The 57671-nt window shown below is 71.5% G+C and carries 43 protein-coding genes and 1 pseudogene (1 of these 44 running past the window's edge); 25 read left to right on the forward strand and 19 right to left on the reverse strand.

Annotation, left to right across the window (positions count from 1 at the left end):
• Positions 1 to 89: 89 nt before the first annotated feature.
• Positions 90 to 2225, reverse strand: a complete 2136-nt coding sequence (locus tag ACIBM5_RS37200) for a PQQ-dependent sugar dehydrogenase (RefSeq protein WP_396011145.1) — start codon at positions 2223 to 2225, stop codon at positions 90 to 92.
• Between the two features lie 856 nt (positions 2226 to 3081).
• Here ACIBM5_RS37200 and ACIBM5_RS37205 point away from each other — a divergent pair.
• Complete coding sequence (locus ACIBM5_RS37205; protein WP_396011146.1) at positions 3082 to 4653, forward strand: ABC transporter substrate-binding protein; 1572 nt, start codon at positions 3082 to 3084, stop codon at positions 4651 to 4653.
• Between the two features lie 122 nt (positions 4654 to 4775).
• Here the strand turns inward: ACIBM5_RS37205 and ACIBM5_RS37210 are convergent.
• Positions 4776 to 6311, reverse strand: a pseudogene (locus ACIBM5_RS37210) (M4 family metallopeptidase); the annotation flags it as partial.
• 760 nt (positions 6312 to 7071) lie between these two features.
• Between ACIBM5_RS37210 and ACIBM5_RS37215 the strand changes: the two are divergent.
• Positions 7072 to 7788, forward strand: a complete 717-nt coding sequence (locus tag ACIBM5_RS37215; RefSeq protein ID WP_396011147.1) for a neocarzinostatin apoprotein domain-containing protein — start codon at positions 7072 to 7074, stop codon at positions 7786 to 7788.
• A 111-nt stretch (positions 7789 to 7899) separates the two neighbouring features.
• On the opposite strand, the gene ACIBM5_RS37220 is transcribed toward ACIBM5_RS37215, so the two are convergent.
• The 3 genes from ACIBM5_RS37220 to ACIBM5_RS37230 form a co-directional block, all read right to left on the reverse strand.
• On the reverse strand, positions 7900 to 8781 hold the full coding sequence (locus ACIBM5_RS37220) for a HEAT repeat domain-containing protein (RefSeq protein WP_396011148.1): 882 nt from the start codon (positions 8779 to 8781) through the stop codon (positions 7900 to 7902).
• A 167-nt stretch (positions 8782 to 8948) separates the two neighbouring features.
• Entirely contained in the window at positions 8949 to 9086 is a 138-nt protein-coding gene (locus tag ACIBM5_RS37225) for a hypothetical protein (RefSeq protein ID WP_396011149.1), read from the reverse strand.
• A 25-nt stretch (positions 9087 to 9111) separates the two neighbouring features.
• Positions 9112 to 9480: a hypothetical protein gene (locus ACIBM5_RS37230; protein ID WP_391589577.1), complete on the reverse strand. Its 369-nt coding sequence runs from the start codon at positions 9478 to 9480 to the stop codon at positions 9112 to 9114.
• A 411-nt stretch (positions 9481 to 9891) separates the two neighbouring features.
• On the opposite strand from ACIBM5_RS37230, the gene ACIBM5_RS37235 reads away from it, so the two are divergent.
• The 4 genes from ACIBM5_RS37235 to ACIBM5_RS37250 all read left to right on the forward strand — a co-directional run bounded on the left by ACIBM5_RS37235 (position 9892) and on the right by ACIBM5_RS37250 (position 14031).
• Positions 9892 to 11169, forward strand: a complete 1278-nt coding sequence (locus ACIBM5_RS37235; RefSeq protein ID WP_396011150.1) for an ankyrin repeat domain-containing protein — start codon at positions 9892 to 9894, stop codon at positions 11167 to 11169.
• Positions 11170 to 11442: 273 nt separating this feature from the next.
• Positions 11443 to 11766 carry a hypothetical protein gene (locus tag ACIBM5_RS37240; RefSeq protein WP_396011151.1) on the forward strand — a complete coding sequence of 108 codons (324 nt, stop codon included), beginning with the start codon at positions 11443 to 11445 and terminating at the stop codon, positions 11764 to 11766.
• Positions 11767 to 11824: 58 nt separating this feature from the next.
• The gene (locus tag ACIBM5_RS37245; RefSeq protein ID WP_396011255.1) at positions 11825 to 12898 is read left to right on the forward strand and encodes a sensor histidine kinase; all 1074 of its coding nucleotides are present in this window, start codon (positions 11825 to 11827) and stop codon (positions 12896 to 12898) included.
• 146 nt (positions 12899 to 13044) lie between these two features.
• Positions 13045 to 14031: an endonuclease/exonuclease/phosphatase family protein gene (locus tag ACIBM5_RS37250; RefSeq protein WP_396011256.1), complete on the forward strand. Its 987-nt coding sequence runs from the start codon at positions 13045 to 13047 to the stop codon at positions 14029 to 14031.
• A gap of 227 nt (positions 14032 to 14258) precedes the next feature.
• Here the strand turns inward: ACIBM5_RS37250 and ACIBM5_RS37255 are convergent, their stop codons facing one another.
• Positions 14259 to 14525 (reverse strand): YciI family protein, encoded by a 267-nt coding sequence (locus ACIBM5_RS37255; RefSeq protein WP_391589573.1) that lies wholly within the window; start codon positions 14523 to 14525, stop codon positions 14259 to 14261.
• 23 nt (positions 14526 to 14548) lie between these two features.
• Between ACIBM5_RS37255 and ACIBM5_RS37260 the strand changes: the two genes are divergently transcribed.
• The 4 genes from ACIBM5_RS37260 (at position 14549) to ACIBM5_RS37275 (ending at position 16696) form a co-directional block, all read left to right on the forward strand.
• Positions 14549 to 15298 carry a Crp/Fnr family transcriptional regulator gene (locus ACIBM5_RS37260; RefSeq protein ID WP_396011152.1) on the forward strand — a complete coding sequence of 250 codons (750 nt, stop codon included), beginning with the start codon at positions 14549 to 14551 and terminating at the stop codon, positions 15296 to 15298.
• Between the two features lie 192 nt (positions 15299 to 15490).
• Positions 15491 to 15949, forward strand: coding sequence for a macro domain-containing protein (locus tag ACIBM5_RS37265; RefSeq protein ID WP_396011153.1), 459 nt, complete (start codon positions 15491 to 15493; stop codon positions 15947 to 15949).
• 174 nt (positions 15950 to 16123) lie between these two features.
• Positions 16124 to 16387, forward strand: coding sequence for a hypothetical protein (locus ACIBM5_RS37270; RefSeq protein ID WP_396011154.1), 264 nt, complete (start codon positions 16124 to 16126; stop codon positions 16385 to 16387).
• Between the two features lie 48 nt (positions 16388 to 16435).
• Positions 16436 to 16696, forward strand: a complete 261-nt coding sequence (locus ACIBM5_RS37275) for a hypothetical protein (protein WP_391589570.1) — start codon at positions 16436 to 16438, stop codon at positions 16694 to 16696.
• A gap of 153 nt (positions 16697 to 16849) precedes the next feature.
• On the opposite strand, the gene ACIBM5_RS37280 is transcribed toward ACIBM5_RS37275, so the two are convergent.
• Complete coding sequence (locus tag ACIBM5_RS37280; protein WP_396011155.1) at positions 16850 to 17746, reverse strand: alpha/beta fold hydrolase; 897 nt, start codon at positions 17744 to 17746, stop codon at positions 16850 to 16852.
• Between the two features lie 104 nt (positions 17747 to 17850).
• Between ACIBM5_RS37280 and ACIBM5_RS37285 the strand changes: the two genes are divergently transcribed.
• The gene (locus tag ACIBM5_RS37285) at positions 17851 to 18717 is read left to right on the forward strand and encodes a helix-turn-helix domain-containing protein (protein WP_396011156.1); all 867 of its coding nucleotides are present in this window, start codon (positions 17851 to 17853) and stop codon (positions 18715 to 18717) included.
• A 159-nt stretch (positions 18718 to 18876) separates the two neighbouring features.
• Here ACIBM5_RS37285 and menC read toward each other — a convergent pair whose 3' ends face one another.
• Both menC and ACIBM5_RS37295 read right to left on the reverse strand, forming a co-directional pair.
• Complete coding sequence (gene menC, locus ACIBM5_RS37290; RefSeq protein ID WP_396011157.1) at positions 18877 to 19986, reverse strand: o-succinylbenzoate synthase; 1110 nt, start codon at positions 19984 to 19986, stop codon at positions 18877 to 18879.
• Positions 19983 to 20807: a hypothetical protein gene (locus ACIBM5_RS37295; protein ID WP_396011158.1), complete on the reverse strand. Its 825-nt coding sequence runs from the start codon at positions 20805 to 20807 to the stop codon at positions 19983 to 19985. The genes menC and ACIBM5_RS37295 overlap by 4 nt, the downstream gene beginning before the upstream one ends.
• A gap of 202 nt (positions 20808 to 21009) precedes the next feature.
• Here ACIBM5_RS37295 and ACIBM5_RS37300 point away from each other — a divergent pair, with 202 nt between their 5' ends.
• From ACIBM5_RS37300 to ACIBM5_RS37315, 4 genes are read left to right on the forward strand one after another with little or no spacing between them, the layout of a single operon-like run.
• Entirely contained in the window at positions 21010 to 24315 is a 3306-nt protein-coding gene (locus ACIBM5_RS37300) for an amino acid adenylation domain-containing protein (RefSeq protein ID WP_396011159.1), read from the forward strand.
• Positions 24308 to 25339: an aldo/keto reductase gene (locus ACIBM5_RS37305; protein WP_396011160.1), complete on the forward strand. Its 1032-nt coding sequence runs from the start codon at positions 24308 to 24310 to the stop codon at positions 25337 to 25339. The genes ACIBM5_RS37300 and ACIBM5_RS37305 overlap by 8 nt, the downstream gene beginning before the upstream one ends.
• A gap of 17 nt (positions 25340 to 25356) precedes the next feature.
• On the forward strand, positions 25357 to 32346 hold the full coding sequence (locus ACIBM5_RS37310) for an amino acid adenylation domain-containing protein (protein WP_396011161.1): 6990 nt from the start codon (positions 25357 to 25359) through the stop codon (positions 32344 to 32346).
• A 14-nt stretch (positions 32347 to 32360) separates the two neighbouring features.
• Positions 32361 to 33269, forward strand: a complete 909-nt coding sequence (locus ACIBM5_RS37315) for a pyridoxal-phosphate dependent enzyme (RefSeq protein ID WP_396011162.1) — start codon at positions 32361 to 32363, stop codon at positions 33267 to 33269.
• Positions 33270 to 33709: 440 nt separating this feature from the next.
• Here the strand turns inward: ACIBM5_RS37315 and ACIBM5_RS37320 are convergent, their stop codons facing one another.
• From ACIBM5_RS37320 to ACIBM5_RS37335, 4 genes are all read right to left on the reverse strand, one after another.
• On the reverse strand, positions 33710 to 35038 hold the full coding sequence (locus ACIBM5_RS37320; protein WP_396011163.1) for a nucleotidyl transferase AbiEii/AbiGii toxin family protein: 1329 nt from the start codon (positions 35036 to 35038) through the stop codon (positions 33710 to 33712).
• A 76-nt stretch (positions 35039 to 35114) separates the two neighbouring features.
• A complete protein-coding gene (locus ACIBM5_RS37325; RefSeq protein ID WP_391585723.1) occupies positions 35115 to 35654 on the reverse strand; it encodes a GNAT family N-acetyltransferase in 540 nt (179 codons plus the stop codon).
• A 225-nt stretch (positions 35655 to 35879) separates the two neighbouring features.
• The gene (locus tag ACIBM5_RS37330) at positions 35880 to 37316 is read right to left on the reverse strand and encodes a GuaB1 family IMP dehydrogenase-related protein (RefSeq protein WP_391585724.1); all 1437 of its coding nucleotides are present in this window, start codon (positions 37314 to 37316) and stop codon (positions 35880 to 35882) included.
• A 362-nt stretch (positions 37317 to 37678) separates the two neighbouring features.
• Positions 37679 to 38563 (reverse strand): sigma-70 family RNA polymerase sigma factor, encoded by an 885-nt coding sequence (locus ACIBM5_RS37335; RefSeq protein ID WP_396011257.1) that lies wholly within the window; start codon positions 38561 to 38563, stop codon positions 37679 to 37681.
• 622 nt (positions 38564 to 39185) lie between these two features.
• Between ACIBM5_RS37335 and ACIBM5_RS37340 the strand changes: the two genes are divergently transcribed.
• From ACIBM5_RS37340 to ACIBM5_RS37350, 3 genes are all read left to right on the forward strand, one after another.
• Positions 39186 to 40751 (forward strand): MFS transporter, encoded by a 1566-nt coding sequence (locus ACIBM5_RS37340; protein WP_396011164.1) that lies wholly within the window; start codon positions 39186 to 39188, stop codon positions 40749 to 40751.
• A gap of 188 nt (positions 40752 to 40939) precedes the next feature.
• A complete protein-coding gene (locus ACIBM5_RS37345; RefSeq protein ID WP_396011165.1) occupies positions 40940 to 41368 on the forward strand; it encodes an OsmC family peroxiredoxin in 429 nt (142 codons plus the stop codon).
• Positions 41369 to 41736: 368 nt separating this feature from the next.
• Positions 41737 to 42729, forward strand: a complete 993-nt coding sequence (locus tag ACIBM5_RS37350; protein WP_396011166.1) for an AraC family transcriptional regulator — start codon at positions 41737 to 41739, stop codon at positions 42727 to 42729.
• A gap of 247 nt (positions 42730 to 42976) precedes the next feature.
• On the opposite strand, the gene ACIBM5_RS37355 is transcribed toward ACIBM5_RS37350, so the two are convergent.
• The gene (locus ACIBM5_RS37355) at positions 42977 to 43102 is read right to left on the reverse strand and encodes a hypothetical protein (RefSeq protein WP_396011167.1); all 126 of its coding nucleotides are present in this window, start codon (positions 43100 to 43102) and stop codon (positions 42977 to 42979) included.
• 532 nt (positions 43103 to 43634) lie between these two features.
• Here ACIBM5_RS37355 and ACIBM5_RS37360 point away from each other — a divergent pair.
• Positions 43635 to 44702 (forward strand): Gfo/Idh/MocA family protein, encoded by a 1068-nt coding sequence (locus ACIBM5_RS37360; RefSeq protein ID WP_396011168.1) that lies wholly within the window; start codon positions 43635 to 43637, stop codon positions 44700 to 44702.
• A 1161-nt stretch (positions 44703 to 45863) separates the two neighbouring features.
• Here ACIBM5_RS37360 and ACIBM5_RS37365 read toward each other — a convergent pair.
• Positions 45864 to 46565, reverse strand: coding sequence for a class I SAM-dependent methyltransferase (locus ACIBM5_RS37365; RefSeq protein ID WP_396011169.1), 702 nt, complete (start codon positions 46563 to 46565; stop codon positions 45864 to 45866).
• Between the two features lie 196 nt (positions 46566 to 46761).
• Here ACIBM5_RS37365 and ACIBM5_RS37370 point away from each other — a divergent pair, with 196 nt between their 5' ends.
• Positions 46762 to 47439: a hemerythrin domain-containing protein gene (locus ACIBM5_RS37370; RefSeq protein WP_396011170.1), complete on the forward strand. Its 678-nt coding sequence runs from the start codon at positions 46762 to 46764 to the stop codon at positions 47437 to 47439.
• Positions 47440 to 48756: 1317 nt separating this feature from the next.
• A complete protein-coding gene (locus tag ACIBM5_RS37375; RefSeq protein WP_396011171.1) occupies positions 48757 to 49263 on the forward strand; it encodes a GNAT family N-acetyltransferase in 507 nt (168 codons plus the stop codon).
• Between the two features lie 1193 nt (positions 49264 to 50456).
• Here the strand turns inward: ACIBM5_RS37375 and ACIBM5_RS37380 are convergent.
• Positions 50457 to 51410, reverse strand: coding sequence for a hypothetical protein (locus tag ACIBM5_RS37380; RefSeq protein ID WP_396011172.1), 954 nt, complete (start codon positions 51408 to 51410; stop codon positions 50457 to 50459).
• 540 nt (positions 51411 to 51950) lie between these two features.
• Here ACIBM5_RS37380 and ACIBM5_RS37385 point away from each other — a divergent pair.
• Together ACIBM5_RS37385 and ACIBM5_RS37390 are read left to right on the forward strand one after the other, a co-directional pair.
• A complete protein-coding gene (locus ACIBM5_RS37385) occupies positions 51951 to 52475 on the forward strand; it encodes a hypothetical protein (RefSeq protein ID WP_396011173.1) in 525 nt (174 codons plus the stop codon).
• A 187-nt stretch (positions 52476 to 52662) separates the two neighbouring features.
• The gene (locus ACIBM5_RS37390; protein WP_396011174.1) at positions 52663 to 53499 is read left to right on the forward strand and encodes a DUF4097 family beta strand repeat-containing protein; all 837 of its coding nucleotides are present in this window, start codon (positions 52663 to 52665) and stop codon (positions 53497 to 53499) included.
• Between the two features lie 435 nt (positions 53500 to 53934).
• Here ACIBM5_RS37390 and ACIBM5_RS37395 read toward each other — a convergent pair whose 3' ends face one another.
• Positions 53935 to 54084: a hypothetical protein gene (locus tag ACIBM5_RS37395; RefSeq protein ID WP_396011175.1), complete on the reverse strand. Its 150-nt coding sequence runs from the start codon at positions 54082 to 54084 to the stop codon at positions 53935 to 53937.
• Between the two features lie 875 nt (positions 54085 to 54959).
• Between ACIBM5_RS37395 and ACIBM5_RS37400 the strand changes: the two genes are divergently transcribed.
• The gene (locus ACIBM5_RS37400; protein WP_396011176.1) at positions 54960 to 55451 is read left to right on the forward strand and encodes a hypothetical protein; all 492 of its coding nucleotides are present in this window, start codon (positions 54960 to 54962) and stop codon (positions 55449 to 55451) included.
• 51 nt (positions 55452 to 55502) lie between these two features.
• Here the strand turns inward: ACIBM5_RS37400 and ACIBM5_RS37405 are convergent, their stop codons facing one another.
• Both ACIBM5_RS37405 and ACIBM5_RS37410 read right to left on the reverse strand, forming a co-directional pair.
• Complete coding sequence (locus tag ACIBM5_RS37405; protein WP_396011177.1) at positions 55503 to 55943, reverse strand: NUDIX domain-containing protein; 441 nt, start codon at positions 55941 to 55943, stop codon at positions 55503 to 55505.
• Positions 55944 to 56353: 410 nt separating this feature from the next.
• A complete protein-coding gene (locus tag ACIBM5_RS37410; protein WP_396011178.1) occupies positions 56354 to 56929 on the reverse strand; it encodes a TetR/AcrR family transcriptional regulator in 576 nt (191 codons plus the stop codon).
• 539 nt (positions 56930 to 57468) lie between these two features.
• On the opposite strand from ACIBM5_RS37410, the gene ACIBM5_RS37415 reads away from it, so the two are divergent.
• Positions 57469 to 57671, forward strand: partial view of a hypothetical protein gene (locus tag ACIBM5_RS37415; RefSeq protein WP_396011179.1) — the beginning only. 496 nt of this gene lie beyond the right edge of the window; only the first 203 of its 699 coding nucleotides appear in the window; it begins with the start codon at positions 57469 to 57471; its stop codon lies off the right edge, out of view.

Here is a 57671-nt window from a genome sequence, read left to right on the forward strand (position 1 = left end):
GGGGGTGGGGGGGGCGCCCCCCCCCCCCCGCCCCCCCCGGGGGGGGGGGGGGGGGGGCCCGGCCCCCCCCCCCCCCCCCCGGCGCGGGGCTATTCGTCGAAGCGGGTGGTGTCGTCGGTGAAGGCGGTGCCGGTCGGCGCGAACTCGCCGGGCCCCGGGCGGGCTCCGCCCGAGTAGACGATGTCGATCAGCAGGATTCGGTCGTTGCCCGCCGTGCCGTCCTTGTCCGTGGACGTGGTGAGCCAGATGTCCCCGTCGTGGTCGACCTCCACGGTGCGCAGCCGGTCGTACGTCCCCTCGAAGAACGACTTCTGCTCGACCAGGTTGGAGCCGGAGTCGATGCGCAGCCGGTAGACGCGCTGCCCCCGAGTCGTGGCCACGAACACGTGGTCGTTGATGATGGTCAGGCCGCTCGGCGAGGCGGAGGACACCGGCCAGGTCTTCTTCGGCGCGATGTATCCGGAGCAATTACCCTCGGTGCCTTGACAGTTGGGCCAACCGTAGTTGCCGCCCTTCTGGATCAGGTTGACCTCGTCCATGATGTTGTCGCCGAACTCCGCCTGCCAGAGGCGTCCCTTGGAGTCGAAGTCCAGGCCCTGCGGGTTGCGGTGCCCGATGGACCAGACCGCGTTGCCGAACGGGTTGTCCGACGGGATCGTGCCGTCCGGATTGATGCGCAGGATCTTGCCGTTGAGGGAGTTCTTGTCCTGCGCCCGGGAGTCGTTCTGGGCATCGCCCATGCCGGCGTACAGCTTGCCGTCGGGCCCGAAACGAAGCCGACCGCCGTTGTGGTAGCGGCTCTTGGCCATGCCGGCGAGCAGCACCTTGTAGCCGCTGAGCGTGTTGTTCTCCAGCTTCATCCGGGCGATGCGGTTGCCGTCGGACGAGGTGTGCAGGAAGTACACGTAGTGGTCGGTGGCGAAGTTCGGGGAAACCTCCACGCCCATCAGGCCGCCCTCGCCGCCGGTGGTCTGGGAGTTGGGCACCTTGCCGAGCTGTGTCTTCTGGCCGGACTTGGTCAACCGGTAGACGTCGAAGGTGTTCCGCTCGGTGTAGATCCCGGAACCGTCCGGCAGGAACGCCACACCCCAGGCGACGTCCACACCGGTGGCCAGGGTTTTCACGGTGCCCGGATCGGGGGTGCCGCCCGGCTGGGAACCGGTGGTGGTGACGCTGATCTCCGGGCCGAACGCCGACCGGTTGCCCTTGGCGTCGAAGGCTCGCACCTTGAACCGGTACGCCGTGTCGGCCTTCAGGCCGGCGACGGTCGTGGACGCGGTTGCCGAGGTACCCGCGGCGGCGCCGTCGCGGTAGATGTCATACCCCGTCACCGACACGTTGTCCGTGGACGGCGTCCATGCCAGGTCGACGCTGGTCGCGGTCTTGCCGGTGGCGTGCAGCGCCTGCGGAACACTCGGCGCCTCGCCGTCGGGCGGCGCGGGCAGCGTGGCGATGGTGACCACGTTGCTGGCGTCGGAGACGTTCGGGACCGCGTCGCGTGCGAACACGGTCCAGTCGTAACTGGTCTCGGGCGTCAGGCCGGTCACCGTGGTGGCCAGGGTGGAGCCGTCGACCTGCTTCATGAGCTGGCCGTGTTGGTAGACGTCGTAGCCGGTGACCTTCACGTTGTCGCCGGCCGCGTCCCAGGCGAGGGACACGGAGGTGGTGGTCGGCTCCTTGTCCTTGCGCAGGTTCTTCGGGGCCGTCGGCTTCTCGGTGTCGGCCGGGCCCTGCGGGGTGACGGTCAGGCTGTCGAGGTTGGGGCCGTCCACGCCCGAGGTGGTGGCGCGGATCTTGTTGGTGCCCGCAGCCAGTGCCGTCGTGACGGAGGCCGTCTTCCAGGTCGTCCAGGCGCCGGTGCCGGGGAAGGAGAGATCGTCGGCGACCCGGGTGCCGTTGACCGTGATGTCCAACGGCCGGTTGTCGGCGGTGCCGTTGGCGTAACGGAAGTCGAGCTTCGTGGCTCCCGGTTGCTCCGCCTGGACGGTGAACTCGACGTACGCGTCGGACACCGCGTCGAAGTTCACGAAGCCGGTGCCGGTGTGGCCGGCGTGGTTGGACTCCACCTTGCCCTTGACGACTTGGGCGGACTCGGCCTCGTACGAGGCGGTGCGAAGGAGGGGAGCGGAGTGGGCTGCGGGCAGGGCCACGCAGAGCGAGGCGGTGGTGGCAGCAGCCACCAGGGCGCCGAACACCCTGGACGGCCGGGATTTGATGCATCTCACGGTGTCCTCCAGCGAAGAGGGACTGAGCGCGAGGCGGCTCAGCAGCTCGTGGTGCCGCCCGGGCGGTTCCGCTGCGAAGGTTTTGTGGCAAGCGACATCCGGCAACGGGCGGTCACCCGGGGGAAGTTGGCGCTGGACCTCGATAGTTAGGAAACTTTCCTATCCGGTGATGGAGCACGCTAGGCCTCGGTCGTGTGCCTGTCAACGGGTCACGCCACTCGATGTGCGGACGCACTTCCGACCGCGCCTGGGCCGTGCGGCCGTCCGCGGGCACGATCCGGGTGCGGGCTCGGGGTGGCGGTGTCCCGACCCACCGATGGATCCCTCGACCCCGACCAGTCGGTCGCACTGCCGCTGGAGGGACCGACCGCGGCCGAACGGCGGCAGGGATTCTCGACCGCCCCGACGGACGTGGCCGGCCGGGTCGGCGTCGACACCGGGGACGGCAGGGTCACCTGCACGCCTCACGACGGCCACACCGGGCGGTACGACGCAGGTATGGACGGTGCCTGCGGTGCGCTCGCGGGGTCGAATCGCGTCGGATCCGAGAATCCCGGAGACGGCCGGGCTCGGCGTCGGCGATTCGCACAGGATCGTGGATCGTTCTTCGTGCGCGGCGACGATCCCCCGGTTTCCGGCCACTGCCTACCGTGATCATCCGCAGCGGCGCAAGCCGCACTCCGAGGAGGTTTCCCGTGACGGGACGATCCGCATTGCCGGCCATGCCGCCGACAGACCGCCGATGGGCACCGGGTGCCGAGTCGGGTGCGGTGCGCGGCACCGGGCACGCCGTGGCCGGGCGTTTCCCGGTCGCCGAGTGCTTCGCGGTCGGCGGGCATTTCCCGGGAGGCGCACGATGAGACGCGTCTCGCGTGGGGTCCTGGGGACCCTCGTCCTGGGCCTGCTCGCCGCCGGCTGCGGCGGGAGCGGTGGGGGTGGCGCCGCCGACGACGGCGATACGCTGACCGTCGGGGTCGTCGCCGATCCCGGTGGCCTGAATCCGCTCACCGCGCTGAACGCGAGCGCGTTCATGCTGAACCGCTTCTCCTACGACGGGCTCCTCAACATCCAGCCCGACGGGCGGATCGTCTCCGGGGTCGCCGAGAAGTGGACGTCCGATGCGACCACCGCGAGCTTCACCCTCAAGCGCGGTGTGACGTGCGACGACGGTACGCCGTTGACCGCCTCCGCGATCGCGGCGCAGTACGCGTACATCGCCGAGCCGGCCAACGCGTCGCCCATGCTCGGCATGATCGTGCCCACCGGCCTCACCGTCTCCGCCGACGACGCCACCGGCACCTTGACGTTCAAGACGCCGGAGCCCACCCCCTTCCTGCTGCGCAACGCCGCGACGCTGCAACTGGTCTGCCCCTCCGGCATGCGCGCGCAGGGCAAGCTGGACCATACGTCGGACGGCACCGGGCCCTACCGGCTGACCGAGGCGGTACCGGGCGACCACTTCACCTTCACCAAGCGGCAGGGCTACGCCTGGGGTCCGGACGGCGTGGACAACGCCCGCACCCCGGACCGGGTGGTCTTCAAGGTGATCGGCAACGAGTCCACCCGGACCAACCTGCTCCTGGGCGGCCAGTTGGACGTCACGACGGTGGTCGGCCCCGACCGGTCCCGGCTGGCCGCGGCCGGGATCAAGTCCATAGCCATGCAGGACCCGCTCGGCCAGTTGTTGTTCAACGAGGACCCGAACCGGGTCACCGCCGACCCGCGGGTGCGTCGGGCACTGGTCACCGCGATCGACCTCCGCCAGCTCGGCGCGGTCGCCACCGGCGGCAAGGGCAGGCCGCCGACCCGGCTGGGCACCGCGATGTCCCCGCCCTGTCCGACCGACTCGGTCACCGCCAACCTGCCGGCGCACGACGTGGACGGCGCCGCCGAATTGCTGCGCACCGCCGGGTGGAAGAAGTCCGGTGGCTACTGGACCAAGGACGGGCGGCAACTGTCCATCACCGTGCCCTACCCGGGCCTGTCCGGCACCCAGGTCGTCGCTGCGGCCGAGCTGGCCGTCAAGCAGTGGAATTCGTTCGGCGTGAAGGTGACCCTTCAGCCGACCACGCCGGCGACGAAGGTCTCCACGCTGATGACCGGCTTGTGGGACGTGGCGTGGGCGCCGCTGTCGTTGAGCACGCCCGACCAGATGGTCCCGTTCTACTCCGGGACCAAGCCGCCCGCGGGCCTCAACTTCGGTTCCGTGCAGAACCCGGAGTACGAGCGCCTGACCGCGCTCGCGATGGCCAAGTCGGACACCGCGGGCTGCGCCGAATGGACCGCGGCGGAGGAGGAGTTGATGAAGCGGATCGATGTGATCACCTTCATGGACAGCAACGTCCCCTACTTCACCCGAGGCTACGCGTTCGAGGTCGACGGCGGCGGTTTCCTGCCCTCATCCCTGCGCCGTACCGACGCGCGCTGACCGCTCGCACGTCCACGGGTTCGGCGCGCACCCGGACACTGCGAACGAGGCCGCGGCGGGAGGCCGCGGCCTCGTCGAGGGACGAGCGTCGGATGTCTATCGCAGTGCGTTCGGCATCACGGGCAGGTCGGGTCACCGACCTGGGCAGGCACGCTCACCGCGTCCCAGGCGGCCTTGGTCTTGTTGAACAGGCCGCAGGTGGAGTCGAGTGCCTTGGCGGACTTCAGAGTCGCGGTGCGGTACTTCTTGTAGGTCATGCCGCTCGTCTTGAGCAGCATGCCGCCGTAGAAGATCTTTCCCGCGGTCTGGATTCCGGCGCCCGTGAGTCGCGTGTTGTTGCAGGTCGGGCTGCTGGGCTTGCCGCCGCCGGGGTTCGTGCCCTCGGCGAGCAGGTAGAACCAGTGGTTCAGGGGTCCGGCCGCCGCATGGGTCTCGGTGCCCGGGATCGACGAGCTGTAGCAGTTCGGGTTGTTGCCGACCTGCGAGGGGTTGTACATGTTGCGGATCGGGCCGTTGCCGACCAGGTTGACCGTTTCGCCGACCAGGTAGTCCGGACGGTCGTAGGGCGAGGGCTCGTTGGTGTACGCCTCGGTGAGCGCACCGAAGATGTCGCCGGTTCCTTCGCCCAGTCCGGACTCGGCGCCGGCGCCGCCGGGGGTGAACTGGTCTATACCGTGCCCGAATTCGTGGCCCACGACGTCCATGGACGCGATCCACTGGTTGCTCTGGTTGTGGCCGATCTGGATCTGCGAACCGGTCCAGTAGGCGTTGATCGCGGGGAGCCCGACCCGTACCGGCCAGCTTCCGCCGTTGCCGTTGTGCCCGTTGCGACCGAGCCAGTCGCGGAGCATGTTCCATTCCTTCTGCGCCGCCCACATGGCGTCGACGCAGCCGGTCTCCTTGTTGGTGGCGTTGCCGTTGCCCCAGGTGTCGGTGGCCTTGGTGAAGACGCCGCCGCTGTAGTCGGCGCAGGACAGGCCGGGCCGGGTGGTGTCGATCATCTTGTAGTTGCCGGGGCTGCCGCTGGTGTTGATGGTCAGCGGGTTGGGGCCGTTCCACTGGCTGGTGCCGGTGCCGCCCTTGACGTCGTCGTAGGAGTCGAGCACCTGCCCCGAGCGGGCGTCGACGAAGACGTGCAGCCGGCTGGGCGCGGTCTCGGTGCTGCCGATCAGCACGGTCTCCCAGGCCAGGTTCGCGGAATTCTCCCGGACTCGTACGACCAGGCGCCGCGACTCGACCTTGTCGACGACCTTGAGTCGCGACCGCGAGACGTTCTCGGCCGCGCCCTTGCCGACGGTCGGCTTGACGGGGACGTCGATTCGCAGATCGGTGGCCGACTCGGCGGCCCGGACGGTGCCGTTGCCGTCGGCCAGCACCGCGGCGCTCGCGCCGACCACGGGCAGCCCGCGGTAGGTGCGCTCGTAGGCCACGGAGTACAGGTTGTCGACCCACGGGGTCACCTGCTGCCGCACGTAGCTCTCGTCGGGGCCCTTGGCCAGGACGTCCCGGCCGCTCGCGGCGGCCTGGTCGGCGGCGGACACCGCCGCCGCCAAGCCGGGCGCGGGCGGCGGCGTCGCCGCGTTCGACTGGGACGTACCGACCACGAGGCCGGCGAGTAAGGCCAGGACCGACCCGACCGTCACCGTGCTGCGTTTCATCGAGGCTCCTTGGATAGGGGAAAGACCTCGACCACGAGTCCGGTTCTCGTCGGCTCCGCGGGCTGCGCGGGACCGACCATCGCGTGCGCCGGGTTCGTGCCCGAGCGTACGAAACGCTCACACGCTCCCAAGTCGACCGTCAACGAATGTGTTCGACGCGGCACATTCTGTCAACAACCACCCGTGCACCCCCGTCGAGCCCGCAGGCCGCCCGCTCCTCTTACCGACAACCGGGAGCCCAGGAAGGCGAGTTGACCCGAGTGGCGAACCGGACGCGGATCGTCGGGGGCGGCTGCCCGGTGCGCGGCGCGCACCGGCGGCAGGACGCCGACCTGCCTGGCGGGGAGCCGAGCCGGTGGTCGCGCGCGACACCCGGCCGTGCCGCGGCTCCGTCGCGGCCATGCTCGAGAACTCCTCGTTCGGGATGCGGACGGACGACTTCGCGCCGGCCGTTCCGGAGCATGCGCGCCTCGGCGAGACCCGAATCGGTTCGGCCCGCGACGGCTCGGGAGGTTGTCGTTCGGCGTACGCGACGGCCCTCGCGTGGAGGATCGTCCCCCACGCCGGTTGCTGCGTCCGAGGTGGTCACCCGCGAGTCGTGGATGACCGCGACCCGACCGGGTAAGGGCAAGCACCGAAGCGATCAACGCTTCCCGCGCCCCGGGAATCCGGGGCGACTCGGCGGGCACGACACCGCACGCCGCCACCGCAGGCCCAAGGGCGGGCCGACATACGGAAGCGATTGGGAACGATCATGGTCATGCCCCCCACCGGCCGCCCCTGTCGAGCGGCCCTCGTCCTCGCCGCGCCCGCCCTGGCCTGGACGCTCGCCGGCCTACCGGGACCGGCGCTCGCCTCCCCCGCACCGACGAGCCAGGGCGGACCGACCCTGACGGCCGACCGCACCAGCGCCCTGGATCCCGCCGGCGACCACATCACCGTGATCGGTCGCGGCTTCCGGCCCGGCAGCGAGGTACGCCTCAAAACGTGCGACCCCGCGCAGGGGCCCGACAAGGCATGCGACTCCGATCTCGGCGTAGACCCCGTGCGGGTCGACACCGACGGCTCCTTCGGCCGAGCGCTGCGCGTACGCGCCGCGTTCGGCTCCGTCGACTGCCTGCGCACCCGCTGTGCCGTGGCCACCACCAAGGTCGGCGGCGGTGGGGACCGCAGCCAGGAGACCTACCTCTCGATCGGCTTCCGCGGCGAAGTCCCCGGACTGCCACCCACCTGGACACCGAGCCCGGCGCCCGCCCCCGGCAGCGACGGCGCCTCGGCCGCGCAGCCCGCACCGACGAGCCCCCCGGCCGCCGCCGACTCGGCAATCCCCGACGCACAGGACACGGACACCGACAAGAACCCATGGATCCTCCCGGCCGTCATGGCCGGCGTGATCGCGATCATCGCCGTGATCGTGGTGCTCGTGGTCCGCAACCGGCGCCAGGCCGGAACCGGCCGAGGCAGCGGAGACGAGTAGTCGGGGACGGCCGAACCTCGCCCCCGGCGAAAAGCACCACCTCGGCTCCCTGTCGCGCGCGTGGTGGAACACCGAGGAGGCGGTGGTGCCGAAGACGAGTGCCGGCGGTCCCTACCCGATGCGGCGCCGGGCCCGGAGAACGACGGCCACGACCTCGTCGGACACTTCGTCGCCCACCGCGATCCGAACGTCCGTGACCGTGCCGGGCCCGGGAGCCGTGAGTTCGGTCGAGACGTAGTCGTTCTCCAGGACCGCCAGCAGCTCACCGTCGCGGACGGTCCGCCCGCGCTCCACCAGGCCCTCCATCACGCGCCACGGTCCGCCGAATGGCGCACCCCCCGTGGTGAGCTCCCGCGGCCCCAGCTCGAGCCAGACCGGCGGCGCCAGTGGTCCGCCGATGCGTCGCTCGATGCGATCCAGCGCCTCCGCGGCGCGTCTTGCCGTGTGACCATCGTCGGTGCTCAGCCTGCGCAGCAGGGGGTCGATTGCGCGGACGTCCCCCAGCCGCCCGAGTACGTCGAAGGCTTCGGACCGCGTCGGTTCGCTCGCGTCGTCCAGGCAGTCGACAACGGCCTCCGTGTGCTCGGCGGTGCCGTGCACGGCCAGACCGCACAGGGCTGACCAGCGGACTCCGCTACCGGGAAGCAGTCCGCGTTCGAGAATCGGCACCGCGCGCGGATCCTCGACACACTTGAGCATCCGCATGACCGCCGGTTCGAGTGTGCGGTCGTGCGCCACCGCATCGAACAGGGCCTCGGGAAACGCACGGGCCAGGAGCCCCTGCAACCGGTCGAGGTGCTCGAACTCCTCCCGGTCGCAGCGTTCCCCCTCTGCCCCCGACGCGTTCCAGCCCGGGTCGACCCGGCCCGCCAGTGCGTCGATCAGACGGCGCAGACTCACCGGTCCCGCGGCCACCAGCCTGTCGCCGGCCCTGTTGTCGCCACGCAGGAACGACACGATGAGTTCGTCGATCCCGTCGGGTACCGCGTACATCGGAAATCAACCGCGCTTTCGGCCGGCAAGGGGTCGGTGCGGACAGGGAGTCGGTGCGGCCAGGGGGTCGATGCCGGCAAGGGATCGGTGCCGGCAAGAGCACCACGCGGGGTGCACGAACCGGCCCCGCCCAGTGTCCCTTCAAGCGGTGACCTGCGGAAGTCCGGTCAGCCGCAAACCGCCTTGTCCAGGAGGGCTTCGACGGCGTCGTCGGGATCACCGCGGATGATCTCGCCGAGCAGGAGGTAGCCGGCCGGTGTTGGCCGGGTCCGGTCGTCCGGCCGGTGATCGTCTTGGCGGATCACCGGCCGAACGACCGGTCGCTGCGGATCAGATCAGACGCAGGTACAGGGCGACGCTGCTACCCGGCGCGTTCCAGGCGAACGTCTTCTTGGTGTTCTTGGGGCAGGCGTTGGCGCTGTTGACCGCCACCGAGCCGACGCTGCCGTAGACCTCGGCGCACTTTCCGTCCGCCTTGGTGTCCTTCACGTAGCCGTCGACGTAGACCCGGCCACCCGAGCACCAAACGGTCCAGTGGGCTTCGGCGCCGTTGATGGACACGTTCCTCGTCTCCGGGCAATTGCCCAGGACGCTCACCTGCCCGGACGGTGCGGCGGGCGCCGCCGAGGCGACGGCCGTCCCGGAGCATGCCGCGAAGGCTGCGACCGCGACGAGCCCCGTGGCTATGCGTCGTTTCATGGTTTTTTCTCCCGTGTGTAGTCGGTTGTGCGATGGCAGGACGACGCTATCCACGGGGCCGGCAAAGCACGTCAAACGTGGGGTGGATCCACCCCCACCACGGTCGTTCTACACGCGCGCCTCGACATACCACCGTCGTGCCGGCCGACGAGAATCCGGACGCCGCGCCAACGGCGACGCAACCGGCGCCGGAAGTCGCTCCACACACCGGGAGCCCGGCTTCGACTGAGCGCTCCGTCTCGAAGGATTCACCAGGCGACGCACGCGAGTTCGGCCATCCCCGATACTTCACCAGGTGATGCCGACCCGTGCGCGGGGGCCCGACCCGGCCGGCTACCCTCGTTCCGTCCTCGATCTCGTGGTGTGACAGGTGGAGGACGCGGTATGTCGAAGCGGACAGGAGACGCGGGCGTGGAGCCACTCATAGCCGCGGTACGGAGTGGGGACGCAAAGCTGACAGCCGCGTTGTTGGAAGCGGGAGCCGATCCCGACGCCGTCGACGAGCACGGCACTCCCGCGTTGCGTCTGGCGGTGGACGCTTTCGACCTCCCGGTCGTCGACGTCCTGGTCGCGTGGGCCCGGCTGGACGACGCCGCACCCGACGGCCGCACCCCGCTGTTGCGCGCGATCGACCGAGGCGCCTGCGAGATCACGGACAGACTCGTCGGGCACGGGGCGAAGTTGTGGGTCGCGGACGCCGAAGGACGTGACGCCTTGGCGACGGCCCGGTACTGGCACGAGGCGGACATCGAGACGGAGTTACGCCGTGGAAGCGGTTCCCGTCCGGTCGAGCGCGGAACCGTCCGACGGTCGGAGTCCGGGACCGTCTGCGCGGAACTGTCGTCGGGTGGTCTGACGATCAGGAACGGACACACCGCCATCCTCACCGCGCTCGAACCGCGCTACGGCATCCACCCGCCGTTCGACGAGCTGTTGTCGCGCGCCCTGGCGGAACCCGATGTCGACCACGAGGTGTGGTGGGCGACGACGTACGCGCTCGAGCAGCGTCACGACACCGGCGTGTGGGATGCCGCCGCCGCCCTGTGCGACCGGCCGAACCCGTTGGAGCGGTACTTCGGCGCGGAAGTACTCCGCCTGATGAACCTCTTCGACGAGCGTGCGGACGCACCGTACGACCGGCCGCTCGTCGACCTGTTCCTGCGCCGGGTGGCCTGCGAACCCGATCCTCGGGTGACCCGGGTGCTCACCGCCGGGCTCGTCGACGCCATGGATCCACGCGCCGGCCAAGCGCTCCCCTCGCTCACTCGCCACCTCGACGCCAAGGTTCGGGAGCAGGCGGTCGGCGGACTGCGTTCCGAGATCGAGACGGCAAGCCCCGAGGCCCTGGTCGCCGCGACGGAGCGCGTCGGGGACGCGAACGCGGCGGTTCGCCGAGCGGCCTGCCGGGCCCTCGCGTTCGCCCCACCGGACACCGCCGACGTCTCGGACCTGCTCGCCGGCTGCCTCGACGACCCGGACCGGGACGTACGCGTGGAGGCGGCGGCACGGCTCGCCCTGCGCGCCGACCCCCGCGGCGACGAGATCCTGCGCGGCCTCGACCCCACCGACGAGGACTCCCCGTACCACTGGCTGCTCGACGACGTGTACCGGCACCGCGCCTCGCGCCGCCGAACACCTACGACACACCCCGGCCATCGCAACATCGAAGTTCCGAAGCGCCGACGCTGACGCTCGGCCTCGCCACGTCGAGTGCTCGTCCGCTACCTGAAGCCCAGTCGCATCCGTGGTGACCGGGCGCCCGAGTCGGCCCACCGGATTCTCATCCGCTACCCGAAGCCCCGGACGGGCCGTCAAACCGCCCCGGCACGGCAGCGCTTCCCCCGCGCGGCGGCCGCCCGGGTGGTCGCCCCCGTCCGGCTCGGCGCACAGCCGCGGCAGGTTGCCGTCGCGGACGCGGTTTTCGATACGGTGACGATATGCCCGGGCTCGTAGCCTCGGCGTATGCGTGTGTCGATCGTCGAGGACGAGCCCCGTATGGCCGAGGCCATCCGCGATGGCCTGCGCCCGGAAGCCATCGCGGCGGACATCGCGGTCGACCGCGGCACCGCGCCGGAGCTGCCGAGCATCGATACGTACGACGTCGCCGTCCTCGATCGAGACGTTCCCGGGGCCGGCGGTGACGAGGTCGCCGACGCGGTACACGTCACCGTCTCGGCCCTGCGCAAGCATCTCGGTGAGCCCTGGATGAGCGCCACCGTGCCGGGCGTCGGCCACCGCATCGACACGGCACCCGGCACCGGACGCGAGGAACGAGGCCGTGGATAGGCGGCAGCCCGGTGTGAGCGTTCGCGTCAAACTCACCCTCAGCTACGCCGGATTCCTCATGCTGGCCGGCGCCCTGCTGATGGCGGCGGTGTGGGTGTTCCTCCTGAGTTACGTCCCCGACCGCGCGATGCTCATCAACCCCGATGACAGGCCCCAGGGTGGCGTCTTCCCCATCCGGTCCGCCCTCTTGGACGTTTTCGCCCCGAGGGCGGCCGCGGTACTGGCGTTCCTGCTGGTGTTCGGTCTCGTGGGCGGGTGGATCCTCGCCGGCCGCATGCTCGCTCCGCTGACCCGCATCACGGACGCCACCCGGATGGCCACCAACGGGTCGCTCTCGCACCGCATCCAACTGCCGGGACGCGGGGACGAGTTCCGCGAACTCGCCGATGCCTTCGACACCATGCTGGAGCGGCTCGAAGCACACGTCGCCGAGCAGCAGCGGTTCGCCGCCAACGCCTCGCACGAACTGCGCACGCCGCTGGCGACCACGCAGGCCCTTCTCGACGTGGCCCGCAACGATCCGCATCGCGACATCGACGCGTTCGTCGAGCGCCTCCGCGTCGTCAACGCCCGGGCGATCGACCTCACCGAGGCGCTGCTCGTGCTCAGCCGCGCCGACAAGCAGGCCTTCACCCGGGAGCCCGTCGACCTGTCCCTGCTCACGGAAGAGGCCGTCGAGACGCTGCTCCCGCTCGCCGAGAAGCGCGAGGTCACCATCGACACCTCCGGCGACATCGCCACGGCTTCCGGGTCGCCGGCGCTGCTGCTGCAGATGACGACGAACCTCGTGCACAACGCCATCGTGCACAACCTGCCCGAACGCGGCGCCGTGTGGGTCCGCACCGGCGTCCGGTCCGGGAGCGCGGTGCTCACCGTCGAGAACAGCGGAGAGGAGCTCTCCCCGCAGTCGGTCCCGACCCTCACCGAACCGTTCCAGCGCGGCACCGAGCGCATCCACAACGACCACGCCGGGGTCGGCCTCGGCCTGGCCATCGTCCAGCGGATCGTCCACGTACACGACGGATCCCTCACCCTCGTCCCGCGCGCCGACGGCGGCCTGCGTATCACCGTTCGACTGCCCGCCCCGGCACCGCGTTCAGCCAAACAGTTCAGGAACTCGATCAGTGAGTGAAGCAAGAAGTGAGTGAAGCAAGAGAAGACGTCGCGAACGCGCGGTCGGCCGCGCCGCCGCGGACCGAAGCGGAGGGGCGCGCCGAGACGGCCGCGACCACCCGACCCGCCGCAACCACCGACAAGCGCTCGGTCGTCCACCGGGCGATCGGCGGCCTGGCCCGACCGGGGCCGTGGAAACGCGGCCGGGTGCTCACGGCGACGGCGTTGCTCCTCGGCCTGCTCCTGCTCCTGCACGCGCGGATACCGAACCGGATCTGGAACATCGGCAGCCTGGTGGAGGCCTTCCTGCCGTGGTTCGGAGTGTTCGTCCCGGTGCTGCTCGCCGGGGCCCTGTGGCGCCGCTCCGCCGTCGCGGTGGTCGCTCTGCTGCTGCCGGTCGTGACGTGGGTGAGCCTCTTCGGCGGGCTGCTCACCGACAAGTCGCACCCGGGCGGCGACCTCACCGTGATCAGCCACAACGTCGACGCCGACAACCCCGACCCCACCGGCACCGCCCGCGATCTGGCCGCCTCCGGTGCGGTCCTGCTGGCCCTCGAGGAGATCGACACGCAGGCCAGGCCGGTGTACGAGAAGGAGCTGGCGCAGGCATACCCGTACCACTCGGTGCAGGGCACCGTCGGACTGTGGAGCACGTTGCCGCTGTCGGACATCCGGCCGGTCGACATCGCGCAGGACGTCGGGCCGCTGGGCGACGCCAAGCCGGCCGCCGACAAGTGGGCCGACAACCGGGCGCTGCGTGCCACGGTGGCCACCGACCACGGGCCGCTGGCCGTGTACGTCGCCCATCTGGGATCCGTACGCGTGAATCCCCGGGGAGGCTTCGGGACGGGGACCCGGAACAGGAACGCCGAGGCGCTCGCCAAGGCCGTCGCCGCCGAGCAGAACGAGCGGATGGTGCTGCTCGGCGACATGAACGGCACCACGGACGACCGTTCGCTCGACGGCATCACCTCGCAGCTGCACTCGGCCCAGGACGCGGCCGGCAACGGCTTCGGCTTCAGCTGGCCGGCGACGTTCCCGATGGTACGGATCGACCAGATCCTCACCCGGGGCGTGCAGCCGCGGAGCGCGTGGGTGCTGCCGGCCACCGGAAGCGACCACCGGCCGGTGGCAGCCCGCCTCAGCTGGTGACCGCACCCCGGCACGAACCGTGCCGGACCCGATCGGCAAGCAGCGGGCCGCCGCCGGCCACCACGTCGTCGGCACGGATGCTCGGCATCATCGGGCCGCCCCGCCAGGATCGAGCACTGCGGGTGCATCCGCCGGTCCTGGCGTCGGCAAGCGGTGCGGTGGACACTCGTGCCCACGGTGTGCTGCCGTCGTGGGTGTGGATGTAGGTGCCGCTGTTGGAGCGCCCGTCAGCGCTTCGGGCCGACCACCGGTGCCCATTCCCGGATGCCTGTGATCGTCACGCCCGGCGTGCGGTAGTACGGATCGGCGTCCAGGATGTCCTCCAGTTCCGGGCGCTCCAGATCGAATACCAGCAGCGCGCCGGAGTCGTCCGCCCAGGGACCCGCCGCGAGCAGGCGTCCCTCCTCGTGCAGCCGGGCGAGGAACGACCGGTGTGCAGCACGTGCGGCGAACCGTTCGGGGGAAGCGGTGAAGGCCAGTTCGAGGATCATCATGCGGGCGACGGTACGGTCTGCCGATGGGAAGTTCAGTATCGGCCGATACATCGGCGCCATGGCGGGCCATGGCCGCCGTGCCCCTGTTCGCCACACTGCCCGAGGATCGGCTGCGCGCGCTGTGGTTCGGCTCGCTCCCGCGGCGCCACCGCGCGGGAGAGGTGATCCGCAATGCCGGCGATCCGGCCGAGCACCTCCTTGTGCTGCTGCGCGGCCGGGTGTCCGCCGCCACCACCACGGCAGGCGGCCGAGCCGTCCGCTTCGGCGACTGGACGGGGCCGTGCGCGCTGGACAAGGTCGCCGTGATCGACGGTGGCGGGCACACGGCCACCCTCACCGCGGTCACCCACTGCTCCGTGCGCAGCCTGCCTCGAACCCGATTCGAGGAACTGGTCGACGACGTGCCGGCGGTACGTCGGCACGTATTGCGCCTGCTCGCCGAGCACGCCCGACATCAACAGGAGCGGTTCGCCGATGCCGCCACCCTGCCGGTCGAAGCGAGGCTGGCGACCTGGCTGTTGACGCAAGCGGCGGCATCCGCCCGAGCCCGGGTCGAACTGCCGGGCACCCAACAGGACTTGGCCGACCTGCTCGGGACGACCCGGGTGACGGTCAACCGTTTGCTCGCCCGATTGAGCCACGACGGTTTGATCGAGGTCACCCGCCGCGGTGTCGCCGTGCTCGCACCGGAACTCCTCGCTCTGCGCGCGACCGCCCCCGGCATCGGGTCACTCGCGCAATCGCGTGGACGAGGGAAGATCTCGACGACCTGATCCCCGAAGAGCGGGCCCAGGTCTTGCCTGCGCGTCCGTTTCGCCGGCCCAAGGGCGGCGGGAGCGCTCCCCGCCGCGACGGACGGGACGTGGCACAAGCTCGTGCGTTGCCGTGTTGTGGTTCGGTGCCGGTGGCATCATCGGGGCATGACTGTGATCGAGGTTGTTCAGGGTGACATCACGCTCCAGGAGATGGACGCGATCGTCACCGCGGCGAACGAGTCGCTCATGGGCGGTGGTGGCGTGGACGGCGCGATTCACCGTGCGGCGGGTCGGCGGCTGGCGGACGCGGGTGCCGCGATCGGTCCCTGCGAGCCGGGCGACGCGATGGCGACGCCGGCCTTCGACCTCGATCCGCCGGTAAAGCACGTGATCCATACCGTTGGTCCGGTCTGGGAGGGCGGCGACTACGCCGAGGCCGAAGTGCTGGCCTCCTGCTACCGCCGATGCCTTCAGGTCGCGGATGAACTGGGCGCCACGAGTGTCGCGTTTCCCGCGATCGCCACCGGCGTCTACGGGTTCCCCGCCGAGGAGGCCGCGCAGATCGCCGTCGCCACCCTCCGGTCCTCGTCGACCGGTGTCGGACGGATCAGGCTCGTGGCCTTCGACCAGGAGGCCCATGACTTGCTGGTCGCCGCGCTCGCTTCCTGAGACGACAGTTGCGGCCCGCAGGGACAGACCCGATCAACTGGGACAACACCTGCATCCCAGCCGAGACCGGACAGCCGGTGACCGGGGTGGGCCGAGTGCTCCGTCCGGGCGAATTCGGCTGCCTTGCCGGGGCGTCGCGGTGAGCGGCGGCATGTCGTCCGTAGGGTCGAACGCATGGCCGAAGCACTGCCCGAGCGCCTGCGCCCCCTGCTCGACCACCAGCTCGCGTTCGAGCTGGCCCACCTGGAATGTCTGCGGGTCGCGGACACCGACGACGCCCGGGCGCTTGACCGGGCCAGAGCCGCGCGGATGAACGCCATGCGGGCGCTGATCGCCGCCCGCGAGGACGCCGGCGCCACGAGCGCCGAGGACCGTGACGCCCTCAAGAAGGCCGCCCTGGCCGCCCTCACCGGCCAACCGACCGACCCGCCCCGGTAGTCCGCCCCGCCGCCGGCGGGATCGGGGCGGCCGACGCACACTCGAATGATGGAGATCACCTCGGCGCACGGCCACGTCACCGTTCCCGGCCGCGGGGACATCGAGATCACGGCCGACCTGTACGACTGGCCCATCGACGGCGACACCCTCCCCCGCACCTGGACCGGGATCATCGACGGCGGGCCCGTCCTGGCGACGGGCACCGAGGGCGTCCTGCACCTCGACACCGAACCCACCGCGCTCGGCCACCGATTCGTCGTCGTCGCGAGCGCGGGCCACGTCTCCCGGATCAGCGGACACCGAACCTGACCGGGGCCTCCCGCGTCGGCCGGGACCGCTACGACGGACCCGCGATCGCCGCCGCCGGCACGAGCATCCCCGTCGAGGCCCTGCGCCCGGAGACCGCCGGAATACGGCACGAACGGGTGTGGACCGACGACCCCACCGTCGACATGAACCGCTTCACCGAAGCTGCGGTCCACCTCCTGCGCCGGGGCCTGTCGCGGGTCGGGAGTCGAGCACCGTGTGGATTCGTTCCGCGGTTCCGCGTGGGCGGAAGACGTATCCGTTGTGACCGCCGGGAAATGTCTCCAGGCGTGTGCCCAGTGCGCCGGCGAGCATCGCGGCGCACGTGTGCGGCCAGACGTGGCCCGAGTTCTCACCGGCGGCGGGCACGACACGGGCGGGTGAGCCCGTGAGCGCGGCCACGTCGAGGACGTGCGCCCTGATCGCCGGCATGTCGTGCGTGAGCAGCACCTCCGCGTTCCGCAGGTGGTCGGGCCCCGGAGCGCGCGTCGGGACGTCCGGCTCGCAGTCGCTCGGGTCGATGTCGATGTCGGCCGCGAACCTGCGCATCGCCGAGGCCGCTCCCTCCGCCCTGAAGGTCTCCTCGACGGTGCGCAGTTGCCCGAGGGCGAGGGTGCGCCCGGGTTCCGGCAGCAGGTGCGTGACGGGCGGTTCGTGCGCGACGACCGCCGCGACCTGTTCGGGGTGCCCGGCGGTCAGTTCCAGCGAGATCAGGGCGCCGATGCTGGTGCCGTAGACGAGTGCGGGTTCCGGAGTGAAGGCGGAGAGCAGGCGGGAGACGTCGTCGGCGTGCGTGGCGAGCGTCGTCGCGGGGGCGTCGGTGGTGCTCCCCGACAGGCCGCGCCGGTCGTAGGTGAGGACGGTGTACCGGTCGGCGAGGTGGCGCGCGAGCGGTTCGTTCGCGTCGACACCGTGGTGGCCCCCGGCGACGAGCAGGAGCACGGGGCCCTCGCCGCGGACGGCGTAGCGCAGTCGTGCGCCCGGAACTTCCAGTACGGATTCCCCCATGATGCGACCACCGATCTTCTCGTCGGACCGACCCTGGAGGGCCATGTACCGATCGTGCCGCCACCGCCGGCACCGCAAAAGCGGAGCGCTTCCCCTAGGATCGGCGGTCCCGGGATGCGCTCTCACGACACCGATATCCTGGGGAGGACATGACACTCAACCGTCCCGACCTCGCCGATTTCCTGCGCCGATCCCGGGAGCGGCTGACGCCGCGCGACGTCGGGCTCGTCGAAGGACCGAGGCGGCGGACCCCGGGCCTGCGTCGCGAGGAGGTCGCGATGCTCGCCGGCGTGTCGGCCGACTACTGCATGCGGCTCGAACAGGCCCGCGGCCCCCAGCCCTCGGTCCAGGTGCTCGCCGCGCTGGCGGGCGCGCTGCGGCTGACCGAGGACGAGCGGGACCACCTGTACCTGCTCGCCGGACACCGCCCGCCGGAGGGCGCGCGGGCCGGGGGGTACCTGCGGCCGGCCCTGCGATACCTCCTCGACCGCCTGGACGGCGTGCCCGTGCAGGTGGTGAGCGATCTGGGCGACCTGCTGGCGCAGAACGACCTGGCGCTCGCGCTGTTCGGGTGCGTGTGCACGGTCGCCGAGGAGGACCGCAACATCGTGCTGGGCTGGTTCACCGACCCCGCCGTCCGCGCTCACTTCGCGGTCGAGGAACACGAGGAGCAGGCCCGGCAGTTGGTCGCCGACCTGCGGGCCGCGACGACCCGTCGCGGCGACGACGCGGCGTCCCGCTCGCTTGTGACGCGGCTCCGGGCCGCGAGCCCGGAATTCACGGCGCTGTGGGACCGGCACGAGGTCGCCGTGCGCAGGTCACACCCGTACCGGCTCGTGCATCCCGACCTGGGCAGGATCGACCTGGACTGCGAGGTGCTGGCGACGCCCGCGGCGGACCAGCGGCTGCGGATCTTCACCCCTCCGCCCGGTGGTACCACCGTGCTGGACGAGTTGCGCGTACTCGGCCCACAGCACCGGCACGACCGCCAAGCGCCGGGCGCGACCGCACCGTAGGCGCCGGGAACGTTGTGCACTCGTCGGGCTGCGCTCATCGGGCTGCACCCATCGGTATCCCGGAGGTTGACCACGGTTCCGAGATCGGCCGTTGTTCGAGCCGAGCGCGGACGACAGTCTTGAGACATCGACACCTCCGCCGATGGCGTCCCCCGCCGGTCAGCCTCGGCGGAGTTCGCTCACCGTCGTAGTGACCTCGTCCAGCACCGCCGGGATCGGCTCGACACCGAGACCGGGACCCGTCGGTACCGCGAGGTGCCCGTCCCGCAGGACGAAAGGCTCGGTGATGTCGGTGGCGAAGTATCGGTCCGAGGCCGAAACGTCCCCCGGCAACGTGAAGTTCGGCAGCGCGGCCAGCGCCGCGTTCCCGGCTCGACCCAGCCCGGTTTCGAGCATTCCACCGCACCACACCGGAATGCCGGAGGCAGCGCAGACGTCGTGGATCCGACGGGCTTCGAGGTAGCCGCCGACGCGCCCGGGTTTGACATTGACGATGTGGCAGGCGCCCAGCGCGATGGCGGCGGCCGCGGAACGGGCCGAAACCACGGATTCGTCGAGACAGATCGGGGTGCGCAGGGTCCGCGCGAGTGCGGCGTGCCCGAGCAGGTCCTCTTCGTCGAGCGGTTGCTCGATCAGGAGCAGGTCGAAGGCGTCGAGTCGGGCGAGGTGCCGAGTGTCGGCACGCGTGTAGGCGCCGTTTGCGTCGACCTGCAGGAGTGTGTCGTCACCGAAGCGCTCCCGGACCGCGCGTACCGGCGCGATGTCCCAGCCGGGTTCGATCTTGAGCTTGATCCGTCGGTAGCCCTGCGCCAGGTAGCCCGCCACGGCGTCGATCAGCTCCGGCACCGAGTCCATGATGCCGACCGACACCCCGCTGGGGACGCGATCGGCGACGGCGCCCAGAGCGGCCGCGAACGACGTTCCGTAGGAACGCAGTTCGGCGTCAAGGACCGCCATTTCGAGTGCGGCCTTCGCCATTCGATGGCCTTTGACCGCGGCAAGCAGCGGCGTGAGCGTACGGGCGGTCACGGACTCGGCGGACAGCAGCGGGGGCACCAGATGCCGCAGGAGGACGTCTTCGGCTCCCTCGACGTATTCCGAGGAATAGTCGGGTTCTGCCCCGGCGACGCACTCGCCCCATCCCTCGGCATCCGCTGTGGACACCTGCACCACCATCGCCGTGCGCTCGTATTCGATTCCCAGGGACGTGCGGAAGGGGGTGACCAGCGGCAGGGAGATGCGCCGAAGGCGGACGCGCTCGACCCTCATCGTCCCTCGCCTCGGGTCAGAACGTAACTGCACGCCGCCCGGTCGAAGTCGACCAGTCGGGCGTCGTCGGCCAACAGCGTGCCCAGGGTGTCCCGAAGGGCCAGGCGCCAGTCACGGGCGACGGTCGGCTGCCGGACCCGGAGCAGGTCGATGTCGGGCGGTACGGCGACCAGGACCGTCTCGCCGCCCGCCCGCCGAGTCACCGGCCGATCCCCGTCGACCGGCGGCAGCCCCCGCCGGGTCGGCTCAGCGGGCACGGGCACGGGCACGGGCACGGGCCCAGGCGCCGGCGCAGGCCCGGTGTCCTCGTCGCATGCCGCCACGACCTTCTCGCTGCGCAGATCCCAGCGCAGCATCAGCCGATCCGACTCGTCGGCGGCGTTCAGCCCGTCGGACAGGGGTCCGTAGTAGTCGGGCAGATACGTGTGTGCCGTGGCACCGAGTTTGTGCAGATTGAAGTGGGCGTTGCGGGCGACGAGCGGGTCGAAGGTCCAGGTGATGCGCTCGACGCCGTGCTCCAGGGCGTGCGCCCGCTGATCCAGTTTGAGCGCGTACCCGACGTCGCGTCCGCGGGCGGCGACGTGGACGCCCGCGATGTGGCTGTGCATTCCGGCCCTGCCGGGTGGGCCCCAAAGGCCGATGCACGCTCCGAGAAGCCGATCGCCGCCGTCCGCCTCGTCGAACGCACCCACCACGTAACTCCCCGCGTCCGCCATCGCCTTGACGACGTCGCCGGCGAGGGGCGGGCGGTCCGGATCGCTCTGCCACACCTCGCCGAGGAATCGCGCACAGGCGTGGCTGCCCGCCGTCGAATCCAGCATCCGGATCCGTACGCCGGATCTCGTGCCCGCTCTCGTCGCGCTCGCTCGTGCCCTGGCTGCCGCAACACCGATGTCCATGACTCGCCATTATGAGCAACTCGCCTACCCAGTGGGGCAATCGCGATCATCGTTCAGACCACCTTCGGTTGGATGCCAACTCCCGGCAACACCAAAGATCCCCAAGGCAACCTACGTTGAGGCCATGAACCTCGGTTGGCGGAGCCATCGGCTTCCCGTCCTTCTCAGGCCCGACATCTCCTTACCGGACATCGCGGTCCGGACCCTGGCGGAAGTCGCCCGACGGCTGGGCCGGGATCTGGTCCTCACCACGACCGCGATCGACCCGACGGCTGTCGCCGTCCACACGCACGACGCGCCGGACGGCGCCGCCGGGCCCACCGTGCACGTACGGATCGACCCTGCCGGTCGACTGTCGGTCGACCTCCGATGCCCTCCCGGCGATGTGTGGGAGCGGGCCGCGGCGGCGGTCGCCGAGATGCACACCGAACTGCTGGGCGCGGCGCTGGCCGATCCGAACCTGGACCTCGGTGAGGCCGCCGCGCTGTCGCCGGACACCGAGTCGGCGGTATTCGGCCCGCTCGCGGGAACACGGGTGGACCACGGTCCCTACCGCAGCGTCCCGGAACGGATCCTGGCCGTCTCCCGTTCTCTTCCGGACGCCGTGGCGGTGTATGCCGCCGATGGAACGCTCACCTACCGGCAGTTCGTCGCACACGCCACCGCGCTGGCCGCCCGGATCCGCGCCGCGGCACCGAAAGCCGACGGTCTGCTGCCCGTTCTCGTCGCGGACGGCCTCTCCCTGCCGGTCTCGTGGGCCGCCGCGATGATCGCCGGGATCGGCTACGTACCGATCGACCCCCGCTGGCCCGCACCGCGGATCGCGCACACCCTCGATCTCCTGGACGCCCCCGTGGTGCTGTGCACCGACCCGGCCGCCGTCCCCGGCGCCCATCGCGACCGGGCGATCCGCGTCGAACTCGGCGATCCCGAAGGGCACATCACGTCGGACGACCCGCCCGGCCCGGCGCCGGACGACGTCGTCTACGGGGTGTACACCTCCGGCACGACCGGAACGCCGCTGTGCGCGGTGAACCTGCACGGCGGCCTGGCGAACCGGCTGGCATTCATGAACCGCTGGTTCGGCCCCCCGCCGGACCGTGAGGTGGTGCTGCAGAACACTCGGCACACCTTCGATTCGGCTTTCTGGCAGCTGTTTTGGCCGCTGACCACCGGTGGCGCGACCGTGGTGCCCACCGCCGGCGAACTTCTCGACCTTCAGCACACCATCGACCTCATCGACACCCACGCCGTGACCGTCACCGACTTCGTGCCGGCGGTACTGGGCGCGCTGCTGACCCTGTTGGAACGACGACCGGCGACGGTCGAGCGGCTGCGATCGTTGCGCCATCTCGTGGTGGGTGGCGAGCAGATCAATCCGCAGGACGTGCAGACCCTGCGGAAGTTGCTGCCGGGGCTGCGCGTCAGCAACGCGTACGGGCCCTCGGAGGCCTCCATCGGCATGATCTTCCACGAGGTGACGGCCGAGGACGGCGACGACATCCCGCTGGGACGGCCGATCGACAACTGCGTCGCCGTCGTCGTCGATGTCGACGGGCGGCCGCTGCCGCCCGGAGCGACCGGGGAGATCGTCATCGGCGGCGCCTGTGTGGGCGCCGGCTACCACGGCGAGCCGCACCGCACCGCCAAGCGTTTCTTCGCTTCGCCGTCGTTCGACCGGATGTACCGCACCGGCGACCTCGGGCACCTCGACGCCGAGGGGCGCTTCCACTTCGCAGGACGCGTCGACCACCAGATCAAGATCGGCGGGGTACGCATCGAGCCGGGCGAGATCGAGAGCGTGTCCCTGGCCTGCACGGGAGTTCGGCAGGCCGTCGCACTGGTCGCCGGGCCCGCCGAGAGCCGTGAGCTGTTGCTCGTGATCACCGGAACGGCGAGCGAGGAGGCGGTGCTCGCACATCTGCGGGCCGGGCTGCCTCGTGCCGGCATCCCGCGACGCGTCGTGGTCGTCGCGGAGATGCCGCTGACCGAGGCGGGAAAGATCGACCGGCGGCGGCTGGCCCTCCGGGTCGAGCGGCCCGACGCGCCGCTCTCCGCCAACGGCGCCGATCCGGTGCTGAGCATTCTCCGAACCGCCTTGCGGCGCCCGGACTTCGCGGCCGACGACGACTTCTTCACCGCGGGAGGAAACTCGCTGCAGGCGGTTGCGGCCGTGGTCGAGCTGAGCGACCGGTTCGGGACGGAGATCGGGGTCCGGGACATGGTCGATCATCCGACGGCGAACGGTCTGCGCGGGCTGATCGCACGGCGCGGGCGCGAGCGTTTACCGTCCTCGGCCGACCTGGTCGCCGCCGACCTCGCCGACCTCTCCGACCTCTCCGACTTCGTGGCGATGCCGGCACCCCGTCACGAGCGGCGAAGCCGGGCACCACGCACGGTGCTGCTCACCGGCGCGACGGGGTTCGTCGGTACTCGGCTGCTCCACGAACTCCTCGAACAGACCGACCTGACGGTGCTTTGTCTGACCCGCGGCGGCAACGATTCCCATGCGCGGCAACGTCTCCTGCAAGCCCTGTGCGCGCAGGGACTGGACCACACCGGGTACGCCGAGCGGATCACCGCGGTCGCCGGGGATCTGGCCCGACCCGGCTTCGGGCTGACGGCCGGCCACCGGCGCTCGCTCGCCGAGCGGTGCGACCTGATCGTGCACGGCGGCGCCCTGGTCAACCTCCTGTACGACTACCGCATGCACCGCGAGCCGAACGTGCTGGGCACGGCGGAGATGATCCGCCTCGCCCGGGAGGCCGGCGGCATCCCCCTGCACTACATCTCGACACTCGGCGTCCTGCACGACCACGCGCTGGCCGAGCGCCACCCGGTACCCGAGGACGTGGACATCACCGCTGTGACCCCACCGTCGAGCGGCTACAGCCTGTCGAAGTGGGTGGCCGAGCGGCTGGTACACGCCGCCGTCGACCTGCCCGTGACGGTGCTGCGCCTGGGTGAGGTCATGCCCGCCGTCGATACCCCCGCCGTACCCAACCCGACCGCGCTCACCCATCTGCTGCTCACCGCCTTCGAACGGTTGGGATCGGTGCCCCGCGCGGCGATCCGGTCGGACTACAGCCCGGTCGACACGATCGCACGGGCCGTCGCCGAAGCGATCCGCAATCCGGCGATGTGGGGGCGCACCGCACACCTCTTCAACCCCGGCAGCGTGCGCTTCGACGAACTGGCCGGTACCCGCGCGGAGCGGGTTTCCTGCTCGGGTTTCCTGGCCCGGCTGCGCACCGCCGCGGCGGCCGGGGACGCCGAACTGGGCATGCTGCTCGCGATCGTCGAGCACCGCGCCGCCGGCCGCGGCGACGACGAGGCGGACCTTCGCGAAGTGCTCGAAAACCTTCTGCAGGACAACCCCGCCCTGTTCACCACATCGCACACCCGCCCGAAGGAGCCTGTCGGTGCATGACGAGGAACGACCGATGGTCGGTAACGGGCAAGAGCCGCCGATGCGCCGGCGCACCATGGGACGGCTCGGCTGGGAGGTCGGCGAGATCGGCTACGGCATGTGGGGAATCGGCGGCGGTCCGGGCGGATTCACCGGATGGAACCACGACATCGCCCCGGACGCGCTCGACCTCGCCGTGGACATGGGATGTACGTTCTTCGACACGGCCTGGGTCTACGGGCGCGGCAAGTCCGAGACCCTGCTGGGCGAACTGCGTGAGCGCCGGCCCGACTCCGGGATACGGCTGGCCACCAAGATTCCCCCGCTCAACCGCGAATGGCCCCCGCGCCCGCAGGACACCCTCGAGGACGTCTTCCCCCTCGATCACATCCTCGACTACACGCGTCGCAGCCTGGACAACCTCGGCGTCGACCGGATCGACCTGCTGCAATTCCACGTCTGGGAGGATCGCTGGGCCGCGGACCCCGCTTGGCAGAAGGCCGTCACCCTGCTCAAGGAGCGGGAGTTGATCGACGGATTCGGCATCAGCGTCAACCGCTGGGAACCGACGAACTGCTTCGCCGCGCTCGATACCGGGCTGGTCGACGCGATCCAGGTCATCCACAACATCTTCGACCAGGCCCCCGAGGACGAGCTGTTCCCCCGCGCGATCGAGGAAGGCATCGCGATCATCGCCAGGGTCCCCTTCGACGAGGGTTCCCTGACCGGAAACCTGAGTGCCGACACCGTGTTCCCACCCGAGGACTGGCGAGCCGTCTACTTCGGACCGGAGAACCTGCCACCCACGGTCGAACGCGTCGACGCGCTCCGCGCCCTCGTCCCCGCCGGCCGAACCCTGCCGGAACTGGCGCTGCGTTTCATACTGCACCACCCCGCCGTCTCCGTGGTCATCCCCGGCATGCGCCGCCCCGAGCACGTGCGCGCGAACCTGCGCGTGTCCGAATCGGCGCCGATTCCGCCGGACCTGCTCGAAGCCCTGCGCGCCCACCGCTGGGACCGGCGGCCGACGCACTGGTCGATGTGAGAACCGAGGAGACCCGGGTGACCCGAACCCACGACATGTCGCCCTCCACGGTCGACGGCGACGTCTGGTCGTCCCTGGCCGCGCAGGCCGTGCGGACACCGTGCGCGCCGGCACTGGCCGACGCGCACGGCGAACTGGACTACGCGACCCTGTTCGACCTGGTCGCCGACATGGCCGACCGACTGGCCGACGCAGGCGTTCGACCGGGCGATCTCGTCGGAATCCGGCTACCGCGCGGCCGGGACGCCATCGTGGCCATCCTCGCGGTCCTGCGCGCCGGAGCCGGGTACGTACCGCTCGACCCGGTCTATCCGGCTGCCCGCCTGGACCTGATGGTCGAGGAGACCCGGCCTCGCGCGCTGATCACGACCGACGGTGTGCTGGCGCTGGACGAGAGCGTGCGCCGGCGCGATCCCGCCTACGTCATCTTCACCTCCGGTTCGACGGGCCGGCCGAAGGGCGTCCTGGTCGGCCGTCGGCAACTACGCGATTTCACCGAGGCCTTCGCGGACCGGTTCGCCTTCGCGGAAGGCGACCGGATCCTGCAATTCGCCTCGCTGAGCTTCGACACCAGCGTCGAGGAAATCTTCTGTCCGCTGCTCCGGGGCGCCACGCTGGTCCTGCGCGACGACGACATGATCAGCAGGCCGGACCTGTTCCTCGAACGCTGCGAGGCATTCGGGATCACCGTCCTGGACCTGCCGACCGCGTACTGGCACCAGTTGGTCGCGGCCCTGGACCGGGGCGAGACCGTGCTCCCGGCCGCCGTGCGGTGCGTGATCATCGGTGGCGAGACCGCGCGCCCCGACGCGGTACGCCGCTGGCAGGCCGCGGTGGGCCGCGCCACCCGGCTGTTCAATACGTACGGCCCCACCGAGACCACCGTTGGCGCCACGGTCGCGGACGTGACCGAGTGGTCCGGGGACGTGGTCCCGATCGGCCTCCCGCACCCGGGCGTGACCTGCCGGATCGGCGACGACGGCGAGCTGCTGATCGGCGGCATCGGCGTGGCCGACGGCTATCTGAACCGCCCCGAGCTGACCGCCGAGCGGTTCGTCACGACACCCGGACGGGGCCGCGAATACCGCACCGGCGACCGCGTCCGCCGGTCCGCCGACGGGCAGTTCGAGTTCCTGGGACGGCTCGACGACCAGGTGAAGATCCGGGGCCACCGGGTCGAACCGGCGGAGGTCGAGGCGACGCTCCGCACGCTCGAGGGCATCACCGACGCCGTGGTCCTGGTCGACGAGCGGACCGGCCGCGCCAAGCTGATCGGCCACGTCGTCACCGCGGCCACGACCGACCTCACGACGGTACGCGGCGCCCTCGCCGCCCTGCTGCCCGCCCACCTCGTCCCCGCCGCCCTGATCGCGCACCCACGGTTCCCCCTGAACCCGCAGGGAAAGATCGACAAGGCGGCCCTCGCCGCGAAGCCGGCGCAGCAGCCCGTTCCGGATGTCGCCCGCACGACGGCCGAACGAAGCGCGGCCACGCTGATCCGGGAGATTCTCGGCGTCCCCGTCACGAACGCGGCCGACGATTTCCTCACCCTCGGCGGCGATTCCCTGGACGCCGTACGCCTGATCGCCGCCCTGCGGCAGCGGCACGGCGCGGAGCTGACCCTCACCCGGTGGTACGCGGATCCCACCGTCGCCGCGCTCGCCGGGCTGATCGACCGCGCGAGGGGGGCGGCGGCCGCGCCGGCCGGACCTCCCACCGCCACGCTCGCCGAGGGTGTCCCGCACAAGCTGAGCCCGATGCAGCGCGACTACTGGATCGCCGAGCAACTCTGCGCCGATCTGCCGGTGTACACCCTGGGAATCAGGTACCGCTGGGCAGAACCGGTCGATGTCGCGGCGTTGACCGCGGCGCTGGCGGAACTGGCCCGCAGGCACCCGCTGTTGCGAGCGCGCTTCCCCGACGACGGCACCGAGCCGAGCATGGTCGTCGCGCCTGCGGCAAGGATCCCGCTGACGCTGGGCGAGCCGGATCGCGCGGGCATCGACTTCCGGCACGGCCCGGTCGCACACGCCTTCCTGAAGGGCGACACCCTCGTCGTGATCGTGCATCACCTCGCCTTCGACGGCTGGTCGGCGGGTGTACTGGAGCAGGAGCTCGCCGCCCTGTACCGGGCCGTGCGCGAAGGTGGCGACCCGACCGCCGTCCCCGCTCTGCCGCCGGCCGCCCCCGTCCCCGACCTCGCCGCCCGCAGTGCCGATGCCAGGGGCGACGCGGCACTCGTCTCGTATTGGCGGGAACGATTCGACGGCGCCGATCTCGATCTGGAACTGCCCACCGACCGGCCTCGCCCGGCCACCCCCTCGTACGCCGCCGCCCGGATCAGCCGTCCGCTGGATCCCGACCTGTCGGACCGACTGCGTTCCTATGCCGGCGACCGGCGGGCAAGCCTTTTCATGGTGGTCCTGGCCGGACTCCAGGTCGTCCTGCACCGGTACACCGGGCGCACCGACGTCACCGTGCTCGCACCGGTTGCCGGGCGGTCCACCGTGGAGTCGGCCTCGTTGATCGGCCCCGCGTTGAACGTGCTGCCGCTGCGCGGCGATGTGTCCGGCGATCCCTCGTTCGCCGAACTCGTGGCGCGGGTGCGGGACACCGTCCTGGGCGACCTCGACCACGGGCGGCTCGCGCTGCCCGATCTGGTGGACGCCCTGGCGCGGCCCGGTGGTACCAAGCGCCTGAGCCCGGTCATGCTGACCGTGCACAACACCCCGACGTCCGACGACCCGATCCTGCGCTACGCCGGCGAACTGGCGCCGGCCGCGACCATGGTCGACCTCGCGATCGGCCTCGACTTCCCCGCCGATGGCGCGGTGCTGAACGCCGACTACGCCGTCGAACTCTTCGACGGGGCACGCGTCGAGGCGTTCCTCGACCACCTGCTGACCCTGCTCGACGCGGCGACCGGCGGGGCCGACGCCACCGCGGCGACCGGCGGCACGAGCACGCCGATCGCCCTGCTGCCGATGCTCACCGACGGCGAGCGCCGCCGCATCGTGGACGACTGGAACGACATCGTCGCCCCGATACCGGATGCCGTCGCCGTACACCAGCTGTTCGAACGCCACGCCGCGGCCACGCCCGACGCGCCCGCGCTCACCGTCGGCGGCGACACCCTCGGCTACGGGGAGCTGAATCACCGGGCCGACCGGCTCGCCCGAAGGCTGCGCCGAGAGGGAGTCCGGCCGGGCCATCGGGTGGCGATCAACCTGGATCGCGGCCTCGAACTGTTCACCGCGATGTGGGCGGTGCTCAAATCGGGCGGCGCCTACGTGCCGCTGGATCCGGCCTACCCCCGCGACCGGCTGGACTACATGCTGGCCGACAGCAAGCCGACGATCGTGATCGACCGGGACTACCTCGCCGAGGAACTCCCCGACGAACTTCCCGAGGACGACGGCGATCTGCCCCTGTGCACTTCGGCCGACGACCCGGCGTATGTCACCTACACCTCCGGATCCACCAGCAGGCCCAAGGGAGTCGTCGTCACGCACGGCAACCTCGTCCACGCCGCCGGCATGTGGCGGCAGGCGTATGGGCTGCGGCCGGAGTGGACCTACCTGCAGGCGGCCGGCTTCTCCTTCGACATGTTCGTGGGCGAAACGCTCCGGGCACATCTCAGCGGCGGTCGTCTGGTGGTCGCCCCGCGCGAGACGCTGCTCGACCCCGCCGATCTCCACGCGCTGATGAAGACCGAGAATGTCGACTGCACCGAACTCGTGCCCGCGGTACTGCGCGCGCTCCTCGACCACACCCAAAGCAGCGGGTCGGACCTGTCGTTCGTCCGCCTGCTGATCGGCGGCGGCGAGAAGTGGCACGTCGGGGAATACAAGTTGGCGCAACGCCTGGTCGGCCCGGACAACCGCGTCGTCAATTCGTACGGTGTCACCGAGGCCACCGTCGACAACGTGCTCTTCGAAGGTTCGGTCGAACATCTCGCCGACGACGCGCCGTTGCCGATCGGACGGCCCTTCCCGAACAACCGGGTCTACATCCTCGACGCGCACCGCCGGCCGGTTCCCGCAGGCGTGGTCGGCGAGCTGTATCTGGGCGGGCTGGGCGTCGCATCCGGCTATCACGACCGGCCCGAGCTGACCGCCGAGCGGTTCGTGTGCGATCCGTTCGTCACCGCATCCGGCGCCCGGATGTACCGCACCGGCGACTCGGCCCGGTTCCACCCCGACGGCACCGTCGACTTCCTCGGCAGGCTCGACGACCAGGTCAAGATCAACGGGTACCGGATCGAACTCGGCGAGATCGAGGCCCGTCTCGCCATGTCGGAGCGGGTGGCGGCGTGCGCCGTGGCCGCGCACGGGTCGCCCGGCGGCATCAGTCGGCTCATCGGCTACGTGGTGACCCGCGACGGGGCGGATGCCGACGAGGCCGCCTACCGCGAGATGCTCGCCGCGGGTCTGCCCGCGCACATGGTTCCCACCCGTATCCTCACGCTGCCCGCGCTCCCGTTGACGCCGAACGGAAAACTGGACCGGCGCGCGCTGCCCGCCCCGGCCGGAACCGGGCCGGCATCCGCCTCGACACCCGCTCGGACCGACGCCGAGAGGCGGATCGCGGCGATCTGGGCGGAGGTGCTCGGGATCCCCGAACCCGGCATCGACGACAACTTCTTCGCCCTCGGCGGCGACTCGTTCTCGGCGCTCAGGGTCGTCCGTCGCATCGAACCGGCCCCCAGGCTGGTCGAGTTCTACCAGTACGCCACCATCCGTCGACTGGCCGCACATCTCGACGCGCGGTCGGAGGCCGGTCCCGCCGATCAGCGGCTGCTGCAACGGCTCACCGCCGCCGACGCCGACCCGGCGACCGGCGGGCACACCGTCGTCGCGGTGCCCTACTCCGGTGGCAGCGCCGTCGCCTATCAGCCGCTCGCCGACGCGCTTCCGGCGAACTGGGCGCTGCGGGCGGTGGAGTTGCCGGGCCACGACCGGTCCAGGCCGGACGAGGACCCGGAGCCGATCGCCGTCGTCTCCGACCGCATCGTCGACGAAATGCGAACGATCGCCGGCCCCGTCCTGCTCTACGGGCATTGTCTCGGCGTCGCGCTCACCGTGGAAGTGGCACGGCGCGCCGAGGCCGCGGGCGTGCCGCTGGTCGGGGTCGCGCTCGGGGCGGGATTCCCGACCGCCCGGCTGCCCGGACGGTTCTTCGACTGGATCTACCGGCACGTGCCGGTGGACCGCTTCACCTCCGACCGCGAATACCTGGCCTACCTCCGCGCACGCGGCGGTTTCACCGATCTGGACGACGACGAGCAGGAGGCGTTCGTACTCCGCAACGTCCGGCACGACGCCCGCGACGCCGAGGAGTACTTCACCGCCGCGTACCGGCAGACGTACGCCCCGCTGAAGGTTCCGGTGCTCACGGTCGTCGGCGCCCGCGACCGGGTCACCGAGCACTATCAGGAACGCCACCAGGAATGGCGGCACTTCACCGAAGGCGACTTGGGCCTCGTCGTGCTGCCGCGCGCGGGGCACTTCTTCCTCAAGAGCCACGCCGAGCCGCTCGCGGAGGCGTTGGTGGCCGAGGTCGTCTCCCGCGCCCCGCAGTCGCCGACTTCGCCGACCGCGGCGACCGTGGCGACTGCGGCGACCGTGGCGACTGCGGCGACCGCTCCGCCGCCCGCACGGCCGCCCGCCGAGGTACGCGGCCCGGCGCCGGGGACGGCACCGGATCTGCGCAGGTTCGCGGTGGTCGCGTTGGGCCAACTCCTGTCGATGATGGGCAGCGGGCTGAGCACACTGGTACTGAGCATCTGGGTGCTCGACCGCACCGGCTCGCTCACCTCCTTCGCGGTGGTGAGCGCGATCGCACTGCTGCCCGGCATCCTGGTGGGGCCGGTCGCCGGTGCCGTCGCCGACCGGTGGGACCGCCGCAGGGTGATGCTGGCGAGCGACACCACGGCCGGACTCTCGATGGCGGCCCTGGTCGTCCTCATGCAAAGCGACGGCCTGCATCTGTGGCACGTCTATCTGGTCGTGTCGGTGACGTCGGTGGCCGGAGCGTTCCAGCGGCCGGCCTACCTCGCGGCGGTCGCGCAGCTCGTGCCCAAGCGCTATCTCGGCCACGCCGCCGGAATAGGGCAACTCGGTGTCGGCGTCGGACTGGTGTTCTCACCGATGCTCGGCGCCGCGCTGATCGACCCGATCGGCATCGGCGGCGTGCTCCTCGTCGACACCGGCACCTTCGCGATCGGGGCACTCACGCTGCTTCTCGTGCGCTTCCCGAACCTGCTGTTCCGCGTGCGTGAGGAAACCTTCGGCGCGGAGATCCGCAACGGCTGGCGCTACATCACCCGCCGACCGGGCCTGCGCGCCGCGCTCCGCTTCTTTGTCGTCGACCACGTCTTCTACACCCTGGGCTTCGCCGTCATCACACCGATGTTGCTGGCGGAGCAGTCGGCCCCGGTGCTGGGTCTGGCGCTGGGTGCCGGTGGCGTCGGCGGGATCTTCGGCAGCGTCCTGATGGGCCTGTGGGGCGGTACCGCCCGGCGCAGTCACGGCATGCTCGTCTCGATGGGCATCGGCAGTTTCGCAATGATCCTGGTCGGCATCTCCACCGTCCCGGTCCTGATCATCGTCGGGATGTTCCTCGTGGGGTTCGGCGAATCCCTTGCCGAAGGCCATTGGATCGCGATCGTGCAGAGCAAGGTCGGGTTCGAACTGCAAGGCCGCGTCCTGTCCCTGTTCATCACCTTGATGATGCTGACGATGCCGCTGGGCTACCTCGTGGTCGGGCCCCTGGCCGAGCGTTTCGTCCAGCCACTGCTCGCATCCGAAGGCCCGGGACGCGGCCTCGCCCTGCTGATCGTCCTCAGCGGACTGCTGCAACTGGCCTGGTCCGTCCGCGGCTGGTTCGACGCCCGGCTGAGGCTGATCGAGGACGAACTGCCCGACGCCATCCCGCCCGCCGAGATCGGCACGCGCGACGATCTGCAGCGCGAAGCCGACGAACTGCTCTCCGCTCGCACCCGGTGAAGGAAGACACCTCCGTGTTGCCTCCGATTTCAGTCGCGCCCACCGATCCGTACCTGACCCCCTTGATCGTCGCGGACGGCCTCGTGCCGGGCGTCCGCGTCTTCCTCAAGGACGAGACCCGTTACGCGTCCGGCAGTCACAAGGAACCCGCCGCCCGCGCGGTCGTGGCCCGCGCCGTCGCCGAAGGCCACGACCGGATCGTGGTGGGATCGTGCGGCAGCTACGGACGGGCGATGGCGACGGCGTGCGCGGCGGCAGGTCTGCGGTGCACCGTGGTGCTGCCCGCCGAATGGGGCGACGGCGGCGCCGCCGCCGCGACCGCCGGGGCCGACATCCGTCTCGTGCACGGCGGTTACGAGGACGCCGTCGACGAATCCCATCGCCTGGCCCACACGTCGGGGGCTCTGGACGGCAATGTCGACGGCCCCTGCAAGGACGCCGTCATGGAGGGCCACGGACATGTCGTCGACGCCCTGCACCGGGAACTGGGCGGCGCCCCGGCCGCTCTCTGGATCCCGGTCGGCAACGGCACGACGATCGTCGCCGCCCACCGCCGAGCCCGCCTGCCGGCCTGGCCGCTGACCATCCACGCCGTCGGCTCCCCCGGCAACAACCCGATCGTGACGAGCTGGCCGGGGCCCTACCGCACGCTGCCCAGCCAGGACGTCGTCACGACGGAGCACAACGAGCCCCTGGTCAACTGGCACGCCCTGCACGGCCCCGAGGCCCTGGCCGCGATAGCCGACTCGGGCGGCGCGGCGCACGCCGCGGACGACGACGCACTGCTCGCCGCCCAGGCCCTGCTGGGACAGTACGGAGTTCACCCCACCGCGGCGGGCTCGGCCGCGCTCGCCGGCCTGCTGGCGCACGCCGAGACCACTGCGATCGGCGGGAACCAGATCGTCCTGCTGACCGGCCGCTGAGCCCCCGCAAAACTCCGGAGGGGGGGGGGGGGGGGGGGGGGGGGGGGGGGGGCGGCGGGGGGGGGGGGGGGGCGGGGGGGGGCGGGGGGGGGGGGGGGGGGGGGGGGGGGGGGGGGGGGGGGGGCCGGCGCGCGTGTGCGGACGTCGGTGGGGCCGGCGGGCGTCCGGCGGACCGGTACGGGTATCCGTCGCGCCCGCCCGGGGTGTCCGCCGGAGCTACCCGGGCTCGCATCGGGCCCGTCCGGGCTTCCGGCGCGCCCGCCCGGCGCGACCGTCGGGGCGACCGTCGGGGCGGGCGACTGTCGGAACCACCCGGGCGTCCGGCGGACCTACCCGGGTCTCCGGCGGGCCCGTCCCGGCTTCCGGCGCGCCCGCCCGGGCGTCCGGCGGACCTACCCGGGTGTCCGTCCGGCCCGGTGACGGTGACGGGACCGGGGCGGTCAGACCCGGTCCCGCAGCGTCGCGAGCGTGGCGGCGAGCACGTCGGGGTTGCGCGTGTGGTAGCCGAGTTCGCCGGACGAGTACGGGAGTTGGGCGATGTAGGCGTCTGCCGCCTGCTCGGGTGTGCAGTGCTGCGGACCGACCACCTCGCGGATGATCACGATGTTCTCGGCCAGACTCAACTGGCGGCCGCTGAGCCACGCGACCAGTGCGGGCATGCCCGCGCGAGCCGCCTCCCGGCGCGCCTCGGGGAGCAGTCGGTCCAACCAGCGCAGGCGCCAGGCGTAGCCGTCGCCGGCGGCGGCCGCGGCGGCGCTCTCCTCGGCGAAGACCGGTTCCAGCGCGGTGAGCAGGCGGCCCATGAGCACCTCGGCGGTGCCGTCGACGTCCGGGTATTCCTTGACGAACTCGTCCCAGTCGGTGTCCTGTCCGGCGAACGAGGCGGCGGAGACGCATCGTCCGGCCCAGTGCGGTACACCGGCGACCAGGGTCCGGTGCAGCAGGTCGGCCCGCAGCGACGTCGACTCGGCCAACAGCACCGCGTCGTAGAGGTCCTTGCCCTGTGGATAGGAATCGGAGAGCAGCCAGAGCAGTTTCCAGGCCAGCGACTGCTCGGCGGTTGCGGCCAGGATGCGGTGTGCGCCGGAGCCGTCGTGGCGTGGCACGTCGGTGTACTCGGCCGCCGAGGGCAGCGACTCGTTGAAGACGAAGTCGAGTTGCACGATCCCGGACGGCAACCCATGCGCACGCCAGGGCAGCACCAGGCGCCGTCCGGGCACCCGGTCGTAGGTCCAGATCTCGTCGTCGACCGCGCCGGCTGCGTCGATCCGCACATCGCCGGCCGCATCCGAGTGGGCCTGCGCGCCGCGGGCGATGTCGGCGAACATCCGGTCGGTGCGCGGTTCGACCAGATCCCAGGTGACGGGCACCACGACGAAGTCGAGGTCGCCGGGCTCGCGGGCGGCGGGGCCGTACCAGGCGCGGAGCAGCATGCTGCCGCGCAGCACCAGATGTTCGGCCCACGGCGATTCGGCCAGCGCCGCCAGCACGTGGTCGACGGCCTGTCGGCGCGCGGTGTGCCAGCGCTCGGCGACACCGGGCGAGGCGAACTGCGGTTCGCCGGCCCGCATCGCGCTGCCGTACTGCTTCAACGCCGGATCGAAGACCGGTCGTTGGCGCACGCCGGGATCGGCCACGGACACCAGAGTTCGGGGCAACTGGCGCTGCTCCCGGGTCGGTTCGTCCAATGGCTCGGATGGCAGGGCCTCGTCGTCCCACGGCCCCCATCCCATGGTCCGCCAGGTCTTGCGCTCGCCGCTGTCGGTCATGGTCGCTCCCCCGTTCGTCGTAGCCGTGCTCGGGCCGGCGCCATCGTGTCGCCGGTTGCCGCGAAGTCCCGCCGGCTCAGGCCGGATCGGGGCGATCGGCGGCGGTCAGGTCCTTCGCGTACCAGATCTCGGCGTACGGGCCACCGTTGTACGCGGGCACCTCGACGTAGCCCGTCCTGGTGTACAGCGTGCGGGCCTCGATCAGGTCCAGGCGGGTGTCCAGCATGATCCGGCCCACCCCGAGTGCGCGGGCCGCGTCGTCGACGGCGGCCATCAGGAGCCGGCCGCCGCCGGTGCCGCGCAGCTCGGGTCGTACGAACACGCGGGTCAGTTCCGCCGTGTGCTCGTCCCGCAGCAGCAGGCCCGCGCACGCGGCCGGCTCGGTACCGTACCTGCCGATCAGGAAGAGGCCCTGCGGCGGCACGAGATGGTCGCTCGGCGCGGCGGCGAGGCCCTCCTCGATCTCGGTCGGGGTCGAGTCCCGGCCCTCGTGCAGCCGGTAGTAGCGGTCGCTGACCTCGACGAAGTACGCGCGCAGCAGTGCGAGTGCCTCGGGCGAATCGACCGCGCCCGGGGTAATCGTCCAGGTCTGCGTACCGGGGGTGGCGTTGAGCATGGGAAAAGTCTTCCGCACCGGTCAAACCGTTTGCCGGGCGGGGAGGCGGCCCGGTCGGACGGGAGGCGGCCTTGCCTGCCGGCAGCGGGTGTGGGGTGCCCTGGGACCGGGTGCGGCGCAGCGGGGCGGGGCGCGGCGGGATGGTGCGGGGCGGGATGGTGTGGGGCGGCGCGGGGAGGGGCGGGGAGGGGCGGCGCGACCCGTCGTTGCCGCGCCGCCGCATCCTCACCAGCTCTCGGGCAGCGGCTTGCCCTCCGCGTAGCCGGCCGAGCTCTGGATACCCAGCACGGCGCGTTCGTGGAACTCGGCCAGCGTGCGTGCGCCGGTGTAGGTGCACGCGCTGCGCACGCCGGCGCCGATCGAGTCCAGCAGGTCCTCGACGCCGGGCCGGTTCGGGTCCAGGTACATCCGCGAGGACGAGATGCCCTCCTCGAACAGCGATTTGCGGGCCCGGTCGAAGGCGGACTCGGTGGCGGTGCGCAGCCGGACGGCGCGTGCCGACGCCATGCCGAAGCTCTCCTTGTACAGCCGGCCCTCGCCGTCGCGATACGCGTCGCCGGGTGATTCGTAGGTGGCCGCGAACCACGATCCGACCATCACGTTCGAGGCACCGGCCGCCAAGGCGAGCGCGACGTCGCGCGGGTGCCGAACCCCGCCGTCGGCCCAGACGTGCCGGCCCAACCGGCTCGCCTCGGCCGCGCACTCGGCGACCGCGGAGAACTGCGGACGCCCGACGCCGGTCATCATCCGGGTGGTGCACATCGCACCGGGACCGACGCCGACCTTGACGATGTCCGCGCCCGCCTCGATCAGATCGCGCACGCCCTGCACGGTGACCACGTTGCCCGCCACGACCGGTACGGGCGGGTCGAGCGCCCGGACCGCGCGCAGCGCCTTGATCATCTGCTCCTGGTGGCCGTGCGCGGTGTCCAGGACCAGCGTGTCCACGCCCGCCTCGATCAGGCCCTTCGCCTTGTGCGCGACGTCGTTGGTGATACCGATCGCGGCGGCCACGCGCAGCCGACCGGCCGCGTCCACGGCGGGCGTGTACAGCGTCGAGCGCAGTGCGCCGGTGCGGGTCAGGACGGCGACCAGACGGCCGTCGGGGTCCACGATCGGCGCGAGCTTGTGCCGACCCTCGTAGAGCCGGTCGAACGCCTCGCGCGGATCGACGCCGTCCGGCAGGGTCAGCAGCTCGGTGGTCATCACCCGCGCGAGTTGGGCGAACCGGTCCACACCCAGGCAGTCGGCCTCGGCCACGATGCCGACCGGACGCCCGGCCTCGGTCACCACCACCGCGCCGTGGGCGCGCTTGGGCAGCAGGTTCAGCGCCTCGCCGACGGTGTCGGTGGGGGCCATCGTGATCGGGGTGTCGTAGACGAGGTGGCGGCGTTTGACCCAGGAGGTCACCTCGGCGACCACGTCGACCGGGATGTCCTGCGGGATGACCGCGAGGCCACCGCGGCGGGCGATGGTCTCCGCCATCCGACGCCCGGCCACGGCGGTCATGTTGGCCACCACCACCGGGATGGTGGTGCCCGTGCCGTCGGAGGTGGTCAGGTCCACGTCGAGGCGCGAACCCACGCCGGAGCGCGACGGTACGAGGAAGACGTCACTGTAGGTGAGGTCGTGCGGCGGTACCTGGTCGTGGAGGAATCTCATGTGCCGGTACGTACCCAGCCGGCCGGGCTATCGATCTTCCGGGCGGGTGGGGGGAGTTGGGTCGGGGCGGGGGGTGGGGTGGGGTGGGGTGGGGAGTTGGGTCGGGGCGGGGGGGTTGGGGGCCGGGGGTTCCGGACGGCGGGGGTGGGGCTGGGGTTCGGGGCGGCCGGGTTCGGGGCGGCGGGATTCGGGGCGGCCGGGTTCGGGGCGGCGGGGCGAGTCTGGTCGACCTGCTCCGGGGTAGCCGGGCGAGTTGGTCGGGGCGGCCGGGGCTGGGGCGGCCGAGTCGGGGACGGTGGGGCGAGTCGGTCGGGTCGGTTCGGCCGGGTCCGGGGGCGGCGGGCCCGGCCGGATAACGGCGCTCAGCTCGCGAGCACCGTCAGGTCGAGCCGGCTCAGGCGTTGCGGGTCGGCCAGGATGTCGATGGTGACGATCCGGCGCTGCACGATCGTGAAGGCCAGCACCGACATCGGCTGTCCGGCGGCGACCGAGACGATCCCGGCCGTGCCGTTGACGAGCGCGGGTCGGGCCACCGCGGCGAGCCGCGCGAACGTGAGCGCCTGTCCGGCCACCTGCGCCGCACCTCGGACCACACCGCTCGGGCGCAGCGCCCCGCCATCGGCTCGGGCCACCACGTCCGGGTCGAGCACCGCGACGAGCGCGTCGAAATCGCCGCCACGGGCCGCGGTCAAGAACGCGTCGACCACCTCGCGCTGCACGGCGAGGTCACCGTCGGGGGACGGCGCGGCGCCCTGGACCCGGCGGCGCGCGCGGCTGGCGAGTTGCCGGGCCGCGGCCGGCGTACGGTCCACGATCGGCGCGATCTCGTCGAACGGCACCGCGAACAGGTCGTGCAGGACGAACGCCAGCCGCTCGGCGGGCGCGAGCGTCTCCAGTACCACCAGGAGCGCCAGGCCGACCGAGTCGGCCAGGAGTACCGCGTGCTCGGGATCGGCGTCGGGCATGCCGGAGATGATCGGGTCGGGGATGTGTACCTGGGCGTCCAGCGGCTCCTCGCCGCGGGAGCGACGCGAGCGCAGCATGTCCAGGCAGACCCGGCCGACCACCGTGGTCAACCAGCCGGCCAGGTTGTCCACCTCGTCCGGGTCGGAGCGACTGAGTTTGAGCCAGGTCTCCTGGAGTGCGTCGTCCGCCTCGGTCAGCGAGCCGAGCATCCGATAGGCCACGGCAAGCAGGTGGCTGCGGTGCGCCTCGAAGCGTTCCGCCAGAAAGTCGTGCTCGGTCATCGGCGTTGTGCGGCGCTCGCCGGCGGGCATCGTGCGGTGCTCGTTCGTGGGCGTCGTCTGGTGCTCGGTCATCGGCGTCGTCCCGTCCTCTGGTCGCGTCTCGGTTGTTCTCGGCGCGGTTCTTGGTTCCTTGACGCGGGGGGCGGCGGCGATGTGACAGGAGGCGGGGGTGGGCCGGGGCGGCGGGGGTGGGCCGCGGCAGCGGGTGGGCGGCCGGTCGGCGGGTGGGCGGCCGGGTCGGGGAAATCGGTTCGGCCCAGCTGTCACATTCGTCCGCCGGGATCCGTCAATGCGGTGGCGAACGAGCCCCGGCCGCAGTGACCGGGGGCGGAACCGGTGCGGAGGGTACGACCCGCCGGTTCGGCAGCCACCCGGACACCACGCTCGGCCCGGTGGCGTTCGGCGGCCGTCCGCCGATCCCGGGGACCGCTCTCGAACAGCCAAGGAAGCCGTACGAAGCCGCACACCGAACTACGCCCCGACACCGAACACGAGCGAACACGAGCGAACTCCGCGCACCACAACCACCACTACGACCGCAACCGCAACCGCGACCGCGACCGCGACCGGTCGGGTGTCCCGCTGCCGCTCGCCCGATTCCGCATGGCTTAGGAGATTTGTGATGTCTGCCACCGACTCGGCCCCGAGCCGATCAGGACCCGGTGTCGGCACCGGGGCGATCCTGGCCTTCCTGTGCCTGGGCCAGTTCATGGTGTTCCTCGACGTGTCGATCGTGAACCTGGCACTGCCGTCGATCAAGGACGGCCTGGACATGTCCGAGGTCAGCCAGAACTACATCGTCACCGCCTACGGCACCGTGCTCGGCGGCTTCCTCCTACTCGGCGGGCGACTCGCGGACACGTTCGGGCGTCGCCGCCTGCTCCAGGCCGGTTTCGTGGTGTTCGCACTGGCCTCACTGGCCTCCGGTCTCGCGCAGAACGGCACGATGCTGATCACCGCGCGCGGCTTCCAGGGCCTCGGCTCGTCGATGATCGCGCCGGCCGCGCTGTCCATCCTGACCAACACCTTCGCCGAGGGCGCCGAACGCAACAAGGCGCTGGGCATCTGGGGTTCGCTGGCCGGAATCGCGTCGATCCTGGGTGTGATCCTGGGCGGTGTACTGGCCGACGGGCCCGGGTGGGAGTGGATCTTCTGGATCAACGTGCCGATCGGCCTGGGCGTAGCCGTACTCGCACCGCGCGTGTTGCCGGAAAGCGTGGCCGAAGAGCGCGGCCGGCCGTTCGACCTCGCCGGTGCGATCACCTTGACCAGTGGGCTGCTGCTGCTCATCTTCACCCTGGGCGAGGCCACCACGGTCGGCTGGGCCACCACCCGCACCATCGTGAGCCTGTGCTGCGTATTCGTCCTGCTGACCGCCTTCGTGGTGATCGAGGCGCGGGCGGCGTCGCCGATCCTGCCGCTGCGGGTCTTCCGCTTGGCCACGATGCGCACCGCGAACCTCTCCGCGATCCTGGTGTTCGGCATGTTCGGCGCGATGTTCTTCTTCGCGAGCCTGTTCATGCAGCAGGTGTACGGCTATTCACCGCTGCGGGCGGGCTTCGCCTACGTACCGCTCGCGGTGTGTGTGGCCATCGGCGCCGGCGTCGCGTCGGGGCTGATCACCAAGATGGCCGCCCGGCCGGTGCTCATCGCGGGCCTGGCGATCACCACCGTGGGGCTGTTGCTGCTGTGGCGCGCCCCGGTCGACGGCAGCTACCCGGTGGACGTACTACCCGCGTTCATCGCGCTCGGCCTCGGCTGCGGCATGTGCTTCGTGACCCTTCAGATCGCCGCGTTCGTCGGGATCGGCGAGGAGGAGGCGGGCATGGGCGCGGGCCTGATCAACACCAGCCAGGAGGCGGGCGGCGCGCTCGGCCTCGCGGTGGTCGCAACCATCGCGTACAGCGGCTTCGCCGGCGACATGGCCGCAGCCGGAGGCAACGGGCACCGGATCCGCGAGGCGCAACTGGCGGTCAACCACGACGCGTTCCTGTCCGCCGCGTGCCTGGGCGCGGTCGCGCTGCTGTTCGCGGTGTGGCTGATGCCCAAGGGCCAGAGCTCGATGAGCTCCGCCGAGGCGGTGGCGAACGCCGGTACGGGGGAGGTGGGTTCGGGCCAGGTGGGTTCGGCGCAGGTCGCGCCGGCCTCGCAGGCTCCGCATGCCTCGCAGGTCGAGAGCCGGAAGTAGGTGGGAAGGAAGTAGGAGGAAGTCGGAAGCAGGACGTGAGCCGCGCGGCCTATGTCGGCGGGCGGAGCGCCGCCCCGGATCCGTTCCGGGGCGGCGTCGCGCATCCACGTCCGCGTTCGGTGCTCGGGCGGGGGCTCGCAGGTGTGCGCCTGGCCGTCGAGTCCGCGTCACGGTACTAGCATCGACCCATGACTATTCGTAGCGCGACAGCTCAGTGGCAGGGCACCATCCTCGAGGGTGCCGGCACCATCCGCACCGGTAAGGGCGGTCTGGAGGGGGCCTATTCGTTCAAGTCCCGGTTCGAGGAGGGCGAGGGCACCAACCCCGAGGAACTGATCGGCGCGGCGCTCGCAGGCTGCTTCTCGATGGCCCTGGCCAAGGGCCTGGGCGACGCCGGTTTCCCGGCGACGTCGGTGGACACCACGGCCAAGGTGCACCTGGACAAAGTCGAGGGCGCCCCCACGGTGACCCGCATCGACCTGGAGACCGCCGTCGTGGCCGCCGGCATCGACGAGGCGGAGTTCCTCAAGATCGCCGACGTCACGAAGCAGAACTGCCCGATCTCCCGGCTGCTTTCCCCGGGCGCCGAGATCACCCTGACGGCGTCGCTGGGCTGACCCGCCCCGAACCGACCCGGTACGGACGACCGGGGCCGGCGCAGTACGAACAGCCGGGGCCGGCGGAGTAGGTCCGGTACCAGACGGCCGGGGCGGCCCGGTACGTCCGGCACAAGAGACCGGGGCGGCCCGGTACTTCCGGTAAGGACGGCCGGACGGCCAGGCGTCCCGGTCCGTCCCGGTACAAGTCTCGGCCGAGGCGGCCCGGCACGGGCAGCCGAGGGCGTCGGTGATCGCGCGGTTCGCGCCGCGACCGCATCCGCACACCGACGCCGACGCCGACGCCCTCGACGTCGCCCGCCCGAGTGGCGCTTCACCGTCGCTCTCGAAGGGGCCGACGGGTTCGGGCGGGCGATTACGCTGACCCGATGGACTACCTGGCTCGGATCACCGCCTCGCTGCGCACGCAGCCGCCGCGCTGGGAGCGGATCGAGGCGCCGGCCGCCTGGGCGAGGGCCGTCCGCCCCGGCACGGAGACGGCGTTCCACGTGGTGCTGCGCGGCAACGTAACGCTGACCTCGGCCACCGGCGCACGTCTGGAGCCGGGTGCGGGAGACGTGGTGCTGGTGACCGGCGACCATCACCTCGTGTCCGGGCTGGTCACGGAAACGGCCGGGCAGTTGCCGGCGGTCCCGGCAATGGAGTCCCGCAACGTTTCGCCTGCCCGAACCCCGGTAGCGCGGTCGGACGAGCCTCCGGGCAACCTGACGCAGAGCAACCGGGACCCGGTATCGGTGCTGCTGCTCAGTGGCACGTTCCGGCTGGACGCGCCGGGCGGACTCTCACCGACGATGGACCTTCCCGAGACGATTCACCTGGCAGACGGCCCGAACCAGGACGCTTCCGTACGGGCCTTGGTGGACCTGCTGCGCCAAGAGGAGACGGAGCCCGCGCCCGGCAATGCCTCCCCCGGAGCGATGGCAACACACGCCGTCACCGATGCGCTGCTGGACGCCCTGCTGGTCTGCCTCCTGCGCTGGTGGCATCGGCGCCACGGCGCCCGCCCGACCTGGGACATGAGCGTGCCCGACCCCGCCATCGGCCGGGTGTTGTGCGCGATGCACCACAACCCCGAACAGCCGTGGACGGTCGAGCGGCTCGGCGCAGTGGCCGACCTGCCCCGCTCCACCTTCGCCCGGCGCTTCACCGAGTCGGTCGGCCGCCCCCCACTCAGCCACCTGACACTGGTTCGAATGAACGCCGCCGCAACGCTGCTCCGTGACACCGACGCACCCCTGAGCGCGGTCGCACAACACGTCGGATACGCCTCGGAATTCGCCTTCTCAACAGCCTTCAAACGAGAATTCGGAATCGCCCCAACCACCTACCGCCAAAAGCAGCCAACCACCAGGGTCGCCTGAACCCCACCCGGCCGGGCGGCCAGCCTGGAGCCAACCTGTGGCGGCGGGCGGGGAACGGCCAGCCGGCGGTGGTCGGCGGGGCGGCCGGTCGGCGGCGGTCGGCGGGGCGGCCAGTCGGCGGCGGTCGGCTGGGCGGCCGGTCGGGGGCGGCCGGCCCGTAGCGTCCGGTCGGAAACGGCCAGTCGGGCGGCCGGGGGTCGGGCGGTCGGGCGGCCGGGGGTCGGGCGGCCGGGGGTCGGGCGGCCGGTCAGCCGGAGCCCAGCCGGTGGCGGTCGGCCAGGGACGCCAGCCCGCAGCGGTCGGCCGGAAACGGCCGGCCGGTAGCGGTCAGCCGGTAGCGGTCGGCCAGGACCATCAGTTCAGAGACGGCCACTCGGGGACGGCCGCGGGGACGGCCACTCGGGAACGCTCAGCCAGGGTCGGCTGGGGTAGCCGGGTTGGGAACGCCGAGCCCGTAGTGGTCGGCCAGGGACCGCCAGTCAGGGACGACCACTCGGGGCAACCGGCCGGGGACGACCAGTCAGGGACAACCAGTCAGGGGCGGCCGCTCGGGGACGGCCGGCCGGGGGACGGCCGGCCAGTAGCGGTCGGCCAGGGGACCGCCGGCCGGTGGTTGCCGATCAGGAACTGTCGGACGGGAACAGTCAGCCGGTAGTGGTCGGCCGGGACAGCCAACCAGAGACGGCCCGTCGGAAACGGCCGCCAGGGACGTCGACTGGGGCGGCCAGCCGGGAACGGTCAAACCAGTAGCGGTCGGCCGGGACCGCCAAGAGCAGGCGGCCAGACGCAAGCGGCCAGACGCAGTCGCCAGTCCGCCAGACGGGCCCGTCGGCCGGCGACGGCCCGTCGAAGGCGTCGGCGAAACCGGCTCGCCCAGCGCGGGGGGTCACCGGCACCATGAGCGGATGCGTGTGGGTGTGATCGGGCTGAGGATGGGGCTGCATCTGGCGACCTGGTCGCGCCGGGTGGGGCTGGACGTGGTGGCCGCATGCGATCGTGATCCGGAGCAACGTGCCGAGGCCCGCAGGCGGTTGCCGGGCGTCGCGCTCACCGATCGGTGGCAGGATCTGCTCGACCGGCGCCTGGACGCGGTGATCCTGGCCAACGACTTCGACGCACACGCACCGCTCGCGGTGGCGTTCCTCGACCAGGGCGTGCACGTATTGTCCGAGTCGGCGGCGTGCGTGAACGAGGAGGAGGGTCGCCGACTCGTCGACGCGGCCGAACGCTCCACCGCCACCTATTCGTTCGCGGAGAACTACGTCCTGCATCCGCATGTCCGACTGCTGCACCAGGTGGTCGAGGCCGGCGAGGTGGGCCGGATCAGCCTGATCGAGGCCGACTACCTACACGGAATGTCCCCCACCGCGGTGGCCGAACTGATCGGCGATCCCGGGCATTGGCGCGGCCGGATCGCGCCGACCGCGTATTGCACCCACACCCTCTCCCCCGTACTCGCGCTCACCGGCGAATGGCCGGTCGAGGTCACGGCGTTCGCCGCGGACGAGCGCGACCCCCGGGCCGCGGTGGTACTGGTGGTGCGGCTGTCCGGCGGCGCGTTGGCGGTCACCCGGCACGGCTTTCTCCAGGGCGAACCGGACAGCCACTGGAGTTGGATCTCGGTACGCGGCACCCGAGCCCTCGCGGAGTCCGTGCGCGGACCGGGCCCGCGGGCCTGGTCGGTACGGGTCCGCACCGAGGCGTGGGCCGCCCCGGACGGCCGGCTTCGAGACGAGGAGCGTGTCCCGCCCGCCCTCTCGCTCGACGGCGCCACCGTGGAACGCGCCGCCGAGGGCACTGTCCTGCTGCTCCAAGGCTTCCGGGCCACGGTCGAGCAAGGAGCGCCGCCGCTGATCCCGGTGCGCCCGGCCGTGGCCGCCTCACTGGTCGGCGTCGCGGGGGCGCAGTCGCTGCGGACAGGCTCGCAACCGGTACCGGTACCGAACTTCGCCGCCCCACCGAGCGGGCCCTGACCCATCGGCAAACACCGACCTGACCGGTGGGCGGGATCCCATCGAGAGCACCGCTCTCGCCCGCGAACATCGATCGCACCTGCGGACACCAATCCCGTGGAGAGCACCGTTCGCATCAGCGAGCACCAAACGCGTTGGCAAACACCGATCTCGCCGGCGGACACCGATTCCATCCGCGAGCGCCGATCTCGCAGAGAGCAGCGATCCCAGGGGAGCGCCGATCACACCCGCGAGCACTGATCCGCCAGTGAGCACCGATCTCTTCAACGAGCGCTGATCTCATCCGCGAGCACCGATCATACGGAGAGCACCGATCTCATCCCGCGAGCACCAGCTTCGTACAGAGCACCAATCTCGTCAGCGGACACCGATCTCATCCGCAAGAGCCATTCGTGCAGAGCATGGATCGCGGTTCGGCACCAATGCACCGCAGCGGGCACCGATCTGCTCGGTGAGCGCTGATCTCATCCGCGAGCACCGCTCTCGCTGGAGAGCGCCGATGTCTCCAGCAAGCACCAGGGGCCCACGAGCGGGAGCACCGCACACGTCGGCGAACGTCGATCTCGCAGCGAGCACCGCTCACGTCGGTGAACGTCGATCTCGCAGCGAGCATCGACCTAGAGAGGGCACCGATCGCGTCCCATCCCCGAGCGGCGATCTCGCGTGAGAGCACCCGATCTCGCCCGAGAGCACCGATCTCGTGGAGATCGAGAGCACTGATCTCATTGGGAGATCACCGATGCTCCCAGCAAGCACCGGACGCGTCCTACGAGCGCCGCACACGTCGGTGAATGTCGATCTCGCCTGCGGACACCGATCTCTTCAGCGAGCACCGATCGTGACCGCGAACTCGGTCGCTTCAGCGGGCATTGATCTCGTCCGCGAGCACTGATCTCGACAGCAGTCGTCGATCACGTCAGCGGACACCGATCGCGTTCGAGAGCACTGATGCCCCGAGAGCACTGATCACGTCGGCAGGCGTCGATCTCGCCGGTGAACATCGATCTCGGCGGGGACGACCCACCCGCTGCATGGGTCTGTCCACGCAATGGCCGGACCGGCCCGGCCCGGCCCGCACCGTAACCGAGCCGGGCCGATCCGGGTGGTCTGGCCGGGCCCGCCCAACCCGGATCCGGAGCCGGATCCGGCTCAGGCTCCCGCTCAGGCTCCGGCTCCGGCTCCGGTCAGTCGTCTTCTGTCGGGCAGCGGCTTCCGGGCCAGCAGGAAGGCCTGCTGCGCGGGTCTTACGCTCTCGCCCGGGTCGGGTTCGCGGATCATCTGCGCGTGCATGGTCAGGCCGGCGTCCGTCACCAATTGGGCGATTCGCTCCGGTTGGCGGCGGTGGAAGTCGAGGGATACCGACCGGCCGAACGCCTCCGTCAGCCGCAGCGGTTCGTCGCCGACCTGGAAGGCAAGCAGAAGCCGGCCGCCGGGCGCCAGTACACGGTGGAACTCGGCGAACACGCCGGGCAGTTGCTCCACCGGGACATGGATGATCGAGTACCACGCCACCAAACCGCCGAGGGAGTCGTCCGCAAGGTCCAGGTCCGTCATCGAGCCGACCTCGAAGCGCAGGTCCGGGTGCTCACCGCGGGCCGCCGCGATCATCCCCGGCGACAGGTCGATTCCGAACACGTCCAGCCCGAGGTCGCGCAGGTGCGCGGTGATCCGACCGGTCCCGCACCCGATGTCGGCCACGGATTGGGTCCCGGCGTCGGCCGTACGCACGAGTTCGGCGAAGGCGGCGAGTTGGGCTCGGTCCAGGGGCTTGTTCGCCAGGTCGGTCCGAGCAAACTCGATGTACTCGGTGGCAATGGCGTCGTAGGACACCCGGGTGGCATGCAGGAAGTCGGATTCGATCACGACCGGGCACCCTACCTCCGGCCATCCACGACGCACGGGCGAGCACCCGCCGGAGCGGCGGCGGGCAGGGGCGACGCCGGCACCTGTCTGCCCATGGGACGACGAATGCGGCGTCTCAGTCACATCCCGGGGCCGGGTTCCGTCTTAGGAATGGAGGTTCCGTCCAGACGACAACGCTCGACAAGCGAGGATTCCCGTGCGCGGCAAGGCCTTCCGACACGACATGACGATGATGTTCGCAGTCCACGACGCGCTGCGCCGCGACCTGGAGCGGCTTGCCCGGGTCGCCGCGCGTACGGACGACGACCCGTGGCACATCCTGCGGGTCGGCACCGGCTGGGACCTGTTCCGGCGCTACCTGCGGGTGCACCTTGGCGCCGAGGACGACCTGCTGTGGCCGGTAATGCGCCGGGCGTTGGCCGATCGGCCGGACGAATTGGGCCTGATCGCGGTGATGGAGGCCGAACACGCCACGTTCGAGCCGCTGTTGCATGCCATCGACGCGGCGTTGGCCGACCACGACACGGGACGCCGGCGGCTCGGCGATCTGCTGGATGGACTGGTCAGCGGGCTGCGTGGACATCTCGAGCACGAGGAGGACGAGGCGCTGCCCCTGATCGACGCGGTCGCCACCGCCGAGCAGATGCACCGCTTCGGCGCCGAACACGGCCGACGGGTCGGCTCCGGTACGTGCCGCTATCTGCCGTGGCTACTCGATCACGCGAGCGCCGAGAACGCCGCCATCATCCTCGGCCAACTGCCGGAATCCATCCGCCCGACCTACCTGAACCTGTGGCAACCGGCGTACGCCGCACAGGATCCGTGGGGCGCCCGAGGCAGCCGGCGCACCGCCCGCCGCCCGCATGGGGCCTGACCGCATGGAGCCTGAGGGGGGCGAGATCACCGACGCGGCTCCCACGGCCTCCTCAAGCGGACGCCGGAGACCGCGAGGGCGCGACGCGTGCCCCTGCACGTGTACACGAACGTCCGCCCGAATGCAGGCACTCGCCCATGGCCGGCACCCCGGCCCGCGCGACCGCACAGATCCGCGGGGCGCCCGAGACAGCCGGTACGCCGCACGCATGAGGTATGAGGCTCGACAGGGTCGAGATCATCGCACGCAGTACAAGCCTCCTCGGGTACACGCCGCCGGCGGCGAAGGCGCGACGCGCACCGCACATGTACGCACACCGCACGTGTACCGCACCGGCGCGTGTATACGCACCTCGGCCCGGGGGAAGGCGCCTCGCCCGTGCCCGGCGCCACCCGGCCCGCGCCACCGCACAGGATCCGCGGGGCGCCCGAAACAGCCGGCCCGCCACATGCATGAGCCATGACAGAGTCGAGATCACCGACGCAGGGCGAGCCTCCTCGGCTGGACGCCGCCGGGGGCGAAGGCGCGACGCGCACCGGCGCGTGTACACGCACCTCGGCCCGGGCGAAGGCGCCTCGCCCATGCCCAGCGCCGCCCGGCCCGCGCCACCGCACAGGATTCGCAGGACGCCGGAAACAGCCGGCCGCCGCCACTCATGGGGCAGAACAGGGTCGAATCACGAACGCGGGGCCTGCCTCGTCAGGTGAACACCGACGCGGCAAGGGCGCGACGCGGCCACCCGTACGTGTACGCGAACCTCGGCCCGAGCGAGGGCACCCGACCATGCCCGCCCCGACGCCGCCCGGCCGGCACCACCACACGGGATCCGCGGGGTGCCCTAGGCAGCCGGTCCGCCGCCTCGGCACGCCTGGGGGCATGATGGGGTCGAGATCACCGACGCGGGCCCAGCCTCGTCGGGTGGACGACGACGGCGCGATGCGCACCGCACGTGTACGCGCACCTCGGCGCGCACGAAGGCGCCTCGCCCATGCCCGGCGCCGCCCGGCCCGCGCCATCGCACAGGATCCGTGAGGCGCCCGAGACAGCCGGCCCACCGTACGCCACACGCATGGGACCCCTGACGGGGGCGGGATCAGCGGTGCGGCCCCACAGCCTCCTCGGGCGGACGACGGCGACGGCGAAGGCGCTCCGCCCGCGCGCGTGTACGTGAAGCAGGGCCTGCCCCCGGCGCTGCCGAGCCCGAAGCTCCACCCGGGCGCGCGTGTACGTGAACCTCGGCCTGAGCGAAGGAGTTTCGCCCGTGCCCGGCGTACCCGGCCCGCTTCGGGTGTCGGGCGGCGGGGATAGCCTGACGCGATGGGTAAGACCGTGGTGTATCTGGAGATGACCTCGCTCGACGATCTGCGGCCGTCCCGTTCCGTTCCGGCACTCGCATTGCGCCGCGTCGACGCGGCCACACCCATGGTGCAGGCCCTTCAGGCTCGGGTCGGTGCGTCGTACGGCTGGCGGAGCGCGTCCCGAACCGAGCACGAGTGGGCGGAACTTCACGCCGCGCACCCGCTGCGGCAGCCCTGGCTGGTCACGCACGCCGGCGAGACTGCGGGCATCGGCAACCTGGAGCCGCAACCGGGCGGGAACGTGGAGGTGGTCACGTTCGGCCTGCTTCCCGAATTCGTCGGCAAGGGCCTGGGCGGCTACGCGCTGACCCTTCTGCTTCGTCAGGCCTGGCACACCACCCCGCTGTCGAGTACCGAGCCGGTCCGCCGGGTGTGGCTGCACACGTCCTCCGAGGATCACCCCAACGCCCTCGTCAACTACCGCGCCCGGGGCCTGCGCCCGTATGGCGTGGAAGCCCGGGCGTAGCCGCCGCATCGGGCGCGGCCGGCCCGCCTGATCGCAGCGCGCCCGTCAGCAGGCGAAAGGGGCAGTCGGATCCGTGGCATCGCCGAGGCGAGCCGCGCCAATCGGGTCGGATGCGGCAGACATCCAAGCGGACGCCGCCTACTGCGCCGGGGCCTGCGTCCATACGGCATGAAGCCCGGGCGTAGCCGCCGCATCGGGCGCGGCCGGCCCGCCTGATCGCACCGCGCCCGTCAACAGGCGAAAGGAGCAGTCGGATCCGTGGCATCGCCGAGGCGAGCCGCGCCAATCGGGTCGGATGCGGCAGACATCCAAGCGGACGCCGCCTACTGCGCCGGGGCCTGCGTCCATACGGCATGAAGCCCACGCGTAGCCGCCGCATCGGGCGCGGCCGGCCCGCCTGATCACACCGCGCCGCTCAACAGGCGAAAGGGGCAGTCGAATCCATGGCATCGCCGAGGCGGGCAGCGCCGACCGGGCGGGAAGCGGAAGACGGACGCTGCGTACCGCGCCGGCCTGCGGCCGTACGGCACGGAAGAAGCCCAAGCGTAGCCGCCGCATCGGGCGCGGCCGGCCCGCCTGATCGCACCGCGCCCGTCAACAGGCGAAAGGAGCAGTCGGATCCGTGGCATCGCCGAGGCGGGCAGCGCCGACCGGGCCGGAGGCGGCAGACATCCAAGCGGACGCCGCCTACTGCGCCGGGCCTGCATTCCTACGGCATGGAGCCCGCGTGTAGACGCCACATCGGGCGCAGCCGGCCGGCCCGTCCAATCACTCCGGAAGCAATCAACAGGCGAAAGCACCCCCGGATCCCTGGCGTCGTCGGAGCGGGCCGCGTCGACCAGGCCGGATGCGGAAGACGGTCAAGCGACGCCGGTACCGCGCCCGTACGGCATGGGTGCCCGGACGTAGGCACCGCTTCGGGCGCAGCCTGCCGGCCCGGTCGCGCCGAGCCGGTCAACAGGCGAAAGGGGCAGTCGGATCCATGGCATCGCCGGGATGGGCCCCGTTGACCAAGCCGGATACGGGAGACGGGAGAGCGGAGACGGGAGACGGCAGCCGGGAGACGGGAGACGGGAGACGGCCAAGCGAACGTCGGTACCGCGCCCGGGTCCTGCGTCCGTACGGCATGGAAGCCCGGGCGTAGCCGTAGCGTCGGGCGCGGCGGCCGGCCGGCCCGATCACACCGGGACGAATCAACAGGCGAAAGGGTCCGTCGGGTCCGTGGCGTCGCTGGGGTGGGTGGCGTTGCCGGGGCCGGAGGCGGGAGGCCGTGAAGTGGGCGTTGCGGGTGACCCGGGGTGGGCGCCCGGGGGCGGGACAACGGGCGGGACAACGGGCGGGTCGACGGGCGGGGCGATCTCTGCGGACTGCTCGCGTTGGGTGCGCAGCCTGGCCGAGACCGCGTCGGTCCGGGCGCGCAGGACGCGGATACGCTCGGCCGCCGCTGCGTCGCCGCCGGCTTCGGGTATGGCCGTGGTCACCTCGACGCCGTGGGCGCGTGCGGTGGCCACGAGGCTCTCGGCGACGGCGGTCTGTCGGGCCAGCAGGGCGGTGGCGAACAGGCTCGCGCGCAGCGTCTTCTCTCGGCCGAGCAGGCCGCGGTAGGTGATTTCGCAGGCCACCTGCGCGCTGTCCAGGCGACGGTCGTCGGCCTGCTCCAGCGACGCGAGGACCACCGTGAGCAGGCCCTCCACCACCTTGGTGACCGCCCATTTGCGGCCGGGCAGCGGGGGCAGCACGTCGCGGATGCGGTCCACCTCGGTGTCGAGTGCGGCCGTGGTCATCGAGGCGAACGCGTCGTGCAGGGTGAGCCGGACGACCTTTTCCCACGGGATGTCCTCCCCGTCGAAGCCGACCGTCTGCGGGCCGAACCGCACCGCGCCGAGGCCGTCGAGCAGCCGTAGCGGTTGCGCGGTGATCGCCGGCACCTTCGGATGCCGACACACCAGCGCACCCAGCGAGAATTCCCAGGCCTCGGTGGCGGGTGCGGCGGGCGCGGGCAACGCATCCAGCGTCCCGTGCACCCAGTCCCCCGACGCGACCCGGGCCCGGCCGGCGCCGATCCGGCCTCCCACCGCCGCGCGCCCCGAAGCCGCCGCGGCCCCGACCGCGCCACCTATGCCCCGCAGTTGATCCCGTATCGCCACGTCCCCGAGCCCCTCGCCGCACACCGTGTCGTCCCGCCCCGTCGTGATCACTCTAGCCAGAGCCGGCGCCGACGACCGATGTGCTGCAACTGCGCCGGATCGACCGAGAACGCCGAACCGAGCGGGGCACACGGGCCACCCACACACCGGCACCGGCACCGGCACCCAGCCGCCGGCCCGGGCGTCGACTCCCCGTCGGCTCAGGCATCCACCTGCCACCGGCCGGGCATCGACCCGCCGGCCGTCGCACCGAGCGGGGCGGACACGGAATGGAATACGGGCCAGGACCGAACGCGGGCGGGGTCGACCGACGGGATCAGTCTGGCCCAATCAGGCGCCGCAATGGCGCATCCTGCCCACGATCTCCAAGACAGGCAACTTCACCTGCCTCTTTACTGTCCCCAGGCCGCTTGACCGCCCCCATCTCGACACTCAGCCACCTCGTCCGCAACGCTCGCGCGCCAGGATCGACCTGTGAATGGCACATTCATGACGTCATCTCCTCTCGCCATGGGGCCATCAATGTGCCATGATGGCGTCATGGATCTCACCCCTTACGTCGACAGCCTTCGGAACGAACTTGCAGTCGCTGCGGATGCGGGCGGCGGCGAGGCCCGAAAGTTGGCCGAACACCTCACCGCTCCACTGGAGTCGGCCACCCGGGTCGTCCTGCTCAGTGCCCTGTCCGCCGCCATGGCAGAGGTCACCGGCGACCTCGCACCGGGGTCGGTCGAGATTCGACTACGCGGGCTCGACCCCGAGTTCGTGGTGACGGCGCCGCCCGGCCCGGAGGCGTACGCGGAACCCCCGCCGCCCGGGCGTGCGCCGAGTGCGTCGGTACCGGCGGACGGCGACGAGGGCGGCATGGCCCGAATCAACTTCCGGCTGCCGGCCCACCTCAAGTCCCGGGTCGAGGACGCCGCCGCGCACGAGGGCCTCTCGGTGAACGCCTGGCTGGTCCGCGCCACCGCCGGCGCCCTGGAGCCCGACGCCCCCCGTACCGACACGACCGACCCCGCCGGCCGACACCCGGACCGCCGCCGCTACTCCGGCTGGGTCCGCTGACCCGCGCCGCACCCGACGCCGTACTCGACGCCGTACTCGACGCCGCACCACCATGCACGGCATCGCGCCGGCCTCCGGATGCCGGCACCGGACCCTGCCCGCCTCCGCCCCCGCCCGCCCGCCCGCCGATGGGCAGGGCAAGCCCGAAGGCCGGCAAGCAGCCCACAGCCAAGAGGAAGGCACCTCCATGCCGACGTTCGACACCCCGAAGCCGATCTCCGCCACTCTGGAATTCGACGTCGGCTCGGCCCGGGTCGGCGCGAGCGACCGTACCGACACGGTCGTCGAAGTACTGCCCGCCGACGGCGCGGACGAGCTGGATGTACGGGCCGCGCAACAGACCACGGTCACCTGCTCGGGCGGCACGTTGTCGATCAAGGGGCCCAGGAAGCGTTCGCTGTTCGGCAAGAGCGGTTCGGTGGAGATCACCGTCGAACTGCCGGCCGGCTCCGATGTCCGGGCCACCACGCCGCTGGCGGACTTCGCGTGTTCGGGCCCGCTGGGCGACTGCCGGCTCCGGACCTCGGTCGGCACCATCCGGATCGACGAGGCCCGGACCCTGTACGCCAGGACCGGCCACGGAGACATCCGAGTGGGCCGCACGACCGGGGACGCCGAGATCATCGCGGCGGGCCGGATCGAGGTCGGCACCGCCGCCGGCGCGGCGACGATCAAGAACGCCAACGGCGAGACCACCGTCGGCGAGGTCGTCGGCGACCTGCGGGTCAGCTCCTCCAACGGCCGGATCGCCATCGGCGTCGCGCATGCCGACGTCGACGCCAGGTGCGCCAACGGCGCGATCCGGATCGACGAGGTGGCCCGCGGCCGGGTCCACCTGCAGACCGGCGCCGGTGACCTGGAGGTCGGCATCCGCGCCGCCACCGCAGCCTGGCTGGATGTGCAGACCCGCATGGGCAGCGTACGCAACTCGCTCGGCTCGACCGAGAGTCCCGAGGCTTCCGAGCAGACCGTGGAGGTCCGCGCCCGGACCGCCATCGGCCACATCGTGATCCGGCGCGCCTGAGTTCGGCCCGCCCGGGACGAGACCGCAGCGCCAGGACCATGGGAGACCGCTGCCATACCTCCCTGTCGGCTGCGCCTGAGCCGGTCCGATCACGGTTTACGGTCCCGAAAGGCCTCTGACCTGGTACTTGCATGGCAAGCTGCATGGCAGAGTGCACGGCAAACTGCAACGTAACCTGCAACGGAACATGTCCGCCGGGCCACCACCCTCGCCGGCACCCTGCCGGCACCGGCACCGGCACGGTCGCCGACCGCAGCATGTGCGGCTCCCCTCGGCCCACGTCCGAGTGCCGGCCGGCCGAGGTCCCACGCACCAGAAAAGAAGGTCGTGAAGGCGATCACCTCGCCTACCACGAGCCTCGCGGCGCCGGCGACCGCGACCTTGGCCGCGAACATCCGGCGTCGCCGCACGGCAACGCGGTGTACGCGGTCACGATCAGCCCCGATCCGTACTCCGAATCGTCGACCGACGACCGACGACCGCCGACCAGCGATCAGCGACCGCCGACCAACACCCGAGCGTGCCCGCCACGAGCACCACCACGTAGTAGCCGCCGCTGAAGCCGAATCGGACCGAATCGAACACGGACCGCTCCCCGACCGACATCCCCGTCCCGGTTCGGCGACCGGATTACCCAGGCCGAACACGCCGAGGCCGAGCGCCGCGACCGGCGCCACCGACGCAACCGCCGCGACCGTCGCCACCGCCGCGACCGGGGCGGTGTAGTACGTGGAGCGAAGTGTCCGCAGCTTGGTCCATTCGACCGCGAGCACTCCGCCCAGCGCCGGGAAACCACCCACGCCCCCGCCCCCTTTCCGCCACCGTCCGCACCCGAGGGGTCGGCCATCCGGTGGGCCGCCTCGTCCTTGGTCGCCGGCACGTACCCCTCCTCCAACGAGCCCTGCCGGGGCGCCAGTTCGAGATCCACAGGCCATGTGCGGCGGACGATTCGCCGATGCGGGCGAACGCCACGGCGGCGACGGCGAGGGCACCGTCCGGCTCCGTGGTCACCGTCGCCCCGTGATCGGTCAGCAGTCGGGCGGGCTGGTCATCGCGCGGCGGACGCAGCAGCATGTCGCCACACGATCCGATCGCCGTGTTCGCCGGCCGGTCGGATCCGCCCGGCCCGCGGGCCGCCGAGGCGCGCCGCTACTCATGCCGGCGACCGCCGCGCCGGGTGCGATCAACGCGCGCGAACGCGAGGTGTTGGTACTGATCGCCGCGGGTCGGGTCGCACCAACGCCGAGATCGCCCGACCCCAGCACATCACCAAGTGCACCATCAAGACCACGTGGGCCACCTACTCACCAGGCTCGGCGCCCGCGACCGGGTGCACTTGGCCATCATCGCGTCTCGCGCGGGATCGGGGCCCGCCTGGGCCGTGTTCCGGCGGCGGTGCGGAGGACGTGGCGTGGCGCGACGTGGCGTGGCGTGGTTGGCGGTAGGTAGGGTGCCGACGCGTGAGTGACCTGTACGAGTTGACGCTGGATGTGTTGGTGCGGGGCCCGCTCTCGGACCCGGAAGTGGCCGAGTTGCGGTGGCATGTGGGGCTCGCGGACGGGGCGCTTCCGGAGCCCGGCGATCGGCGCATCGTGACGGCGTTTCCGGTGGTCGTGGTGGACGACCTCGGGGTGCCGACGGTGGTGGACGATCCGCATCCCGTGTTGGGAGGCCCGGATGGGATCGCGCTGCGGAGCGGTGGTGTGTCGGCCACCGGTCTGGCGCCGACCGCCGGCGGGTGGGCGCTGACCGTGCGACGGGAACTGCATCCCGACGAATTCGACGAGGTCGGTGGGCTGTTGGCCTGGTTGGCCGCGCGGGTCGCGGACGCGCACACGGATCCGGACGGCTCGATCGTGCTCGGGTGGTTGCGCTTCGTCGAGGACACCGAGGCCCGGCCGTTGGTCTTTCGGGACGGGTGCGTGCGGTGGCCCGATCGGGAGGCGGGGTAGGCCGCTCGCGGGGTGTGCGAGACGGCCGCCGTCCGCCGGTTTCGGGGCCGGTCAGGCCCATCGGGTCGGGGCGGACCTGCGGTGCCAGGCGGTGACCGCGCAGGCGTCCGTCGGTTCCACGTCGGCCGGGAGGTCGGCCGGATCCAGCCAGGTCAGCCGGGCGCACTGGTCCGGTTCGGCGTTGACCGGGTCGCCCGACCAGGCCGTGGTGTGGAAGTACCAGCCGATCACCGGCGCACCGGTCTCGCCGAGCACTTGGGCCACGTACGCGGTGCGCAGATCTGCCGTGGCGACGTCGGTGGCGATCTCCTCCTTGGCCTCCCGGGCGCATGCCTCGATGAGGAGTTCGCCCGGATCCGCCAGTCCGCCCGGCAGGGCGAGCAGGCCGTCGGCGAAGCCGGTGTCCTTGCGTTCCATGAACAGCACCGCGCCGTCCGCGCGTTCGAGGATGATGGCGGCATAGGCGATGGCGTTGTGGCGGTGGTCGCTCAAGTGTCGCTTCTCCCCATGGTCGATCCGGGTGCGTCGGACGTCGCTCCCGGCTACACGGCGGTGTCCTCGGCCGGCACGCGTCGGACCTCGGCAACCGGCCCGCGCGCCGGGACGCACACCTCCGCCCGGACCAACGACCGGTCCCGGACGGACGTCACGCCCGAACCGTCGGAAGCACGTTCGGCACGGCGCTGCCGTCGGGCAACCGCCCCATTCGGCGGGCCGGTTCCGCGCGCTTCGCAGATCGCGCCGATCTCGCGGGTCCGCCGCGCGGCGTTCTTCGGCGCGAAGCCCGCTCATGCCACCGCCGGGTCCGTGCTCGCCGGGTCCTTGTCGGTCACGCGGTCACGCGGTCACGCGGGTACGCCGCCACGGGGGCACCCGGGCACTCGGTGACGGGGGTCACCCGATCACAGGATCACGATGCGTTCGACGGCGGCAGCTACGAGTTGGTCGCGCTCCGCTTCGGAGAACACATCGGGCAGGGTGAGTTGTTCGACGATGAGCCAGTTGAGGGCCAGGTACAACAGGCGGACCGCGGTCGCGTCGCCGGGCAGGCCGGACTGCTCGTGGTAGGCGACGTTGGCGTCCACGTCGGCGCGGACGCGCTCGGTCAACACCACGCGCAACTCCGGTCGCCGGGTGGCCTCCAGGCGCAGTTCGAGCAGCGCGAGATAGCCGGTCCGGAAGGCACTGACCCGGCCGACCACCTCGCGCATCAGCGTCGTGTACGTCTCCTTGTCAGGGGTGGCCGCCCGCTGTCGCGCGATCAGCGCCTCGTCGGGTTGAAACCGTTCGTAGACCCGGGCGCCCGCCTGGGTGAGCAGCGCGTCGCGGCTCGCGAAGTAGTTGGAGGCGGTACCGGTGGGCACCCCGGCCTCGACGTCCACCGCTCGGAAGGTCAGCCCGCGGGCGCCCTCCTTCGCAAGCACCTCGATGGCGGCGTCGACGAGCGCCGCCCTGCGCTCGGAGTTCCTGCGAACCATTGATACCACTCCAGCTGTAGTACTACATTCTGGCCACTATAAGGTAGCCACACAGGCCGCCGACTACGCCGCCTGGGTGGACGCCCGCCACCCCGAGACCGTACCGACCGCCATGCGCGCCCGCGCCGGACCCGCGGACGCGCCGAACCTGCGCTTCGACACGGTCGTGACGGGCCACGGCTCCCTCGCCGCCGGGCCGGAATCCCTTTATTCGACGGGGAGTTCGGCGCGGATTTTGGCGCGGGGTTCGACGGGGAGTTCGATCCTTCTCGGTTCCGGTTCACCGTCGCGCATCGCAGGACGTTTCCGAACGACGTCCCGGTCACGTGGTCGACGGCGCGACGCTGAATGCCGACTCGTCCGGGTGGGCGCGGCGCCGATGGCGCCGATGGGTGCGCATGCGGCCCTCCGCGGGGCCTCTGCGGCACCTGAACGGCACCCGAACGGCACCTCGACGGCACCGCGACGGGGCTTCGGCAGGGTACGGGCACGTGTGACGATACGGTCCTGCCATGCTCGAATCACCTGAAGGTGCTGCCATGCCCGAATCACCCGAAGACGACGCGTCGGCAACGTCGACGGGCGGATCGTCCGCGCTGCCGGAACACGGGACCGGGCCGGTGACCGCCGACGATCTGGATCGGGTGGTGCAGCTCGCGGTCGCCGCCCTGCGGGGCGTGCCGGCCTCGGCGTGGGAGGCGAAGGCCGGCGCGTTGGAGTGGGACCGCTGGGAGACCGTCGA

The organism is Embleya sp. NPDC050493, assembly GCF_044458105.1.
Classification (GTDB): Bacteria; Actinomycetota; Actinomycetes; order Streptomycetales; family Streptomycetaceae; genus Embleya.

Coding starts and splice junctions, on each gene's coding strand:
- ACIBM5_RS37205 (WP_396011146.1), top strand. CDS start 3,082: ATGAGACGCGTCTCGCGTGGGGTCCTGGGGACCCTCGTCCTGGGCCTG.
- ACIBM5_RS37215 (WP_396011147.1), top strand. CDS start 7,072: ATGCCCCCCACCGGCCGCCCCTGTCGAGCGGCCCTCGTCCTCGCCGCG.
- ACIBM5_RS37220 (WP_396011148.1), bottom strand. CDS start 8,781: ATGTACGCGGTACCCGACGGGATCGACGAACTCATCGTGTCGTTCCTG.
- ACIBM5_RS37230 (WP_391589577.1), bottom strand. CDS start 9,480: ATGAAACGACGCATAGCCACGGGGCTCGTCGCGGTCGCAGCCTTCGCG.
- ACIBM5_RS37240 (WP_396011151.1), top strand. CDS start 11,443: ATGCGTGTGTCGATCGTCGAGGACGAGCCCCGTATGGCCGAGGCCATC.
- ACIBM5_RS37245 (WP_396011255.1), top strand. CDS start 11,825: ATGCTGGCCGGCGCCCTGCTGATGGCGGCGGTGTGGGTGTTCCTCCTG.
- ACIBM5_RS37255 (WP_391589573.1), bottom strand. CDS start 14,525: ATGATGATCCTCGAACTGGCCTTCACCGCTTCCCCCGAACGGTTCGCC.
- ACIBM5_RS37260 (WP_396011152.1), top strand. CDS start 14,549: ATGGGAAGTTCAGTATCGGCCGATACATCGGCGCCATGGCGGGCCATG.
- ACIBM5_RS37265 (WP_396011153.1), top strand. CDS start 15,491: ATGGACGCGATCGTCACCGCGGCGAACGAGTCGCTCATGGGCGGTGGT.
- ACIBM5_RS37270 (WP_396011154.1), top strand. CDS start 16,124: ATGGCCGAAGCACTGCCCGAGCGCCTGCGCCCCCTGCTCGACCACCAG.
- ACIBM5_RS37275 (WP_391589570.1), top strand. CDS start 16,436: ATGGAGATCACCTCGGCGCACGGCCACGTCACCGTTCCCGGCCGCGGG.
- ACIBM5_RS37280 (WP_396011155.1), bottom strand. CDS start 17,746: ATGGCCCTCCAGGGTCGGTCCGACGAGAAGATCGGTGGTCGCATCATG.
- ACIBM5_RS37285 (WP_396011156.1), top strand. CDS start 17,851: ATGACACTCAACCGTCCCGACCTCGCCGATTTCCTGCGCCGATCCCGG.
- menC (WP_396011157.1), bottom strand. CDS start 19,986: ATGAGGGTCGAGCGCGTCCGCCTTCGGCGCATCTCCCTGCCGCTGGTC.
- ACIBM5_RS37295 (WP_396011158.1), bottom strand. CDS start 20,807: ATGCTGGATTCGACGGCGGGCAGCCACGCCTGTGCGCGATTCCTCGGC.
- ACIBM5_RS37300 (WP_396011159.1), top strand. CDS start 21,010: ATGAACCTCGGTTGGCGGAGCCATCGGCTTCCCGTCCTTCTCAGGCCC.
- ACIBM5_RS37320 (WP_396011163.1), bottom strand. CDS start 35,038: ATGACCGACAGCGGCGAGCGCAAGACCTGGCGGACCATGGGATGGGGG.
- ACIBM5_RS37325 (WP_391585723.1), bottom strand. CDS start 35,654: ATGCTCAACGCCACCCCCGGTACGCAGACCTGGACGATTACCCCGGGC.
- ACIBM5_RS37330 (WP_391585724.1), bottom strand. CDS start 37,316: ATGAGATTCCTCCACGACCAGGTACCGCCGCACGACCTCACCTACAGT.
- ACIBM5_RS37335 (WP_396011257.1), bottom strand. CDS start 38,563: ATGACCGAGCACGACTTTCTGGCGGAACGCTTCGAGGCGCACCGCAGC.
- ACIBM5_RS37340 (WP_396011164.1), top strand. CDS start 39,186: ATGTCTGCCACCGACTCGGCCCCGAGCCGATCAGGACCCGGTGTCGGC.
- ACIBM5_RS37345 (WP_396011165.1), top strand. CDS start 40,940: ATGACTATTCGTAGCGCGACAGCTCAGTGGCAGGGCACCATCCTCGAG.
- ACIBM5_RS37350 (WP_396011166.1), top strand. CDS start 41,737: ATGGACTACCTGGCTCGGATCACCGCCTCGCTGCGCACGCAGCCGCCG.
- ACIBM5_RS37360 (WP_396011168.1), top strand. CDS start 43,635: ATGCGTGTGGGTGTGATCGGGCTGAGGATGGGGCTGCATCTGGCGACC.
- ACIBM5_RS37375 (WP_396011171.1), top strand. CDS start 48,757: ATGGGTAAGACCGTGGTGTATCTGGAGATGACCTCGCTCGACGATCTG.
- ACIBM5_RS37385 (WP_396011173.1), top strand. CDS start 51,951: ATGGATCTCACCCCTTACGTCGACAGCCTTCGGAACGAACTTGCAGTC.
- ACIBM5_RS37390 (WP_396011174.1), top strand. CDS start 52,663: ATGCCGACGTTCGACACCCCGAAGCCGATCTCCGCCACTCTGGAATTC.
- ACIBM5_RS37410 (WP_396011178.1), bottom strand. CDS start 56,929: ATGGTTCGCAGGAACTCCGAGCGCAGGGCGGCGCTCGTCGACGCCGCC.